Annotated in this window: 56 protein-coding genes (2 of these 56 cut by a window edge); 12 read left to right on the forward strand and 44 right to left on the reverse strand. The window is 50.6% G+C overall.

What is annotated here, in order from left to right:
• From J2Z18_RS03240 to J2Z18_RS03300, 13 genes are all read right to left on the reverse strand, one after another.
• Positions 1-370 carry the 5' portion of a DUF4825 domain-containing protein gene (locus tag J2Z18_RS03240; RefSeq protein ID WP_144867678.1) on the reverse strand. It extends 224 nt beyond the left edge of the window, so the window shows 370 of its 594 coding nt (coding positions 1-370); it begins with the start codon at positions 368-370; its stop codon lies off the left edge, out of view.
• Positions 367-1,050: a permease prefix domain 1-containing protein gene (locus tag J2Z18_RS03245; RefSeq protein ID WP_232239456.1), complete on the reverse strand. Its 684-nt coding sequence runs from the start codon at positions 1,048-1,050 to the stop codon at positions 367-369. The genes J2Z18_RS03240 and J2Z18_RS03245 overlap by 4 nt, the downstream gene beginning before the upstream one ends.
• The gene (locus J2Z18_RS03250; protein ID WP_028407387.1) at positions 1,037-1,399 is read right to left on the reverse strand and encodes a PadR family transcriptional regulator; all 363 of its coding nucleotides are present in this window, start codon (positions 1,397-1,399) and stop codon (positions 1,037-1,039) included. Before J2Z18_RS03250 ends, J2Z18_RS03245 begins: the two co-directional genes overlap by 14 nt.
• 222 nt (positions 1,400-1,621) lie before the next feature.
• Positions 1,622-2,689, reverse strand: a complete 1,068-nt coding sequence (locus J2Z18_RS03255) for an anti-sigma factor C-terminal domain-containing protein (RefSeq protein ID WP_210094185.1) — start codon at positions 2,687-2,689, stop codon at positions 1,622-1,624.
• Between the two features lie 154 nt (positions 2,690-2,843).
• On the reverse strand, positions 2,844-4,256 hold the full coding sequence (locus J2Z18_RS03260) for an alanine/glycine:cation symporter family protein (RefSeq protein ID WP_210094186.1): 1,413 nt from the start codon (positions 4,254-4,256) through the stop codon (positions 2,844-2,846).
• Positions 4,257-4,525: 269 nt separating this feature from the next.
• On the reverse strand, positions 4,526-5,290 hold the full coding sequence (locus J2Z18_RS03265; RefSeq protein ID WP_028407384.1) for a MerR family transcriptional regulator: 765 nt from the start codon (positions 5,288-5,290) through the stop codon (positions 4,526-4,528).
• 185 nt (positions 5,291-5,475) lie between these two features.
• Positions 5,476-6,261 carry a hypothetical protein gene (locus tag J2Z18_RS03270; protein ID WP_210094187.1) on the reverse strand — a complete coding sequence of 262 codons (786 nt, stop codon included), beginning with the start codon at positions 6,259-6,261 and terminating at the stop codon, positions 5,476-5,478.
• A 211-nt stretch (positions 6,262-6,472) separates the two neighbouring features.
• The gene (locus J2Z18_RS03275; RefSeq protein WP_210094188.1) at positions 6,473-7,141 is read right to left on the reverse strand and encodes a hypothetical protein; all 669 of its coding nucleotides are present in this window, start codon (positions 7,139-7,141) and stop codon (positions 6,473-6,475) included.
• A gap of 369 nt (positions 7,142-7,510) precedes the next feature.
• Positions 7,511-8,710 carry an acyl-CoA dehydrogenase family protein gene (locus tag J2Z18_RS03280; protein WP_028407381.1) on the reverse strand — a complete coding sequence of 400 codons (1,200 nt, stop codon included), beginning with the start codon at positions 8,708-8,710 and terminating at the stop codon, positions 7,511-7,513.
• An 87-nt stretch (positions 8,711-8,797) separates the two neighbouring features.
• Positions 8,798-9,724 (reverse strand): bifunctional helix-turn-helix transcriptional regulator/GNAT family N-acetyltransferase, encoded by a 927-nt coding sequence (locus J2Z18_RS03285; protein ID WP_007132490.1) that lies wholly within the window; start codon positions 9,722-9,724, stop codon positions 8,798-8,800.
• 162 nt (positions 9,725-9,886) lie between these two features.
• Positions 9,887-10,384 (reverse strand): pyridoxamine 5'-phosphate oxidase family protein, encoded by a 498-nt coding sequence (locus J2Z18_RS03290; protein WP_007132491.1) that lies wholly within the window; start codon positions 10,382-10,384, stop codon positions 9,887-9,889.
• Between the two features lie 344 nt (positions 10,385-10,728).
• Positions 10,729-11,850 carry a sensor histidine kinase gene (locus J2Z18_RS03295; protein ID WP_007132492.1) on the reverse strand — a complete coding sequence of 374 codons (1,122 nt, stop codon included), beginning with the start codon at positions 11,848-11,850 and terminating at the stop codon, positions 10,729-10,731.
• Positions 11,841-12,560 carry a response regulator transcription factor gene (locus tag J2Z18_RS03300; RefSeq protein WP_028407380.1) on the reverse strand — a complete coding sequence of 240 codons (720 nt, stop codon included), beginning with the start codon at positions 12,558-12,560 and terminating at the stop codon, positions 11,841-11,843. The genes J2Z18_RS03295 and J2Z18_RS03300 overlap by 10 nt, the downstream gene beginning before the upstream one ends.
• 187 nt (positions 12,561-12,747) lie before the next feature.
• Here J2Z18_RS03300 and J2Z18_RS03305 point away from each other — a divergent pair, with 187 nt between their 5' ends.
• The 3 genes from J2Z18_RS03305 to J2Z18_RS03315 are packed head-to-tail and all read left to right on the forward strand — an operon-like array spanning position 12,748 to position 15,074.
• Complete coding sequence (locus J2Z18_RS03305; RefSeq protein WP_007132494.1) at positions 12,748-13,479, forward strand: ABC transporter ATP-binding protein; 732 nt, start codon at positions 12,748-12,750, stop codon at positions 13,477-13,479.
• Entirely contained in the window at positions 13,472-14,176 is a 705-nt protein-coding gene (locus J2Z18_RS03310; RefSeq protein WP_007132495.1) for an ABC transporter permease, read from the forward strand. Before J2Z18_RS03305 ends, J2Z18_RS03310 begins: the two co-directional genes overlap by 8 nt.
• A 31-nt stretch (positions 14,177-14,207) precedes the next feature.
• Positions 14,208-15,074, forward strand: a complete 867-nt coding sequence (locus tag J2Z18_RS03315; protein WP_007132496.1) for a DUF4097 family beta strand repeat-containing protein — start codon at positions 14,208-14,210, stop codon at positions 15,072-15,074.
• A gap of 20 nt (positions 15,075-15,094) precedes the next feature.
• Here J2Z18_RS03315 and J2Z18_RS03320 read toward each other — a convergent pair whose 3' ends face one another.
• On the reverse strand, positions 15,095-16,069 hold the full coding sequence (locus J2Z18_RS03320; protein ID WP_007132497.1) for a phosphotransferase enzyme family protein: 975 nt from the start codon (positions 16,067-16,069) through the stop codon (positions 15,095-15,097).
• A 42-nt stretch (positions 16,070-16,111) separates the two neighbouring features.
• A complete protein-coding gene (locus tag J2Z18_RS03325) occupies positions 16,112-16,675 on the reverse strand; it encodes an SMI1/KNR4 family protein (protein WP_007132498.1) in 564 nt (187 codons plus the stop codon).
• 292 nt (positions 16,676-16,967) lie between these two features.
• Here J2Z18_RS03325 and nfi point away from each other — a divergent pair, with 292 nt between their 5' ends.
• Complete coding sequence (gene nfi / locus J2Z18_RS03330) at positions 16,968-17,645, forward strand: deoxyribonuclease V (RefSeq protein ID WP_007132499.1); 678 nt, start codon at positions 16,968-16,970, stop codon at positions 17,643-17,645.
• A 131-nt stretch (positions 17,646-17,776) separates the two neighbouring features.
• Here the strand turns inward: nfi and J2Z18_RS03335 are convergent, their stop codons facing one another.
• The 4 genes from J2Z18_RS03335 to J2Z18_RS03350 all read right to left on the reverse strand — a co-directional run bounded on the left by J2Z18_RS03335 (position 17,777) and on the right by J2Z18_RS03350 (position 24,647).
• A complete protein-coding gene (locus J2Z18_RS03335; RefSeq protein WP_007132500.1) occupies positions 17,777-18,232 on the reverse strand; it encodes a DUF6630 family protein in 456 nt (151 codons plus the stop codon).
• A 14-nt stretch (positions 18,233-18,246) separates the two neighbouring features.
• Entirely contained in the window at positions 18,247-19,221 is a 975-nt protein-coding gene (locus J2Z18_RS03340) for a hypothetical protein (RefSeq protein WP_007132501.1), read from the reverse strand.
• 208 nt (positions 19,222-19,429) lie between these two features.
• Entirely contained in the window at positions 19,430-21,688 is a 2,259-nt protein-coding gene (locus J2Z18_RS03345; RefSeq protein WP_007132502.1) for a dockerin type I domain-containing protein, read from the reverse strand.
• A gap of 166 nt (positions 21,689-21,854) precedes the next feature.
• Positions 21,855-24,647, reverse strand: a complete 2,793-nt coding sequence (locus J2Z18_RS03350; RefSeq protein WP_050954092.1) for an OmpL47-type beta-barrel domain-containing protein — start codon at positions 24,645-24,647, stop codon at positions 21,855-21,857.
• Between the two features lie 472 nt (positions 24,648-25,119).
• Here J2Z18_RS03350 and J2Z18_RS03355 point away from each other — a divergent pair, with 472 nt between their 5' ends.
• The 6 genes from J2Z18_RS03355 to J2Z18_RS03380 all read left to right on the forward strand — a co-directional run bounded on the left by J2Z18_RS03355 (position 25,120) and on the right by J2Z18_RS03380 (position 30,184).
• Positions 25,120-25,338, forward strand: coding sequence for a hypothetical protein (locus J2Z18_RS03355; RefSeq protein ID WP_007132504.1), 219 nt, complete (start codon positions 25,120-25,122; stop codon positions 25,336-25,338).
• Positions 25,339-25,643: 305 nt separating this feature from the next.
• On the forward strand, positions 25,644-26,171 hold the full coding sequence (locus tag J2Z18_RS03360) for a sigma-70 family RNA polymerase sigma factor (protein WP_050954093.1): 528 nt from the start codon (positions 25,644-25,646) through the stop codon (positions 26,169-26,171).
• Positions 26,168-27,415 carry an anti-sigma factor gene (locus tag J2Z18_RS03365; RefSeq protein ID WP_007132506.1) on the forward strand — a complete coding sequence of 416 codons (1,248 nt, stop codon included), beginning with the start codon at positions 26,168-26,170 and terminating at the stop codon, positions 27,413-27,415. The genes J2Z18_RS03360 and J2Z18_RS03365 overlap by 4 nt, the downstream gene beginning before the upstream one ends.
• Positions 27,416-27,487: 72 nt before the next feature.
• Positions 27,488-28,066 carry a sigma-70 family RNA polymerase sigma factor gene (locus J2Z18_RS03370; protein ID WP_007132507.1) on the forward strand — a complete coding sequence of 193 codons (579 nt, stop codon included), beginning with the start codon at positions 27,488-27,490 and terminating at the stop codon, positions 28,064-28,066.
• Positions 28,056-29,162, forward strand: a complete 1,107-nt coding sequence (locus J2Z18_RS03375; RefSeq protein ID WP_028407371.1) for a DUF4179 domain-containing protein — start codon at positions 28,056-28,058, stop codon at positions 29,160-29,162. Before J2Z18_RS03370 ends, J2Z18_RS03375 begins: the two co-directional genes overlap by 11 nt.
• A 29-nt stretch (positions 29,163-29,191) precedes the next feature.
• Positions 29,192-30,184, forward strand: a complete 993-nt coding sequence (locus J2Z18_RS03380; protein ID WP_210094189.1) for a hypothetical protein — start codon at positions 29,192-29,194, stop codon at positions 30,182-30,184.
• Positions 30,185-30,581: 397 nt separating this feature from the next.
• Here the strand turns inward: J2Z18_RS03380 and J2Z18_RS03385 are convergent, their stop codons facing one another.
• The 11 genes from J2Z18_RS03385 to J2Z18_RS03435 form a co-directional block, all read right to left on the reverse strand.
• Complete coding sequence (locus J2Z18_RS03385; RefSeq protein WP_210094190.1) at positions 30,582-31,526, reverse strand: DUF5643 domain-containing protein; 945 nt, start codon at positions 31,524-31,526, stop codon at positions 30,582-30,584.
• A gap of 42 nt (positions 31,527-31,568) precedes the next feature.
• Complete coding sequence (locus tag J2Z18_RS03390) at positions 31,569-32,777, reverse strand: DUF4179 domain-containing protein (RefSeq protein WP_007132511.1); 1,209 nt, start codon at positions 32,775-32,777, stop codon at positions 31,569-31,571.
• Positions 32,764-33,300, reverse strand: a complete 537-nt coding sequence (locus J2Z18_RS03395; RefSeq protein WP_223260682.1) for a sigma-70 family RNA polymerase sigma factor — start codon at positions 33,298-33,300, stop codon at positions 32,764-32,766. The genes J2Z18_RS03390 and J2Z18_RS03395 overlap by 14 nt, the downstream gene beginning before the upstream one ends.
• Positions 33,301-33,610: 310 nt before the next feature.
• A complete protein-coding gene (locus J2Z18_RS03400) occupies positions 33,611-34,840 on the reverse strand; it encodes a serine hydrolase domain-containing protein (protein ID WP_040740216.1) in 1,230 nt (409 codons plus the stop codon).
• A 99-nt stretch (positions 34,841-34,939) separates the two neighbouring features.
• Positions 34,940-35,608 carry a pentapeptide repeat-containing protein gene (locus tag J2Z18_RS03405; protein WP_084047061.1) on the reverse strand — a complete coding sequence of 223 codons (669 nt, stop codon included), beginning with the start codon at positions 35,606-35,608 and terminating at the stop codon, positions 34,940-34,942.
• A gap of 115 nt (positions 35,609-35,723) precedes the next feature.
• A complete protein-coding gene (locus J2Z18_RS03410; RefSeq protein WP_007132516.1) occupies positions 35,724-36,389 on the reverse strand; it encodes a TetR/AcrR family transcriptional regulator in 666 nt (221 codons plus the stop codon).
• 251 nt (positions 36,390-36,640) lie between these two features.
• Positions 36,641-38,446 carry an NPCBM/NEW2 domain-containing protein gene (locus J2Z18_RS03415; RefSeq protein ID WP_007132517.1) on the reverse strand — a complete coding sequence of 602 codons (1,806 nt, stop codon included), beginning with the start codon at positions 38,444-38,446 and terminating at the stop codon, positions 36,641-36,643.
• Positions 38,439-39,116 carry a hypothetical protein gene (locus J2Z18_RS03420; RefSeq protein WP_007132518.1) on the reverse strand — a complete coding sequence of 226 codons (678 nt, stop codon included), beginning with the start codon at positions 39,114-39,116 and terminating at the stop codon, positions 38,439-38,441. The genes J2Z18_RS03415 and J2Z18_RS03420 overlap by 8 nt, the downstream gene beginning before the upstream one ends.
• Before the next feature lie 39 nt (positions 39,117-39,155).
• Positions 39,156-39,629, reverse strand: a complete 474-nt coding sequence (locus J2Z18_RS03425) for a DUF3574 domain-containing protein (protein ID WP_007132519.1) — start codon at positions 39,627-39,629, stop codon at positions 39,156-39,158.
• Positions 39,630-39,819: 190 nt separating this feature from the next.
• Complete coding sequence (locus tag J2Z18_RS03430) at positions 39,820-40,419, reverse strand: TetR/AcrR family transcriptional regulator (RefSeq protein ID WP_007132520.1); 600 nt, start codon at positions 40,417-40,419, stop codon at positions 39,820-39,822.
• A gap of 291 nt (positions 40,420-40,710) precedes the next feature.
• On the reverse strand, positions 40,711-41,895 hold the full coding sequence (locus tag J2Z18_RS03435) for a Gfo/Idh/MocA family protein (protein ID WP_007132521.1): 1,185 nt from the start codon (positions 41,893-41,895) through the stop codon (positions 40,711-40,713).
• A gap of 154 nt (positions 41,896-42,049) precedes the next feature.
• Here J2Z18_RS03435 and J2Z18_RS03440 point away from each other — a divergent pair, with 154 nt between their 5' ends.
• Positions 42,050-42,922: an AraC family transcriptional regulator gene (locus tag J2Z18_RS03440; RefSeq protein ID WP_007132522.1), complete on the forward strand. Its 873-nt coding sequence runs from the start codon at positions 42,050-42,052 to the stop codon at positions 42,920-42,922.
• Positions 42,923-43,104: 182 nt separating this feature from the next.
• Here the strand turns inward: J2Z18_RS03440 and J2Z18_RS03445 are convergent, their stop codons facing one another.
• The 14 genes from J2Z18_RS03445 to J2Z18_RS03510 all read right to left on the reverse strand — a co-directional run bounded on the left by J2Z18_RS03445 (position 43,105) and on the right by J2Z18_RS03510 (position 56,827).
• Positions 43,105-44,322 (reverse strand): TraB/GumN family protein, encoded by a 1,218-nt coding sequence (locus J2Z18_RS03445; RefSeq protein ID WP_007132523.1) that lies wholly within the window; start codon positions 44,320-44,322, stop codon positions 43,105-43,107.
• Positions 44,323-44,369: 47 nt separating this feature from the next.
• Positions 44,370-45,668 (reverse strand): ABC transporter permease, encoded by a 1,299-nt coding sequence (locus J2Z18_RS03450; RefSeq protein WP_007132524.1) that lies wholly within the window; start codon positions 45,666-45,668, stop codon positions 44,370-44,372.
• On the reverse strand, positions 45,661-46,563 hold the full coding sequence (locus J2Z18_RS03455) for an ABC transporter ATP-binding protein (protein ID WP_007132525.1): 903 nt from the start codon (positions 46,561-46,563) through the stop codon (positions 45,661-45,663). The genes J2Z18_RS03450 and J2Z18_RS03455 overlap by 8 nt, the downstream gene beginning before the upstream one ends.
• A 16-nt stretch (positions 46,564-46,579) precedes the next feature.
• Positions 46,580-47,482 carry an ABC transporter ATP-binding protein gene (locus J2Z18_RS03460; protein ID WP_007132526.1) on the reverse strand — a complete coding sequence of 301 codons (903 nt, stop codon included), beginning with the start codon at positions 47,480-47,482 and terminating at the stop codon, positions 46,580-46,582.
• A gap of 3 nt (positions 47,483-47,485) precedes the next feature.
• Positions 47,486-47,887 (reverse strand): GntR family transcriptional regulator, encoded by a 402-nt coding sequence (locus tag J2Z18_RS03465; protein WP_007132527.1) that lies wholly within the window; start codon positions 47,885-47,887, stop codon positions 47,486-47,488.
• A gap of 70 nt (positions 47,888-47,957) precedes the next feature.
• Complete coding sequence (locus J2Z18_RS03470; RefSeq protein WP_007132528.1) at positions 47,958-48,674, reverse strand: hypothetical protein; 717 nt, start codon at positions 48,672-48,674, stop codon at positions 47,958-47,960.
• Positions 48,675-49,761: 1,087 nt separating this feature from the next.
• Positions 49,762-50,226: a DUF420 domain-containing protein gene (locus J2Z18_RS03475; protein ID WP_007130408.1), complete on the reverse strand. Its 465-nt coding sequence runs from the start codon at positions 50,224-50,226 to the stop codon at positions 49,762-49,764.
• A 29-nt stretch (positions 50,227-50,255) separates the two neighbouring features.
• The gene (gene ctaG / locus J2Z18_RS03480; protein ID WP_007130409.1) at positions 50,256-51,161 is read right to left on the reverse strand and encodes a cytochrome c oxidase assembly factor CtaG; all 906 of its coding nucleotides are present in this window, start codon (positions 51,159-51,161) and stop codon (positions 50,256-50,258) included.
• A gap of 99 nt (positions 51,162-51,260) precedes the next feature.
• Entirely contained in the window at positions 51,261-51,584 is a 324-nt protein-coding gene (locus J2Z18_RS03485) for a cytochrome C oxidase subunit IV family protein (RefSeq protein ID WP_007130410.1), read from the reverse strand.
• Positions 51,585-51,587: 3 nt separating this feature from the next.
• The gene (locus tag J2Z18_RS03490) at positions 51,588-52,211 is read right to left on the reverse strand and encodes a cytochrome (ubi)quinol oxidase subunit III (protein WP_007130411.1); all 624 of its coding nucleotides are present in this window, start codon (positions 52,209-52,211) and stop codon (positions 51,588-51,590) included.
• On the reverse strand, positions 52,208-54,055 hold the full coding sequence (ctaD, locus tag J2Z18_RS03495; RefSeq protein WP_050954040.1) for a cytochrome c oxidase subunit I: 1,848 nt from the start codon (positions 54,053-54,055) through the stop codon (positions 52,208-52,210). Before ctaD ends, J2Z18_RS03490 begins: the two co-directional genes overlap by 4 nt.
• Positions 54,056-54,138: 83 nt before the next feature.
• Positions 54,139-55,188: a cytochrome c oxidase subunit II gene (gene coxB, locus J2Z18_RS03500; protein WP_007130413.1), complete on the reverse strand. Its 1,050-nt coding sequence runs from the start codon at positions 55,186-55,188 to the stop codon at positions 54,139-54,141.
• A 402-nt stretch (positions 55,189-55,590) separates the two neighbouring features.
• On the reverse strand, positions 55,591-56,340 hold the full coding sequence (map, locus tag J2Z18_RS03505; protein WP_007130414.1) for a type I methionyl aminopeptidase: 750 nt from the start codon (positions 56,338-56,340) through the stop codon (positions 55,591-55,593).
• Positions 56,341-56,638: 298 nt separating this feature from the next.
• Entirely contained in the window at positions 56,639-56,827 is a 189-nt protein-coding gene (locus tag J2Z18_RS03510; protein ID WP_007130415.1) for a hypothetical protein, read from the reverse strand.
• 338 nt (positions 56,828-57,165) lie between these two features.
• On the opposite strand from J2Z18_RS03510, the gene J2Z18_RS03515 reads away from it, so the two are divergent.
• Positions 57,166-57,671: the start of a serine hydrolase domain-containing protein gene (locus J2Z18_RS03515; protein WP_007130416.1), read on the forward strand. Its footprint extends 532 nt past the window's final position; only the first 506 of its 1,038 coding nucleotides appear in the window; its start codon is at positions 57,166-57,168; its stop codon lies off the right edge, out of view.

Consider the following 57,671-nt stretch of genomic DNA (forward strand, 5'->3'; position numbering starts at 1 on the left):
TATCGATCAATGCAAAATTCGCCGTTGAATTATACATGAACAATGCATTCAGCTTATCAGGGGCAAGCTCCCCTGCTCTAGCCTGATACAGAATCTCGGCTGTCAGCCGGTCAGGGTACATCTGAAAGGTTCTTCCGATGCTGCGAAAAGGCAGGGATGCGTTCAGATTGGCGAAGTTCGCCGCATTCCCCATATACTTGTTCGAATACGGTATCGATTGACGGATGTCATGCGTTAACGGATCGTTTTGCTCAGCCTCGTATCGAACCGCCTGCGCATTCGCCCTGGGCTTGATGAAGCCTTCCAACGCGAAGAGGCCGCTGATGCCGATCATCAACAGTACAACGATCCATACATTTTTTCTGCTCATGCTTCCTTCACCTCATGTTTGTCGGTTAATCTGGAGGCCCGATGAACCAGCATCGGGACGATCACCGATGTCAAGGGAAGGGCAAGCTGCATTGCGAGGACATACAGCGAATAGGGCCCATCTACCTTAAGGGGACGGCCAAACCAAATATCACTGCCGAAATGCAAAATAAACGTATACGCGGTAACGACGACCATGAATATCCCCCAGATCGCCCACGCCGTCTTGGGCCAGTGCGACCGTCCGGCCGAATGGACGACAGCCGTTTGCGTGTCATCTCGTTTTAGATGCGAGGACACGACTAAAAACATGATGCCGGCAAGGGCGGCCAAGCACAGCAGAAGGGAATTAATCATCACCCCGCTAGGCATAATCCGTGCAGGCAGAGTCAGTATCCATGCCAGCAGAATATAGATCAAGGCACTTTGCAGAAGCTCATAACGATAACGGGTAACATACATCCTCGGGTTGTCATCGAGCAGGTCATCGATTCCCTCGATGCCATCGATCGCTAAACGGATTGCCGCTTGACGGTCCATTCCATGAGCCATCTCATCGGCAACCTTTGCCTCCAGATTACTAAGAATCTCCTGCTTCAGCTCCAGCGTCTCCCTTGTCTTCCGATGATTCGCAAATAACCGATTAACGTAAACCTCCAATTCATGTTCATTCGACATCATGATCCAGCTCCTCTCCATATCCGATCAAGTCATCGATAACGACCCGCGCAGCCTTCCATTCACTCCTGTTTCTTAAAAAACGCTCACGCCCTTGCGGTGTAAGATGGTAATATTTCCGTCGTCCTCCTTGGGTCTCCTCCCCCCAATACGAGCGTATAAGCTCCTGCTTCTCTAGCCTTCGCAGACTGGAGTACAGCGTTGGCTCCTTAAGCTCGAATCGTTGGCCGCTTCGCCTTGCAATTTCTTTAATGATTTGATACCCGTAATTATCTCCGTCCATGAGCACGCGAAGAATAAACGTGTCGATGTTTCCCCGTATCAAATCGCTGTTATGTAATGATTCAAGCAACGTTTCCGAAGCCTCCTCTGACGGAAAGAATGGGATTAATATAACACAAATTACTATGTGTGTCAAAGTAATATCAAAGACATAATAATTCCTGATTCATGCTTCCGCTGAATGCTGGGACAGAAAAAAGGGGCTGCCGCCGTCCTAGTAGACGCTCTTGCGGCAGACCCTTCGATTCTCTTATTAACATGCTGTCTTTCTCTTCCATTTTGCCGTTGCTCGTTAATCCCAGTTCCATACCTCGATGCGGCCCAGCCGGAATTCGCGAAACTCCGGACGCTCTTTAAGCCGCTGCAGCTCCTTCACCGGTCCCGTGACCGTTGCCCCGTACACCTGAACCCCGTTTTTCTGAATATAGGCAAGCCGCTGTTTATCCTCATCCTCCCCGTTATACGAAGCATTGTTGATCATCCATTCGATGTCCGACTTCATATGCTCCACATGCTCGGGCATATTGTGTTGATCTTCTTCCGGCTTAAAATAAAACTGCCACATGGATAGACTGTTATCCTCCCTGAAGCCGTATCTGGGCTTTAGCGACAAATGCGAAACATAGTAATCCTTGCTGTCGCCCAGCGAATAACCAACCTCAAACTCTTTAAGCTCCCCTGCATATACCGGCATCCCCGTTATGGCAAGATCGTAATCCGCAAGAAGCTTGTGCAGCTCCTCCGGCGGCATTAAAGTTTTCGTTGAGAATGACAGCTGCGCAACATGACCTTCTCCGACCTGATCCAGAAGTTTAAGATCGCTTTCCGTCTTCGGGTTTGCCTCTATCGTCTCCTCAAACATAACCGAATAGGGGAGGATAAAAGCAGGCCGATCATCCTGATTAAGATAGGGACTTGTTCTCTCGACCGAATAGGTCAGCTTGCCGGAGATGGTTAGTTTCGCGTGAACCTCTCCGGTGATCACCTGCCATTTGCCCACATCCCGATACAGTTTCAGCGTTGTTTTTTGGGTGAGGAACGGGGTAACCTCAATATTCGGAAAGGCCGGCTTCTCCACCCGAAGGCCATCCTCGTGAAGCTCAATAACCGATAGGACTGCCCGGTTAAATTGCTCACTTCTCCCTGATCTGTCCAAGTAAATATGAATAGCCGAAATATAAATGCTATAAAGCAATAACAACAGGATAGCTGCGCCAAGCACGTTCGTCAGAAACTTCACCCTTGTCGGCCAAATCATGCGGTTACGCCGATCCTTAATCCGTTTTCCGGGCTTCGACTGTCCTTGCTCGTCAACAAAGAGCACCTGCCCCTCCTCATCCGCTCCCTTATGATCGCTCATAAAACACCAGACCTCCCTCCTTCTACTCATATAGACAACGGGAGTATTCACTTAATGTTACGAAAAAACATAAAAAAAAACGCTACGGCTGCAGCTTCCCGCTGCAAACCGTAACGATTTAATGCTGAATTTTATATAAAATGAGTACATCCGTTCAAAGCGAACCGGGCTTTCCATCCCAGCACTCCACATCTTCCAATCCCTTGATGCTCGCTTTGGTAAAGACCGGATCCAGCCCTTCCCGCCGCTGCTTCAAGTAATCCTTCAAGGCGGCAAAAGCCACCTTGGAAAGCAGCGTTATCGCAATCAGGTTTACAATAGCCATCAGCCCCATGAACAAATCGGCAAGATCCCATACCAGCTTGACGCTGGTAACGGAGCCAAAGATCACCATGGCCAGCACACAGGCACGATAGAGCCATATCCAGGCCCGATTCGATTTCAAAAATTCGATATTGGTTTCGCCATAATAATAATTGCCCAGAAGCGTGCTGAACGCAAACAGGAAAATCATGATCGCCAGAAAATCCGACGCCCATGCCCCCATCTCCATGCCGAGCGCCGCTTGGGTCAGGGCAACGCCATCCAGCCCGGTCTCTTTATATGCGCCCGTAAACAAGATGATGAATGCCGTGCTTGTGCAGATAACGAGCGTATCGATCAGCACGCCAAGTGATTGCACGAGCCCCTGCTTCGCAGGATGGCTCGTCGTTGCGGTTGCGGCAGCGTTCGGGGCGCTACCCATCCCCGCTTCATTGGAGAACAATCCCCTTTTGATGCCGTTCATTAGGGCCGCCCCGAGGGTGCCGCCTGCAATCTGCTCATAACCGAACGCGCCTTTCACAATCAGCGTGAGCACCTCCGGCAGCTTCGTAATGTTGGCCAGAATGATATACAGCGCGGCACCGACATACAGAACAGCCAGCACGACGACGATCAGCTCCGACATTTTCGCAATTCTCTTCACACCCCCAAAAATAATAACGGCGAAGATGGCAGCCATCACAAGGCCCACCGTTAAACGGCTCGAGCCGAATGAATTTTCAAAGGCGATCGTGATCGTATTCGACTGAACGGCATTAAACACCAATCCGAAGGATAATGTGATCAGCACAGCAAACAATGCGCCCATCCAGCGCTTCTTCAGGCCTTGCTGAATGTAGTACGCCGGACCGCCGCGGAAGCCTCCTGCGCCGTCCTTTATCTTATAAATCTGCGCCAAAGTGCTTTCAATAAAGCTGGAAGCCGCTCCGATAATGGCAATGATCCACATCCAGAACACGGCGCCCGGCCCTCCGAGCGATATCGCGATCGCAACCCCCGTAATATTTCCGGTTCCGACCCGCGCCGCCATACTGATGGCAAATGCTTGGAAGGGAGAGATGCTTCCTTTGGCTTTCGGTTTGGATTCCCGGATCACCCGGAACATTTCACCCAGCAGACGGAACTGCAAAAACTTGGTGCCGAACGTAAAATACAGCCCTCCGGCAATAAGCAATACAATGAGCAGCTTGGACCACAGAAAATCATTGATGATGTCCACCGCATGTTGAATAAACAGCTCCATAATTCCCCCCGTTTTATATGAGATAAACACCGATTGGTGCAGGATTTGTGAAAATTAGTCCAAAGATCATCTAACCATTTTTACCCTGCGGGTGACAAGGAACAGATTGTGGAAATTGGCCGGCCTTTTGAGCCGGGGGATCAGGGGGAATGGAGCCTATGGCACTGTATATCCGGACATAACGAAAACCCCTCTACTGCGGGTTAACCGCACGCAGAGGGGAGATTTTCGAAGCGGATGACTTAGCTTCGTGTCATGGCGATGGGTCCTTAAGATTTCATGCCGGTGTAAATCAAAATCGCATCGCGCAGGAACGCCGCCGTTCCCGGCTGCTTCGCATCATAGTGTGCCGTAAACCGCTCATCATCCACATACATTTGGGCAAGACCCGCATGGGCCTCCTTGCTGTAATCACTCCAATAATACGTGAGCCACTGCTTATGCAAATCCGCCGCACGCTGTGCCAGCTCCCCGGCCGGATCCCCCTGTTTGAACGCTTCGGCAAGCGTTGCATACAGATCGTCAGCCAGACGGGTCACTTCCTCGTACTGCTCCTGCGTCATGCCCTTCAATTTCGCATTGGACCGGTCTACCGTCTCGTCACCATATTTTTCACGGATTTCCTTGCCGTATTGTTGCTCATTGTCGTCAATCATCTTCTGCTTAAAGCCTTCGAATTTCTCTTGATCGCTCATGGTTATTCTCCCTTCAGTGGAGGCAATCGACTTCTCCACATTCGCAATCAGCAGATCGAGCTGCCGTCTCTTGTCAAGAAGCTGCACATGGTGCTCCTTCAGCGCCCGGACCCGGTCAAAGGATGGCGAGGCCATGATCGCCTTAATGTCTTCCAGCTGAAGCCCCAGCTCCCGGTAAAACAAAATCTGCTGCAGCCGGTTCACTTCCTCCTCCCCGTAGATTCGATATCCTGACGAGCTGATTCTGGCCGGCTTCAGAATGCCAATCTCATCATAATATCGGAGCGTCCGGGTGCTGATCCCAGCCAGCCGTCCAAGCTTCTGTACGGTATATTCCATGATTTCACCTCCTGACATCCTAAACTGTACACCTTAACGTAACGTTAAGGTCAACAGGATCATTGCAAAACATTCGCCCAATTCGTAAAAAGAAGACTGCGGGACCCATCGCCCCTGCAGTCTCCAGTATATCCGGTCCCCCCGGCTTGTACATTCCATATCTTAAACCATCCATGAGATCTTAACTATTCGGCGGCTGACTCAGCTTCCGTATCCGTCTTCGATGCATCAGATGGATTCGAATGCGTGCTCTTCTCATGGATCCATTGCTTTAAAGGTTCCGTCAATTGCTCCTTCAGCTTCTGCAGCAGCTCTTCCTCCGTCATGCCTTTAGCGGCCGCCAGCTCGGCCAGCGATTGCCCGCCCTCAAGGCCCGCCTTCAATTCGTCCTCCGTCATCCCGAGCAATGCTGCGATTTCCTCAGGCTTGCCGAACTTTCCAAAGCCGCGGCCACCTTTGCCATGCCCCTTCATCAGAAGCTCTTGCGCACTCCCATCAACCGCTTCCGTTAATCGTTCGTTCAGCCCTTCCTTCAGCTCCGCCGCCTTTGTGTCCGATATGCCGTCCTCGCTTAGACGCTCATCCAGCTTCGCGGATTCCAGCGCGACCAGCTTCTGCACGAAATCGAATTTGGACATGCCGTTATTTTCAGCAATCTCTGCTAATGTGCTGCCAGCTTCGAGCGCTGTCCGGATATCGCTTTCCGTCAAGCCAAGCACCTCAGCCGCCTCCGTCATCAGATGGCCGCCAAACGGACCGCCGCCCCGGATTCCTAAACGCTTCCCATCGCTGCTCTTCACGGCATCCGTGTCCGTCCCGGCGTTTGTGCCTGCCTGTCCAGCTTCTGTTGCGGAAGCCGCTGCGTCTGTGCTTGCGGCGGCGAAGACCTTGCTTTGCAGGTATCCCGCTCCTCCCAGTACCAGAGCTGCCGCCACACTGCTTACCAGCACTTTTTTACTAATCGGATTCATTGCAATCTCTCCTTTTGGGTGATTTAGATTTGCTTACAATCCGAAGTATAGAAGGCGAAGCTGAAACAGGGCTTAGAGCAGCCTTATGCCTGGCTTAGGCCAAGCTGAAGGTTTGCTGAATGCAGCAAGCGGGCAGGTCCTTTACAGGCCACGGAGCCGATCTCTATTGCAAAGAGCCTGATCCCGGGCTTCAGGATCAGGCTCTGCCAGCCTAACGAAAGGACCAAGTGCGAGCATTCATGACTTTGCGAACCGTCAGCCACAAGGTAAGAAGCAATAGCAATTCGAACACGTTCGTCACGACAGAGCTTTCAACCGGGATTGGAATGGCGCTTCCCGCCGCCATCAATATGGTGCCGATGAATAGCAGGGGCGACCGTTCTCTGCGCCATACAGTCACGCCTGCAAGCAGCAGCGGCACAAGGACGATCATGACCATCAGCGGCGGGCCGGACGATTCGGTGGATACGTATCGAAGGGCACCGTATTGATGTGAAGGGGCAAGCGACAGATCCATCGTTACCGTGACAACCTCCAGCACGATGAGAAGGACGGTCACGAGCCAAGCCCCCCAAGCGGCCCCCGGCTTCCGGGCCCAGGCGCTTCCCGACCGCCGGATCAGATCGAAGGACACCAGCGCCAATAAAGGCGTTGCCAAAGCATGCACCCAGTAGCGCGATAGATTCAGCTGCTCAAGCAGCCTCCCTTCTCCGATCCACCTGCCAAGTCCGATAACTCCGTTGTCCCAAACCAGCCCCGCCGTCACCACGAGCAGCAGATACCGCAGCCCGGGCGATGGATCCCGCTTGAACAGCACCAGGCCATAAACGAACAGCGCCATATACAGAGCGGCCAATATCAAGTAGAGTACAGCATCCATACTTGTGTCAGCTCCCTTCCAGTCCATCATCTTTTCGCTTAAGCCTATCGAATTCCGTTACCATTTATACCCTGTAAACCGCCCCGTTAACCGCATCCTCGGGGTTGTTATCGGCTAAGCGGGAAGCGGGCTCTGAGAAATAACGGCTTTATCATCATAATGCCCAATCATTGCCGTCATGCATGTAATAACAAAAAAAGCGCCAGAAGGAGCTCTCCCCCTCTAGCGCTGCATGTTATTCTAATTCTCGCATCACGTTCGGCCTCCGTGGCTGAATACCGTTATATCACGCCAAGCGCCGCGCTCCGGAGCTTAGTACGGTGCTAAATGTGTCTCGCCATAGGCTTCAGATGGTCATTGTCGGCCGGGTCAACCTTGATCCGGCCGTTCCTCCCGCTCTCGAATCGCCTGCTTGGCCAGATTCGTCAGAACCATATCGTCCATCGGCGGATTATGAAGCCCTGCCCGCACGTCCCGGTACATCCGTTCGAGCGGGAGCTTCCGGGACAAGCTGCTTCCGCCGACGATCCGCATCGCCTGATCCACAATGCGGACAGCCGCATTGGTCGCCGTATATTTAGCCAGCCCCAGCTCCGCCTTAAGTGAGGCCCGGTTGTCCGGCTCCCGGTCCCAGCGGTCGGCCACCTGGTACAGATAGGTCCTGGCCGTAATCAAATCGGCCTCGATCAGAGCGATCTGCCTTTGGATATGCGGCAGCTCCGCAATCGGCACCGTCAGCGAATTGGGCCGGTACCGCGCCGCAAAATCTATCGCAAAATTCCGGGCCGCATAAGCGATCCCCAGATAACAAGCCGGAATATGAAGCAGCGTTCCTTCAGTCGGTACGGGAGAGGACGGCATCTCGTAATTCTCGTCCCGAATCACTTCCGAATCCGGTACGAATACGTCCTTCAGGACGACGTCATGACTTCCCGTCGCACGCATGCCCATCGTATCCCAGGTCTCCTCTAGCTCCACGCCGGGACCGCTCCGAACGAGAAACGCCCCCTTACGCTCGCTGCCTTCGATTCCCGCCGTAACGACAAATACCTTTAGAATCGGGCTTAACGTGCTGAAGGTTTTGCGGCCCGTGATGCTCCAGCCTCCATCGACCTTTACCGCCGTCGTCTCGGGCCGGCCTCCCCGGCTCGGGCTTCCGGTAGCCGGCTCGCTGGCCAGCTCATTGATCACGATGCCTTCCTTGACAATCGATTCGCACAGACTTTCAAACAATGCCTCGGGCCATGCCCGGGTCAGACGCTGCTTAAGTATGAGGCTGATATGCCAGCCGACAGCCAGTGCGGTGGAGCCGTCTCCGCGCGCCAGCCGTTCCTGGGCCAGCACCATTTCATAGACGGAGGCTTCCTCTCCGCCAAATCGCTTGGGAACGGTTAGTTTTAAATAGCCTGACGCCTTGAGATCTTCAAAGTTCTCGTACGGAAACGATCCTTCCCGATCATGCTTGGGAGCTCTCTCCGCGAATATGGCGGCCAGCCGGTCGGCCCGCTCCGCAATGTTCGCCTCGCGTTCATTTCGTATGAATGGATCTGCGGCATAAGATCGGTTCAAGCTCGCCCCCTCCTTTTCAATACCGTGTATTCCGGTAGCAATATAGAAATTGTAGCAACCCGGATTTGGGGTGTCAATGAAGGGACGCTATGGCAAGTGAAGCTCGAAGACCTGCTCGACGTGGCTTACGCCCCATGCTTCGTTCGGACGCTCGCCGGTCTTGCGGAAGCCGACGTTCTCGTACATCCGAATCGCATTCTTCTGATCCTCGGTCGTCTCCAGGAACACGTTCCGGTAGCCCTTTTCCCGGCAAAACTTGACGGCCTCGTTCAATAACGTCTTGCCAAGTCCCCTTCCCCTGAAATCGGGGTGCAGGATGAACCATCTGAGCTGCGCTTTGTCCGGCGTATGCCCGACAATGGCGATGGCGCCGACGATGCGGCCGTCCGCCTCCGCCAGCCAGAACCGGTCCTTCTCCCGGTCATAACGTTGGAAGAATTCATGAAAGGTCTTGCAAACATAGCCCTCGAATCCATGATTATAACCGCATTCCTCCGCGTACAGCCAGCCGTGCAGATGGATCAGAACGCCAACGTCCCCCGGTCGCAGCTCGGTGCGGATGACCACGCCCGGGCCGCGATCCTCTTCGCCGGAGAGGGAGCTTTCAATGGCCGTCATGCTCTTGGCAATCAGGCCCTTTCTGTGCTCCGGCAGTCCCTCAATCAACCGGCGGACCTGCTCGTCGGATAGCGCATCAAGCTTGTGCAGCATCTCACGGCCTTGATCGGACAAGTAATGGTAGTAGGACCTGCCGTCTTTATCGGATTGAACGCGGTAGGTCAGCCCGAGCTTATCGAATCGCTTTAAAATGCGGCTTAAATAACCGGCGTCGATGCTCAGCTTGTCGATCAGCATTTTGGCCGTGCAATGCTCCGTATTCTGAATTTCATACAGCACCCTTGCCTCGGAGAGAGAAAAATCGCTGTTCAACAAATGTTGATCGAGAAGTCCGAGCACATTCGTATAAAAACGGTTAAAGCGCCGGATCGTCTGAATGATGGTTGCATCTGACATGATGAGTGAGCCCCTTTCTTTTTATTCGGTTAGCAAAAAATTAACATTTATACTTGACTAAGTCAATTATCAATTTGACACAGTCAACTAAATAAACGACAAAAAGCACGGAATCCGTAAGTTCCGTGCTTTTCCCATGGTGACCCGCTCCAACCACCTTGCCTACTTGTGCAGGTCGACGGTTTTATTCAATTCGGAATCCTCTTCCTGGCGCTGGCCGGTCATTTTCCGGAAGAACGCCTTTACGGTCTTCATTCGGTCTCCCGTTTCCCAGTATTCGGCCGTCTCGGTCCGGATTTTGATCAAGATGATGTTTGGATCATCATAGGTCGTGTCCAGAAATTTTTCGTACATCTTATTCCAAAGCTCTTTCTTCCTGTTCAGATCATCCACGATTTCCGCGGTGCCGCGAATGGACACATACGACTTGCCGACATAAGCGACGTTCACGTTCGGATTCTCCAGGATTTCCTTGTATTTGCTCGTATCCTTCTTGGTCAAGAACCACAGGTCTCCGTCAAATTCGATATCCTGCGTCTGCATCGGCCGGGAATTAATGCCGCCCTCCGATATGGTCGACAGCATGGCGGTTTCAACGTCTTTGATAATATCCTTAACAGTCTCGACCGCTTCTTGGTTGATTACTGCATCCTTCGACATGGTATCACCTCATTCATGTAGTTATGTTGGTCGATGTTTTGCGTTTAAGGCAGCTATGAAAAATGTTCTTCCGATCACTCATTTCTCACTCTTGCCTCTTTACAAAATTCTTTAGTTCAACTTTGTAATTAAACGATTCTTAAACCTGCAATCGAATCTTTAAACAAACAGCAACCGGGCAGCCGCCCTCGCCCTATCCTCGTTTTCCCAAGAAGCGCAGATATGGGTAGGATGCGTTATTTCGGCGAAACTATACGGTTTTACCGCCAGGGGCCATCAGCCATGCCATGAAAAAGCCCGTCAAATCTTGGACGATTTGACGGGCAGATCGTATGATTATTCGCTTATTGCTCACTGCCCGAAGAGGACAAGCCCTTTTTCGGCAGCAGAACCGTAAAGGTAGTGCCTTTCGATGGCTCGCTCTCCACCGTAATCGTACCGTCATGGGCCTGGACCAGCTTGTAGACAATCGCCATTCCGAGCCCCGTCCCCTCAGAGGAAGAGTCCGTGGTGGTCCCGCGGTAATACTGGTGGAATAAATGCTCTACCGTATGAGCCGGCATGCCGACGCCGTTGTCCTTGATGCGAATAACGGCATGTTCTCCCGAGTCCGCGATCTGTACATAGATATCCGTATGCTCAGGATTGTGGAGGACGGAGTTCATCATTATATTTTGCAGGATGCGCTGCATGAATTTCGAATCAAAATCAACATGAATGGCAGGAGAATCCGCTTGAAAATGTAAATGATAGCTGCCCGCTTGCGGATTGTTGCTGATATCGGCCACTACCCTTTTCGTAAATTCGACGAGATCTTGATTCGTCTTCTGTAAGGGGAGCGCGCCATCAGCGCGATTCAGCTGCGTGACTAAGCTTAGGTCTTGAATCAATTCCTCCATATGCTTACCCTTGTCATCCATTTCCCGGATAAAAGAAATCGCTTCTTCCTTCGACCACTCGTACTGCTCATTCAATAAAAGGGCCGAGTAGCCCTTGATATAGGTTAACGGCGTCTTCAAATCATGGGAAATCCCCGCGATCCAATCCTGCTTCGCCTGCTCGATTTGGGTTCGCTCGATTTCGTTCGCTTGCAAAATGCTGCCCAAGGACTGCAGATGCTCCAGCACCTCCCGATAGAGGCGAAATCGCATGCGAAGCTTGCCTTTTCGGGTATATATCTTGGATACATTAGCAGGCGGCTTGTAAATATCCTGTGAAAGTCGATGAATCCAGGACATGATGAAGCCGAGCGGGCCGCCGAAATACCATCCGAACAAGGCAATGCAGAGCAGCGTGCTGGCCCCGAAGATTCCTCCTACAACAAGACCTTCATCGTCCATGCTGATATGGATACCGAGCACGGGAAGAAGCCCTTCCAGCATAATGACAATGAGCAAACCGGTCCCCAGCATCCATAGAATAAGTCCTAATGCCAAATGGATCGTGAATCGTGTTTTTATTCGCATAGCCGTTCCTCATTCGGGGGGATGAATTTATATCCGATTCCCCTTAAATTCACGATGATTTTCGGCTTTCGGGTATCGTCACCGAGTTTTTTCCGCAGCTTGGAGATATGGATCGTGACCGTTTTTTCTTCTCCGAACACATCATTTCCCCACACCAATTCGTATAGCTGCGCCGTCGTAAAGATATGATTCGGATGCTTGCAGAAGAAATGCAGCAGCTCCAGCTCCTTCGCCGTGCACTCTACAGGTTGACGCTTTACGGTTAACGTTGCCGACTCCGGATGAAAAGAGAAGTATCCGTAATCGTACGCCGTGTTTTGTTGAGCCGCATTCTCCATGAGTCTCTGCCGGCGAAGAATCGCCTTGATTCGGGCAGTGACCTCCAGCGGATTAAACGGCTTGGTAATATAATCATCCCCGCCAAGCCCCAGCCCCGTAATTTTATCGAAGTCGGTAGAGCGAGCGCTGATAAAAATAATCGGCGTATTCGTATGCCTCCGGATCTCCGTGCACAGCTCAAAACCGCTAAGGTCCGGGAGCATGATATCGAGCAAAATCATATCATATGTCTTCTCTTTGACACGCTGCAGCGCTTCTTTGCCCGATGAGGCGGTATCAATATGGGTGAAGCTCTCCTTCCGGAGCGTAATCTCCAGCAGCTTCAAAATCCCAATTTCATCATCGACAGCTAATATGGATGCAGATTCCATTATCAATTCTTCCCTCATTTCATATGTATCCTCAAACATGCTGTCTCTCTATCTTACTCTATTTAAAAAGGCAGGGGCTCCATCGAAGTAAAATGTTACGAGCTTTTTCCGCACCGTTTACTTTGTTTTTACTTTCATTCCCTAAGCTTAGGGTAGCACATCACTACGAAACGGGAGGTAATCAGACATGGACGCCGTCATTCAAATCAATCAGATAAGCAAGGCATACAAAGGCACGGAAACGATTAAGAACGTCAGCATGCGTATTAACCGAGGGGAGATTTACGGGTTTTTGGGTCCGAACGGAGCCGGCAAAACAACCGTGATGAAAATGATATTAAACCTGGTGAAGCCGTCTTCGGGTGAAATCCAAGTATTCAATCAGCGGATTCAACCGTCATCGGTTCAATACTTAAAAAGAATCGGCAGCATCATTGAATATCCCGTGTTCTACGACCGGCTGACGGCCGAGGCCAATTTGGAGCTTCATTGCAGATACATGGATTATCGCAATAAGCCGGCAATCCAGGAAGCGCTGGAGATCGTAGGTCTTCACGGCGTGGGGAAGAAGAAAATCCATGAATTTTCACTAGGCATGAAACAGCGGCTGGGGATCGCGCGCGCCCTGGTTACGAAGCCGGACATCCTCATTCTGGACGAGCCGATCAACGGACTGGATCCGATCGGGATCAAGGAGATGCGAGAGCTTCTCTTGCTGCTTAAGGAGAATTACGGTACGACCATTTTGATCTCGAGTCATATCGTGTCCGAAATCGAATCGGTCGCCGATGCGATCGGCATTATTCATCAGGGAACCCTGTTAAAGGAAGTAAGGTTGGAGGACATCCGAAGGCAGCATGCCGGATCGCTCGAAGACTACTTCATTCATCTCATTCATGGAGGCAAACGCTATGCTTAAACTCATAAAGCTGGAATGGCAAAAAAGCAACATCACCGGTTATTTTAAAGGATTAGCCGTTTGCATCATCGCTATTTTCGCCGCCGTCAGTTTGATGGCTCTGGGCTCGCGCGGTGAAAGTGAACCGATGTTTGAGAATTACGCCGCATTTATGTCTTTAGCGGATATTTTGACGCGCATCACCTATATCATTTTCGCAAGCGTGATTTTGTCGCGTTTAGTGATTGAGGAATACAAGAGCAACATGATCCAGGTGCTGTTCACCTACCCGCTGCAGCGAAAAAAAATCATGCAAGCCAAGCTATCGATTGTATTTGGGTTTTGTTTATTCAGCATCCTCGTCACGACGGTTGTCATCAATCTGTTAACGTACTTCTTGAATCCGAAGATCGGGTTATTTGAAGGATCGGTTCACGTGGATGAAATGATGGCTACCCTTCCGGCAACGCTGCTAAACGCCTTTATGATCGCCGGAATCAGCCTGATTCCTTTATTGTTTGGCATGAGGAAAAAGTCGACGGCTTCCACGATTACCTCGGCTGTCATCATCAGCTTCGTGATTAATGCCACGGTGTCTAACGGAGGAAGCTCGACCAGCCTGTTCCAATTCATTGCCGTCCCGATGACGCTCTGCCTGCTTGGGCTGATCCTTGGCTATTTTTCTTTTTACAGAGTGGATCGATGCGACGTGGCCTAAGATGTACCGTAGATAACTGGAGGAATCGAACATGAGAAAAATCATAACCGCTTCGCTGGTCTTGCTTGCCGTTGGCGGGTTAGCTATGGGCTGCCGAGGCCTAGGAACATCACAATATAACCATGAGGTATCCTTTGGGGCCGACCGAATTGATGAAATTGAAGTCAACAACGATTCTTGGGATATCGAATTCAAGCATTCAGATTCCCCAAGCATCACCATCGCTTGCGATGGGAAGCGGCAGAACAATAAGAGCGAACCAGTAACGATAGATCTTGACGGGAATAAAATCATCGTGACCCAGGAGGATCAAGGGGATGGCATGGGAGGCTTTACTTTTGGCAAAAAAGGCACGATCACCCTATCCATTCCTGACCATGAAGTCGATACGATTACATTGAATAACGACGCGGGGGATATCCAGCTGCAGGATGTCGCGGCCCCTCGCGTGGTCTTAACCAACCATTCGGGCTCAGCCGATCTCGAAGGGCTCTCGGCGGACCATGGTGAGTTTACTTCCATAGACGGGGATATCCAGCTGACAAACAGCTCGCTAAACGAATTAACGGTAACCACAGGCAGCGGCGGCAGCTATATTACCAACGTGACCAGCCCTGAGATGATAATAGCCTCAAATGATGGGGAGGTATCGATCAAAGCGGCCGAAGAAGGAAGGCTGCTGCGCGTTGAGACAGAATCCGGTGATATCGCCGTCTCCTATACAACGCCCCCGGCATCATTAAAGCTTACCGCGAACAGCGGCTCATCGGATATCCGCGCCCGATTAGACGGCTTTAAGGAAACACGGCGCACGGAACAATCCGTAGAGGGCACGATTGGAGATGCATCAAATACCTTAGAGCTAGTCAGCCAGGACGGAACGATCAGTGTAAAATAGTTGGGTTCCTGCGGGGGCAATTAAACGGAATAAAATATGCGTTCACCCGACAAATAAGGTGTACAGTACTCGGCACACAGCTTCGGCATCCGCTCGCGCATCCATGCATGGACGGATTCATTCTCCATCTGGAAGACATAGTATCCGATAATGGCCAGCAGCATGAAGCCTTCCAGCAGAACGAGTTCGTCTGTTCCCGTAGAATCATTGCCATAATAGCCTTTCAAGAAACGATCCCGAAGCTCCGATGGAACCATCATGGCACCCATAGCAACATCCGTGTAATAATACCCTGGCCCGAAAAAACCAAAATCGATAAAACCCAGCTCCCCTTCCGGGGTCATGATGATGTTCCCCAAGCTTAAATCGCCATGGATGAGTCCCCAGGCATCTTGCTGTCCGCCAGCTTCAAGCCGGGCATTTACCAGCGATACTGTTTGTTCAATAAGGGAAACATCGGAGGAAGCGAACAATCCTCTCCCTAGCCCTTTCTTTATAACCTCGATCATATATTGATTATAGCCAATCCCCTGACTCGGACGCTTGTCCAGGCCTTCCTGCTCGTACTGGCTATAGAATTGGTGCAGCTCTGCAATGCGAGTCCCCAGCTTCTCGACCAATATCGGGTCGCTTACGTCTTCTTTCCGCAGGTCTCTTCCCTCCAGCCAAGACAGCACAGAGCTGTTCCACCTCTTCCCCTCGAGCTCGATGATCGTAATCAGGTCACCTTTTCGATTACGCAGCGGCCTCTGGACGAGAAGATGATCCCGGTCTGACATCGCCTCCAGCATCTGCAGTTCACCCAGCAGACCGTCATAGGTATGCTGCAGACCGGCCATCCCGTCTTTGACCGGTTGATGAATGCGCAGCAGATATGGGCTTCCGTCGTGGCCTTTTACTTTATAGGTTCGATTCTCATTATGCCTGATAAACGTAATCTCCGGTTCCCGGATGCCGTATTGAATCAAAATATCCTGCAGCTGTTCATGTTGCATTTGGGCTTCTCCCTACCCTTCCTAATTATTGACTATATCATATCACCCTCTGAGGAACGTATGGTCAAAATACGTCTTGAAGTCCCTGTATAGATAATCCAGCGATGCTTTAAGCTCAGCCCGGTCCGTTTGCTCCTCATCCAGATCAAATAAGATTTCATGCTCGATCTCATAGATGGCACCGAAGTCTTCGCCAGCGTCTTCATTTACGTCGATGCACCATATCTTGCCGTATTCGGAATCCCATGTGAAAGGTAGATAGCCCAGCCGGCACAACAAGGGATTGTACATATCCCTGACGTTATCCAGCGGCTCGTCCACCGGTTGCTCAGGAATGACGTCAAAGTAATGATGATATGTAGAGATAAATGCTTTATACCACTCGAGAAATGTCAATCCGTACCCGTCTTCCAGTTCCCTAATATCAGCTTCACTTACAACGGAAGGGACCAGCTTCCAGATGGACCACTCCTCGTCGGTATCGGTAGCCTTCATCTCTGCAGGAACGTGAGGGCGCATCCACCTGCAGAAGCCGTCCTCCGTAACCTGGCTGTATTTTGCGTAATAGGCCTCAAAGCCTCGTTTGATATAGTCGCGTATGTCCATGTTCCAAATCTCCTTATGCAGAAAATACAACCCGCTCAGCGCTGCTAATTTATACGGAGAGGGAAGAGAATGTGCTTCGTTTCCGGTTCGAAACCGAATGTTCCTTCTTCCATGATCCCTATCCTTGATTCTATCAGCGGATCTTCCATATTATAGCATGACAAGGATCCCTGCTTGGATCACAAGATTCCCGCTCTACCGTCTTGCACAGACAATACCAAACAGGTGCATATTTATGTGCCTATGGATATTTGATAAAATATTACGATCAACCATTGGAGGATCACGTGTAATGGAATTAAAAACTACGCACAGGTGGGATTTAGACGAGCAGGAAGCCATTGAGCTACAGCATCAATTGGCTTTGCAAGTAATGAAGGAAGATGCGCTGGAGCCGGTTCGTTATGTCGCAGGCGTGGACGTTGCCTATAGTGAGCAGAATGATAAGCTTATCGCTGCGGTTGCGATTTTAGAGGCCGACTCCTTAACCCTCGTTGACACCGTTATGGTTGAAGAGAGCGTTTCGTTTCCGTATATTCCGGGGTTGTTTTCCTTTCGGGAGCTTCCGCCGATCATGAAAGCTTTTGAGCAAATCAGCATCTTGCCTCAGTTAATCGTTTGCGACGGTCAAGGGCTCGCGCATCCGAGACGTTTTGGGCTGGCCTGCCATCTGGGAGTTCTTTATGATATTCCAACGATCGGCTGCGGAAAAACAAAGCTCTCGGGAAGTTACGTTGAACCCGATATCCAGCGAGGCTCGTATTCACCGCTCATGGATCAACATGAAATAATTGGGAATGTATTGCGCACCCAGGACGGCGTTAACCCTGTGTTTGTGTCTATCGGCCACCGCATTTCTCTGGCGACAGCGTGCGAATGGATTTTAAAGCTCTCCCCCACATTCCGCCTGCCGGAAACGACCCGCCAAGCGGACCAAATCGTTAGAAAGGGATTAAAGCTTACCCAATAGCAAAGGATGGGATTGTTCCCATCCTTGTTATGTATAGTATTACTTTTCACGGGTAAACCGAGATGTGTAGTATACGTGATTTGTTGTACCAAACGATGTTGAATCTGCGATTTACGCCGCCTCCAGCAAGCCTACCTGTAATACTGGATACACCTTTCTAGAAAAGGGATTCTATCATCGAGCAGCAATTCTTCTTGCAGTAATGTTGTTATATTCTCTAATTTTGCAATGAATAGTGCGTAAAAATCGCCCGATGTGGGATATGAAAATAGCCCATACCCCTTAGGTGACAGTATCTTGTTAACCTCTCTGATTTTATCAGGTAAAAATTCATAGTTGTACGCTTCTAAATGCTCAAGGTCTTCTTTGGCTGCTAATTCAATATGATGGGCAAATTCATAGTCGAGAATAAAATTGACGATCTCTTGATATTGCTCACCTTTATAGTCCACGTATAAAAATTGTTTCGTTTTCAGACCAAATTTTAATAGGTCCTCATGGATGTCATCACTTCCTTCATCTCTCAAAAACGGTTCGAGATCCTTGTTATCAGGGAATAGCAGCTGTGCTATCTCTTGATCCTGCATACTTCTTCTCCCCCTTATTGAAACAACTCCCCATGCCGGTTAGGAATGTATTCGGGATAGTTTTCACGATAGAATTGATCGATCTTTTGAAGCATCGGGTCCCATTCAGGGTATGGCTCAGGGTCTCCAAACACCATTTTCGCTTCCGGGGTATTCATGAGCAATCCATCTGGCTGAGAGGGAACCGGCAACCCCAGTTTTCTTCTTACATGGAGCAAGAATAGGATTTCAAATGGATAAAATCCATATCGAAACTCACCAAACTCACCCAGCTGTCCAATTTCAGAAGCTAATGCAGAATGATACAGGGACATTGTCGAAATCAGAGATTCTATTTCCTGCAAATCACCTGTGGACCATCGTTCAAGCACTTCATCATAAACGTCTAGATCATCAGGGATTGATCCGCATCGCTGTCCAGCTTCCTTAAAGCTATTTGTCACGGCTAGATGCAATTGTTTATTCGTTCCCATGATGGTTTTATTTCTATACTGCAGGTACAGCTCAAGCAAAAACCAAATATGTCTGTTCTCTTCATTGGCATCCATTAAATGTCCACCGAAGTGATGAACCACAAAATCATATAGTATATTTTCTTCTTTCTCCCATCCATACATAGCGAAATGTACCAAGGTAATGACCACTTCTCTAAACGAATATCCCAAGATCATCTCCGGATACCTGATTGTATAAAGGTCCTGCCCCATACATTGATAAAACACGACCTTCTGCATGTTCTTTAATCCTTCTGGGTTGTTTTCACCGCTGATCAATACATCGTGTTTCCATTGTGACAAGTAATATGAGAAAATTTTATTTAGATTTATTAATAGGATATGATCTTTCTCTGTGTCATTTTGCTCTACGATTTTCTCAATCTTGCTTTTGCTGGCATCATATTTATCTTTAACATCTTCAAATTTGATCCCATCCACAAAATTTTTACTATATCTTTTATATGCCATTTCAAATTTCTTTTGGTTTAGCATTACATCCTCCCTATCAATGAACCTAGCTGAATAAGAGAAAGAGTTCCATGGATTTTAGATCTTTTAGAATTTCATATTCGAGATGGATAGTACGAAACCCTTGCAACAGGCCAAAATAACCCCATGAAAATGATGCGCATGCCCCGCTTACCCTTTACGAAGTCCAACCTAATAAACAGCCGCCCGAATCGGGCGGCCGCTCCATCAATTATGGTTGCTTTCGTTCCTCATTCATTTTCGCCGTAACGCTTCTGACATCCAGCGCGTTGATAACGCCATCCCGGTTCACGTCCAGCTTTCGCAAATCGCCCGCCGGTTCTTTACCGATATGCCTTGCTACCAGTCTGACGTCCCGGTGATCCACGATCCCGTTGCCGTCAACGTCTTCAGGCATTGCGGACTGCGTTCCAATCTGAATCCGCGATAAGAACGTACGGTCCTCGCCATCCGAATAATACAGATACCCGTCATCGCCGATCGTAAAGCTGTAGGCGCTTGTTACGGTTCGGAAGTCCATGGTAACCGGATCCACCGCCACCAGTTTCGTGCCGAAGAGGGCGTACAGAATGCCGTCGGAATCCCACTTCAAAGGAACGGACGACCATGCCCCGTAGTTGAACGGACCGCTGTGAATCTGCTTGTGCTTAACGATTTCCTTGGTCGCCGGATCCATCGCGAATATCGTTCCGTTAACAGCTCCCCAAATAAGTCCGTCATGTGGCCCGATCGTTAGACGACCGATAAATTCAGGCTTATCAATACCTTCAAGCTGAATGGACCATTCGTCGAGCTTCTGACCGGTCACGGCATCCATGGTGAACAGCTTAGCTTCATTAGCAGTCGGGTTGCTTCCAAGGCCGTTATGGATATTGGTGGACCCGAACAGAATGCCATCCTTATACGCCAGCCCGACGACGCTTTGATCTTGGACTACATTTCGGATCACCGTAACGCCGGTCTTATTCTCGGCATAAGCCTTGGGATCAATAATCGTCACGGCACCGCCGTTCACGCCGTATGCGGACACGCTGCCAAAATAAATGCGTCCCCCTCCGGATGTCGCTTCAATTAGGCGGTCCTGATGAGCCTCCGGGTCAACCTGCAGGAACAGGGAGGGATTACCGCTTCCCGGCTCCCTATTTTGATCATATTTGTGAACATTGGCCTTAGGATATACCCCCATATACATGGCATCCTCATGATAAACCATGCTGTCGGCCTGACCGAGCGAGATCGGCAATACTTGCTGTTGCTCCGGATCGTAAACAGCTCCTGTACCTGCACCGAGCGTACTCATAAACAATTGATTGTCCTTGCCCTGTTCAATGACATGAATGTTCAGGGGAGTCCCCTCTACGACGGGAGGCGTCACCGTCAGCTTGTTCTGCGTGACGTTGAAATAGACAATCCCTCCTCCAAACTGCATGGTCACCAAGTTCATCCCGATTAGATCGGGATTGTCATGGCTGGCAATCTCCATCCAATCCGCGCCCCGGAGCCCGCTTCCATATTTCATGCCGGTGGTTCCGATTTCGCCGGTCGCCAGGTTATAATACTTCAGCGTATTGTCTGCCACGAAGTACACCTTGTCTTGATAGGAGTCAGTTACATGCAGTCCCGTTACGTTGGACAATACGACATCGAGCCAACGAGAGGCTTTCACGTCATAAATGTACATATTTTTGGACTCGGAATATCTTGCAAATATATACCGGTCATCCACCAGGTTCATATCGTAGACAAAGCCGGTTTCTTGTTTGTTCATCAGCGGCTCGGCGATATTGACTTTAGCTCCCGATTCCAAATCCAACCGAATGATCTGACCGTGGGCGGTCCCTGCGTAAATATGCCCGCCTTCTTCATCCAGAGCGATTGACCGGACATATTCTTGAGCCTGATTGCCCAACATTCTGCCGTAATCCTTCGTTACCGTCCCCGCCCCTAAATCGTACTTGAACACCTTTCCTCCAGGGTAGGTGCCGATATATGCATTTCCTTGGCTGTCGGTTGCGAGGGACCACGGGCCTTCCTCACCAAAGTCATGCACCAGCTTCATTTCCTGGGTTTCCGTCGAATACAGCCACAATGTTCTATGGGAGGTTACATACACATGCTTGCCGTCCGGTGTCACTTCATGATGCCAAGCGTCCCCGCCCCCTCCGTGCATAATCGTCTTATGGATCACCGTATTGGTTGCCATGTCCACCACGTTGAACTGGGCCGGAGAACCTTTGACCGTCGTAAACATCACCTTTCTTCCGTCCTGTTCGCCAACCGCGCCGTCATAGATGCTGATCCCCCGAATCGGCTGCGCCAGACGCTCCGGCTCCCCGTATACCTTATCCTCCAAGCGAACGGCACCGCCCTGAACGGAATCCTGGGCGTAAGTCACGTTAACCGGGTGAATCGAAGCCACGCAAGCGCATGAAAGCATAACCATAAGTCCCATCTTTACACTCATCTTCATCAAAATCAGCACCTTCCTTCCACTAAATAATAAATTCATAGGAAACAGAAAAACTGCTGCGTGTCATGATGATCGCCGGTCTCTTGTAATTCATGAGGTCCTTAAAAGGAAGGGCATCTGGTCTACGAAGTTCATTCCAGATGCCCTTAAGAAGCTTAAAGAACGTTTATAGGAGTGCCGTGGCCGCCTGAATCAAATAAGCTGCGGCTTCCGTGGAAATATGCTTGCCTGCCTGCGCTTCGACTTGGTCAATGAATGAAGAAACGTTGCCTTTGGCGGCCTTTGTTGCCAGGCTGTTCGCAATCCCGTGATTATCGATCCAGCCCTGCTCCGCAAAGCGTTGCACCAGCTTTTCCAGACTTTCGAAGCTGTTTTCAATCGTAAACGTAATATCATGCACCGATTCATTGCCCGCCACATCGCTTGCCCGGATCGTCAACGTATGCTGGCCGAGCGGAAGGCGGAACAACGGAATGGAGGAGGAATCCGAATTTATTGGTTCGCCGTCCAGCGTGAGCGACGCGGTGTTCGAAGCAACCCCTGACCATTCATCCCGAAGCTCGAAGCCGATCTCAAGATCGTCCGAGCTGCTGATCACCTCAGGCACCGCCGATTTCCAATCGATGAAGGGCCCCTCGTGATCCAACCGCCATTGGATCGATTTCGCAGCTTCTTCATTTCCGGCTTTGTCGATGGAACGATAGGTGAGCTCATAGCGTCCGCTCTCGTTCACTTGCAAAGGCGAACCGGCATAGGACGTCCAGGTTTGCCCGCCATCCCACGAGTATTCAGTGGAAGCGATCCCGCTTCCTTCATCGTAAGCCGACAGCGTTACCGTTACAGGGCTGACATGCCACCCCTCTTGTCCATCAGGCTGCTCCGGGCTGACCGTGGCCTCTGTCGTTGGAAGCTGGGTATCCTCCTCTTCCCCAACATCGGAAACAGGGATCATGTACATCCGTGTTTCTTGCGCGTAGTATATGTTTCCGTCATTCCCTAGGGTAAAGAGCGCCGTATTAATCCCTAATGCCTCATGCTCCATCGTCTTCGGATCCAGAACCGTCAGCTTGCCATAGAGATCGGTATAGAGCAAGCCGTCCTGTCCCCATCTCAGATGGATCGGCCGCCACATCCCGTAATCCGTGACGCCCGGATAGATAACCTTGCTCTTCACTACCTCCTGCGTCTCGGGGTCAACGGCAAACAGTATGCCGTCCGCGGCAGCCCAGAGGAGGCCGTCTTGATCGAAGGTCAGCCCGCTGATCATGATCGGTGCCTTCACCGCTCCCGGGATATCCGGCGTAAACTCGCTAAGCTTCACCCCGCTTACGGCATCCCATACAAACATCTTCGCTTCCGATTCGGTCGGATCGATTCCGAGACCTCCCCGGATGCTGGTCGAACCGTAGACCTTGCCGTCCCTGTAGGCCAAGCCCACAATGCTCTGGTTATGCACGACTTGGCGATGTACATCGAATGTATTCGATGCCGGGTCGTACGCAACTAGGGCTCCGCCCAATTCCCCGTAATACGGTATCGTTCCGAAGTATACCTTTCCGTCTCCGGACGTCTGAACATAAGGGCGATCTTGATCTTCACCCATGTAGAACAGGGATACCGGATTCGGGTTCGGCTTGCTCGGATCCGTCTGGATCGGCTTCGTCGTATCCAATTTGCGGATCTCCGCCTTCGGATATATGCCGAAGTACAGATCATTGCCGAGCGAGCCGATGCTTTCGGCTTGACCCATCGGATACGTCGAATGGGTGCGCGTAACCGGATCGAATGCTCCTCCCAGTGCGGAGGTCATGCCGCTTGTATAAATTTTGCCGTCCGGCCCTTTCTCCAGAGCCTGGATCAGCGTAGGCTGCCCTTCGGCGACGGCAGGCAGCATCTTCTGTATGCCCGATTCAAAATTGAACAAGGCCGCCTTTCCGCCGAATTGGATCGTAACCAAGGTCTCCCCCGGAAGCTCCGGATCGTTCGGAAAACGAACCCATCCGCTGGAGCGGAAGCCGGTTCCGTAGGCAAGTCCCGTATCCGTCACCTGCTGCGTCGTCATGTCAAAAGCCTGGACCTTCCGATTTTGAACGAAATATACTTTCCCTTCATGTTCAGGCGATACATCGAGGCCGCCGTATCCGTTGTAAACCTCATCCAGCCACACGCCCCGCGCCATATCGTATATAATCAACGCGGTTGTTCCGTTGCCGTTTAAGTAAGCGAAGAGATAATCACCTCTTGCATCCAGACCGTATACGAACGGAAGACTGCTAACGCCCGGAATATCCCGAATCGGCAGTTCCTCCTTCTCGCCGGTAACCGGATTCAGCTTGACGATATGTCCAACCGTCCCGATTCCTGCATATACGATGCCATCGGCGTAAGCGATGGAACGAACATATCCTTGGCCCTCCACCATCGTGCCGTAATCCGTAAACGTCTCCGTTCGAGGATCGAATTTAAACACTTTGGCGTTTGGATACGTACCGCCGTACAGATTTCCCTGCTCGTCCGTAATCAATCCCCAAATCGAAGTTTCACCCGGAATCGCGACCCCAAGATCATCAAGCTCTTTCGTTTGAGAGGAATAGCGGTAAACCTTGGATTGACCTGCTATATATAACGTTCCGTCTTCGGCTACGGCTTTTGCCCAAGAGCTGTCCGCATCCGGAAGCGGGAACGTACGGAGCAGTTTATTGTCTGCGAGATCGATGACATTTAACATCGCCGGCTTCCCATTGACCGTGGTGTACATTACGTCCCGGCCGTCCTCTTGGCCATAAGCGCTTTCAAAAATCGCGATTTGCTGGATCGGAGCCCCCATGGAGACCGGCTCACCGAATTGTTTGTTAATCGGCGAACTCGCTTGCGCAGGCGATGCCTGCAGCGCAAATCCTACCAGCATGACCGTAATTAGCAGCAGCTGTTTCTTCAATTGTTTGATTCCCAATATCATTAAGGTTCCCCTTTCTTTCATATCGTTCCTGGCTCACACTTGGCTTTTAGGTGCACTTCGTTTACAGGCTTACCTCTTTTAGCCTCCTTTCTTATTGAAGTGGAGGGGCTTAGAACCGATAAACCAGGCCCTCGCTCCGTTCTTGCTGATTATTATAAAAACAAGCGAACGGTTTGAGAAATGTCTCATTTTCATGGAATTTGTAATTCTTCCTTGCGTTCTGGACGTCACCCCAAACTGCGCTTGATTCAAGAGGATGGAACGCTTGTGGAGATTTCAAAAGAAGTAGAAATCGCTTAACTGCCTGCTTTACACTTGCATCCAAATCCAGCCTTATTTAAAGGGGAGCGTTTAGCAAAAATAATCAAACCTGCCGCTCGGAGGTCTGCTACGATCTAGTCAAAGAGGGCGGGACTCGGATAAGCTTCAAGCCATCCATCCCCCCGACGTTTGAATAGGAGGAACCATGCGGATGAAACATCTTGTACTTGTAAAATCCATACTGATCGGGTTGTTATGTGCCCTGTTATTTTCCTGCCTCAGTTATGCGCTCGATTGGACTATCCATATGATGCAGGACGAAGCTCCCGGCAGTCCATTCACCATAGCCTACGGCGCTCGCTTCATTCTCGTATTCTGCTTTGCTGCAGGGATGTGCCTGGATCATTATCGAAAAAAAGGATCGGATTAAACCCGGAATCTCCGTCTGTTTCCCTGCTTAAGCATATTACAAGCATTTTCTGTGTAGAGATGATAGCCCGTAGTAGCTTGCTATTATGACCTTCAAGTATCGCTCACTGCATCGCATGCCCATCTGCTAATGGAAGCCCGCTCCCGGCGGGCTTTTACTTTTGGTATTTGTTTTTGCGGTGTATGGGTAGCTGTGGTGAAGGGGCATTTCGAGAACCGGCTCTCCAGGTATATTTAGCTTTTCGAATTGCAACAAAGCGCAGTTTCATTTTTTTGCGACGAAAACTGTAACTTTATGCTCCGCTTATACGTGAATTACATAGAGAGGAGGGCGGGAAACTGAACAGTCTGGAATCGATTTATCAATATTACGTCAAAGACGTTTACCGTTACTTGTACTCCCTCTCTTATGATCACCATACGGCAGAAGACCTGGTACAGGAAACCTTTTACCGGGCGTACCTGTACCTTGAGGATTGGAAGAATGAACGAATCAAGCCATGGCTATTTCGCGTTGCCCATAACGCTTATGTGGATTATCAGCGCAAGGCAAGCCGCAGCATCGTCAAGGATGCCGTTTTTTTCGCTCGGATGGTCGACCGGGATACGCCGGAGATCACCCTGCTCCAGCAAGAAGTCCAACGAGAAATTGGACGGATGTTAGCCGATATTCCGGAGAAGCAGCGGCAGGCGGTGCTCCTGGTGGATTTTCACCAATTCACCTACCAGGAAGCTGCGGATATTATGGGCATCACGTTATCCCATATCAAGATCACCTTATTTCGAGCCAGGCAGCGGCTGCGGGAAATGAAACGAAAGGACGGAATGTTATGAGCGAAGATTTCAAGCAGCGATTGAGAGATTATGCGGACGGCAAGCTGACTGACGAGGAGAAAAACGAAATCGAACGGGAAATGGAGAAGCTGGAGGAATATCAGGCTTATTTAAACGAATGGATGGATAACGAACCGGACAATGCTGGATCTAAGCGCCCGGCCGATGTTCAGAACGACCTCTCACCCAAGAAGGAAAAACGCATTGTTCGCAGGGCCAAATGGAAAGCCCGAATCTCAAATACGTTGACAGTGATAACCGCATTCCTGGTGATTACCTTTCTTAGCTCGATCGGTACCGCGCTGTTCTACGGTGTCGGCGATCCGAGCCGAAACGATAAATATCGGGATGCCATTGCTTCGGCCATCTCGATCACCATGCCTAACATTAACGTTTCACTGAACAGTCAGGGCAAAACCTATTTCATGCAAGAGATATACGGAGATATGGAAAAGCAAGTAGGAAGCGAACGAGTGACTGTCGGTGAGTACACCGTCAACTTCCTGTTTGGGCTGCCTTCCGTCAATGCGGATTGGAAGAATGGCAGCTCGCGTCAATCGCAGATATTCTATCGGCCGGACCCTACTCCAGAGACTTCTTCCGCGAATCCAAATGAAGATCCCAGGGAACAGTCAAACAAACAGACAGCAAGCGCCTCTTCCGCAAAAAGCGGTGACTGGTCCCGGCTCGAGAAGCTTCCCGAAGGCACCGTGGCCGAAGCCTATGTATCGTTTAACCGTTTCTTCACTACGGATGAGCTGCTGAAGCAATTCGAGAAACGGAACATGGAGCCCGTCTGGTTTGCCGTGGATACCGGACCGGAGGACCGGTTCGGCAATCATGATGGCGTAATCACCGACCCTGTCGGCTTTCCATCCTATCCCGTCTGGCATCATGACGATTTGACGATCACCTCCTATAAGGAAGAAAAGCGCGGCTGGTTCGGCAAAATCGTGTCCAGCGGCGGACATTATCCGTCATTGGACACCTACGGGGACGGGAAGCTGCGGAATGCTCACTTCATCAAATCACTGCGGCTTATGCAGGAGTATAAACTCATTAGCGAGCGGGTAGCTCCGTTCATTGACGTCGACGCTTCATTGGCTTACGTAGAGGAGAATGGCGTTCATCTCTATGGTGCCGTCATTACCGGTCCCGTCAAGGAGCTGCTGACGCTGCGCGAGGTTTCCTGGGTGCATGACCTGCGTGTCGGGGAAGTACGGCTGTGGAATTGGAACGAGTAATTATTTTTCACCGAACCTCTTGGCGACTCGGAGCGAATATATAGGTGAGGTCACATTAAAGGAGGAGCAAGCTTGCAAGGTTCAGACTTAACACCGTGGCTGCAGCGACTAAAGGAGGGGGACAAGGAAGCATTCCGGTATGTTTATGATCGAACCGTCGATAATGTGTACCGAACGGTGGCTCTTCTTGTATCCGGCCGGCAGGATATAGAGGATATCATGAATGAAATTTATTTTAAGCTGTGGCTCTCGCTACCCAACTATGACCCCAATCGTCCCTTTCGGAATTGGCTGCACGGAATCGCGATCCGGCAGGTTCAGGACTGGAGGCGCCGAAAATGGCGTAAATTCCGCCTGTTCGAGCGCCAAAAAATGCTTGAAATCCAGCCCGAGCACCCACGGACGGACCGGGTCATTGTATGGAACGAGACAAGCCGAGAATTGCTCGAGCTTCTAAATCATTTATCCTACAAGCTTCGAATTGTCGTTGTTCTCCGGTACTATCATGAATACAGCCTAACCGAGATTTCCGAGCTGCTCGCGGTCCCGATCGGGACCGTGAAATCGAGGCACCATCAAGCCTTGAAAGAGCTTCGCAAACATTCTGTAGAGCTGGATTTAGAAAAGGGAGGTGATTGCTTTGTCCATTGAAGAACGGTTGAAGGATCACATGCATCAGGCGGCTGATCATCTGAATATCCCGCAGGATCTATATGACAGCATATTACAATCGACGGAGGAACGCATTTCCGACAGAGCTCGGTTAACCCGAAAATCACGTAGTCGCAGCATCATTCGTAATGCCTTTGTGATCGGAACGGCAGCTGTTTTCATTGTCGTTGTCATCGTGTCCTCTGCCTTCATTTCCCCCGTGATGGCCGAAACCCTAAGCCGCATTCCAATGATGCATAATGTGTTTAAGCTAGCAGGCGACTTAGGATTAAAGGCAGCTGAGCAGAAAGGGTTGGCCACGGAAACGGATTACTATGACACACACGAGGGCTACACTTTAACGGCATCGCAGGCTATGTTCGACGGCATGCGCGGAGCTATAGCGCTTCAACTGGATGAGGCAGGACATCCCGCCTCCCTGTTTGATCCTTTCGCTCGCGGCCAATCCGAAGCTTCATCACTAAAAAGCAAGGGTTCCTTTCAAGTGATGAGGGCCTTCATCAATGGAACAGAAGAAAGCATTACTTGGGATATCGGCCCCGGCAACGATGCGGAATCCGCCATTGTCACGATTACCGGAGCGTCTTCGGATCAAGCTGCCCGCAGGCCTGTGCTGCCGGAAACGTTTAATTTGACGCTTGAGGTTAGGCTCGAGATGATCCCGGAGCCGTTTATCCTGCAAATTCCGATGCGCAAAAATACAGATAATCATATCCTATATCCGGAAGCGGAGAAATCATCAAGGCAAGTTAGCTGGAGGCTGGAAGAAATGGAGCGCTCCCCAGTCTCCACTCGCATGGAGCTGGTATTAAAAGAGACTTCTTCGGATGAACGGACCATTTACTTTGAAGTCGTAGGTCAAGACGGCACAGAAATAAAAATCATTGACCTCTACGCTAACGATATGAAACAAGGTTACCGTCGCTTGGACATGCTGTACGAGCCCCTTCCTTCCGATCATCAGTCATTCACGATTAAGCCGTTCCGTTATGTGTATGGAGACTCCCCTGACGCTTGGGAGAAAGAATACATCAAGGATCTGGAATTGACTGTACCGATCGAGGGAAATGACTAAAAATTTTCGAATCACTGGAGGAAACATACATGAAAAAATCGATAAAAGCAATGACGATCCTGACGGCTGCAGGCCTTTTAATGACTTCCGCACCGCTGTTGACTACGCATGCCGCAGCCAAAGCCAATACTTCTGCTGCCGCGGCTTCTTCCCTCAAAAAAATCGATCCCAAATTAATATCCGAGGCACAGAAAAAGCTGAAAGATGCAACCGGTAAAAGCTATTCTTTCAGCAAAGTGGAAAGTTGGAAAACTGGAAATGATACCGGCTGGACGCTTACGATTAAGGGAGCTCATTACAGTTACGTCAACATTACCAATAATAAAATAGACTCCATCCAACTTGAACAAAAATGGGCGGATCTGCAAAGCTCCAGCAAAGAGACTATCCAATCGGTGCTCAAGGATCTGGATGTGGAGTCGCTGCCCGAATCAGCCACGCTTACGGTCAGCTATTCCGGCAAGCAAGCCGATTCAGGCAAGGTTGAAGTGTTTACACACGTAGATAATCATTACATTACACTTCTTGACGGCAAAGTTAAGCGGGTGATGTCCACCATACCAGTTGAGTCGGTATCTCAGGACATACAGGATGCAGCGAGCGAGGTTACCAAAGGATTCCAGGGCTTGAGCCTCGGCAAACTGACGAAGGCGTCCTATGTTACCGAAAAGGGCAAATCTCATTTCGAGCTGACATTCCAAGGAACTTCCGCAAAAATGCCGATCTTTATAAGCATTGACGAAGCGTCGCGGGGAGTTACGATGTTTGAAGTATCCAGCCTTCAGGATTCCGCAGCCGAATATACCAAAGGGTATAAGAATCTAATGAATATGAGCGAGGACAAGCTCTTGCAGGCTGCCATTCCACTTGCCCAGAGCAGCATGAATCTGGATTTGACCGGGTACAAAGCTGCCAAGGATAAAGATCTTCCAGGAACCGTCCATTTTACTATGAAAAATAAACAAAGCGTAGAAGGCGTGTATAATTCGAAAGGGCAAATCTATGCTCTCAAGTTAAAGTAACCGCTGCTCCTTCTAAGACGGCTCTCTCCATAAAGTATGCCCTGATCATCGAGGAATTGAGCCCAGTGGGAGATCAATTAAAGCGTTGAAAAAATGGGTGTCGGTACGCTGATCTTCCCCCCATCAAGTAGACAGCATTAAAACGGATAGGCTTTAAGCAACCTTGGTACGGAGTTCCACCGTATCAAGGTTGTTTAAATTTTTCTGTGGCCACCTTCGGAAGTGACTTGATCCAACGCGCACCCGACGCTTCATTTTATTATAGTTGAAGACGATTAACGAAACGAAACAGCCAGTCGCCGGATATTCGGCGACTGGCTGTTTGTACATGTGTTTGTAAGGTTTTAAGCTTTTTCTCATAAACGGGTCTGTCCCCGGCGATCCTGCAAGGCGTTTGCTACTTTACGGAAACGGCCATTTCGAGCTCTTTGATATATTGTTTGACAATCTCGCCGTTTCCATCTAGCTTGAATCGACCGGAGCCGTCATCTATCACTACCGGTTTGAACGGCTTCACCGTAATGGACTTGGCAGATTTTCCGACAGCTTCTAACACGAAATCGTAGTACATATCCCCTTTCGCGTTGTTTTCGTCTGTGCCGGATCCGGAGATACGTTCGATGATATGGCCTTGATCGTCCACAAAATCAAAGAGTATGTCCTGATTTGCTTCCGGATGCTGCTTGTACCCCTCCATAATCAATTGCAGCCTGGACGAAGTCGATGTGAGTGTTGCCTTGTTCAGCTTGATGGTTACATTGCCTGATGTTTTGGTAACGTTAGGCTTCACTACAACCGGCTTTTCGGCAGTCTTTTGGACAGGAATCTTCAGCTTATACGGCTTTTTGTGGCCTTCCAGATCAACCTCGGCGGTAAGCTGGAACTTGTCCGGGAATGCTTCGAGATTGCCTCCGAGCTGGGAGGCATCCGTCAAGTAGATGACGGCCGTATCATTACCTTTTGGTCCCCATACCAGGGTTGGTCTTTTCGCGTGATCGCCGCCGCCATACTCGTTAATCGATTTGCCGTTAATGGCTATCCTGATATTGCTGATCGATCCCTTGCCAAGCAAGTAGTCGCCTGTCTTCTCGTCAATTTTCCCTCCGACAAGCTTCCCGTCAAATCCTTTCCCGCTGCGCTTAAGCTCAATACGGACATGGTTTCCGTCATACAGCGCTTTGGCAACGCTCAGGGTTACCCCCTCTTGGGTTACACGTTCGGATACCGCAGACTGCGCTTTCGCCGAAGGTTGGTTGGCTGCCTGCGCCGTCCCCCATGCAGCACCGCTTATAATCATGCCGGCCAAAGCCACGGAGCTCATCACTTTATATGCCTTTTTCATATTGATTCCTCCTGATTAAGTTTGTTATCGTCCGTATCATCTTTATTGCTGACGATCATCATACAGCTGCTTCAAGCCGGCCTGATCGACCGGAATCGTGATCTCAAGCTCGTCCAAGTACGTCTTTAATAAGTCCCCATTTTCGTCGGTCTTAAATGATCCGCTCTTTTGGGAAGGATCCGCGAGCTCGGGCTTAAACACTTTGAGCGTGATCGTTCGGGGAGCCTCTGCAAAGCGGTCAAACAGCAGCTCCTCCCGTTCTTGCCGGTGGTTGTCCTCCGAATATATCCCCAATCCGCCCACCGTTTCCAGAACTCTGCCCTTCTCATCCCACACCTCGAATAGCAGGGTCTCATCGCTGAGCGCTTTGTCCGGATTCGTCTGCTCAATGTTCATCAGAATGCCGGTCGTGATCGGCGTGAATTTAAGCTGCTCGAGCGTTAATTGAATGCCGTTCCACTCCCTGGTTTCTTTGAGAGGCAGGATGATCTGATCCGTGCTTTTGCGGACAGGAATTTCCATCACGAACGGCTTCGCAATCCCTTCCAGCGTGATGTTCACCGTCAATTGAAACTCATCAGGCATACGGATCCCGTTCTCGTCCAAGGACATGTTCAGCAATTCAAATAATGCGCCGTTCGGGTCCGAAGTCGGCTTGCCCGATAGCCCTGGTCTTGCTCCAAGGTCATAGTCATCAATCGAGGTGCCGTCGATTTGCATTTCGATCCGGGTAATCGCGCCTCTCGGATAGATATCTTTCGACGTATTGCCTTCCTGAATGGCCGTATGCTCCAGGATACCGCCCTCCAAGCCTTCACCCTCCCGTTTAACGGCCATGGACAGACGGGTTCCGTCATAGACGACCTCCGGTATGCTGAGCGTTATGCCTTCCTGCTCGGCGCTGACGCTCAGCGGAGTAACCAGCCCGCGTTCTTCCGCCGTCTGCAGCCCCAGGTCGTTAACCATCTGAAAGATGCTCCCGATCAGCGGGACCTTTTTGAGCGATTCCGCCATAATCGGCGATACATAAGCGCTGCTCATCACCCCGATAAAGGCTGCGGCCGCTGCGCCAATGGCGAAGGTACGGGCCCTGCCCGAGCGCTGCTTCCGGCCGGTTCTGGTCTGCATCGGCAGGTCGGCCAGCGATGCATAAACTTCATCCTGACGCTGCCGAATCATATCCGGCACCCCGGCCGCCAGCTTTTCTTTTCCTGTCTTCCGGAGTTCCTGGTCTAAGTCAAAAGGCTTCATACGCCAGCCTCCCTTCCCGTGATTGCTTTACCCGTTCCGCTAGAATCCCGCGCGCCCGGTGCAGGCGTGCCCGGACAGCCCCCTCCGAAATTTCCAGTATGCTTGAGATCTGCTTAATGGGTAAATCCTGAAAATAAAACAAATGAATGACGATTCGCAATGATTCATCCAGGTGATCGACGGCTTCACGAAGGTCCAGCTTGTGGCTGTCCCCGTAATAATCCGCGGAGCTGGCCGTTTCCGGAACCTCGGCCATGGCAACCGTTCGTTCCCGGCTGCGAAGCAGCTGGTTGCACTCATTGATCAAAATCCGGATCACCCAGGTTTTAAAATACTTCGGCTGCTGCAATGTCGACAAAGCTTTATATGCCTTCAGGGTCGTTTCCTGAAAGACGTCCGCACAATCTTCATCGCGTCTTACAATGGTCTTTGCCAAGCAGTACAGCTCGGGTTCCAGCTGGCGGAAGAGTCGAATAAACGCTTCCCGATCTCCCCGCTGTGCCCGCTTGACCTCCGATTCCATGTTCTGCACGATTTTATTCATCTCCTTTTGAGGGCCCTCTATAAGATTAGATGGGCTTGTCTTGCGAAAGGTTATATTTCGAGCAAAAAAAGATCGCCAGGCTCCTGACTCTAAGATCAGGGAGGGCGATCTTCTTGCGATCCAACCATATTCTGCTGCTTCAATTTTAACATACCAGCTATCAAAAATGTCCTAAACATATGAATTCATTCGTAAAGATGATCAAGGTTTAGAGAAGTACTTTCTCCAAAAGCCGTTATTGGTTGGTGTCGTGAGTTATCGGCGGACTGACCAGCCCGCGGGCTCGATATCAGTCTTCGATTGCCTGATATACCATGGTCCAGAAGTCGTGGATAAGATGCGCCGAATCCGGGGTGGACATCCCGACCTGGGTGAGCAGGATTCCGGTCAGCTGTTTGGCCGGGTCCGCGTACGCCGAGGTGCCGCTTCCGCCGTCCCAGCCGAACTGACCGATGGACGCATAGTCGCCGCGGTAGGTGCGCACCGCCATTCCGAAGCCCCAGCCGCCGTGCTGCCCTTGGCCATGCGACAGGTGGACGTTGTTTTTGGCCAAGTCGTCCCGGAATGCTTGCTGCTCGGGCGTGAGTCGGTTCGTGCTCATCAGCTCGACAGCGGGCCGGGACAGGATCCGTTCGTTCCCGTGCATCCCTTGGTTCAGCAGCATTCGTAAAAATGCGTCATAGTCGTCGACGGTGGAGAGCAGTCCGCCGCCGCCTGCTTGGAACGCTGGCGGCTTACTGTAGCGTCCGCCGCACGCCTCATCCCATACGATGAACTCGCCGGTCTGCGGATCGGGAACGTAGGCCGGAGGCAGCCGGTCAATTTTGCCTTCGGGCACGTAGAAGCCGGTATCCTTCATCCCCAGCGGATCAAAGATGCGTTCGCGCAGGAACGTCTCGAATGTCTGACCGGTAACCCTCGCAACGAGTACGCCGAGCACTTCGTTGCTCATGTGGTACTGCCACCGTTCTCCGGGCTGGTAGCATAGCGGGAGCGTACCCAGGCGGCGCATCCACTCATCCGGCTCCGGCATCTCCTGCCCTGGCGTGTCAAATAATCCATTCTCGAAGATCGCGTTTTGGATCGGGGAGCCCATTAACGTCATATCCACTCCGAGTCCGAACGTAGAGGTCAACAGATCCCGCACGGTGATCGGTCGCCGTGCCGGCACGGTTTCGTCCAGCGGGCCGTCAGGTCGCTTCAGCACCTGCCGGTTGGCGAGCTCGGGCAGCCACTTATCTACCGGGTCATCCAGATGCAGCTTGCACTCGTCGAGCAGGACCATCACCGCCGCGGCTCCGATCATCTTGGAAGTGGACGCCATCCGGAAGATCGTGTCCCGGCGCATCGGCGCGCCGCCGTCATGGCGCATCGTGCCGATCGCTTCGACGTGCGTCTCCCCGTTTCGGCTGACGAGGGCGACGAGCCCTGGTATCTTCCCGGAATCCACATGACTTGCCAGCACGTCGCGCATTCTGCGCAGCCCTTTGTCGGTAAATCCTTTGTTGCTATGTCCCATTGCAATCTTATTCATTTGATATCCCTCACTTAAATTTTTTTTGTAAATCCCATTGTTTTTAAACTACACTTTCGCCCGGCTTGGCGTTTTCCATTTGTCTTAAACAACCGTAACCTTGGACAGATTAGCCTCCAAGCCTTTAAGCGCCGCATAGGTCAGCTTATCCATCGTTGCGCCGTCAAAGCAGATGGTTTTGATGGCACGGTAATACTTCTTGGACAACGAAGATCCTTGGAAAGACGAATTCTTGATTACCGCCCCCTTGAACGAAACGCCGTTCAACCCCGCCTTGTCAAACCTGACGCCGATGAAGGTTTGGCCGTCAAGCACCAGCCCTGTCAGATCGCTATTTGTGAAGTCTGCCCCGTCGAACATACAATTTTCAAAGACGGTGTTTCTAAGATCGGTCATCGTCAGATTGACGTCGGTCAGCTTGGCATCCAGGAATGTTGCTCCGGCCAACCTCGACTTACTGAAGTCGGTGCGCACAAGGACCGTTTTATTGAAGCTTGCATTGGCCAGGTCAAGGGTAGACAGGTTGCAGTCCGTCAGATTCGTGCCGTCAAAATGGGCACCGTGTACGTCGCTGCTCTTAAACGAACTGCCGGTCAAATCAGCGCCCGAAAAGTCGGAACCCGAGAGCGAGCTGCTTTTAAACTGTCCATTGTGGGCCGTAACGCCTGCAAAGTCGCTTTTCGCCAGATTGCTTGCGTTAAAGCTTGTCACTACTTGCCGATCCTGCGAGTTAGAGGTTTTGGTTTGATTCATAAATATTCACATCTCCCTTATAATTAGTTTTCTAATGATCACTTTTGAGCCAGGTCACCTATTCATACCAACCGATGGTATGTATAGGCTTAAAAATAAGCTGCCTCTCGGCAGTTTAGTTTTCTTTGCTGACTTCTCTCGCTGACACTCGAAACAATTCCTCGTATCGTTGATACATTTGCTCATCGAACAGATCAAGCCCCAGGCCTTTCAATATTTCATCGAAAAATCTTACCTTATGCAGCATCATCTCGGGGGAAGCCTCAATGACCTCCGGGTTTAGCCAAATATTGGTGAGAATCACCAGGACTTCGCTAAGCTCCCTTGGATAGTCGGTTCGGATCGAGCCGTCCCGCATTCCCTGTTCGATAATGGGCTGGATATAGACGGGTACGGCTTTTTCGAGGATGTTCTCGATCTGGGCCGCCAGCAGCTTCGGATTACGCAAGAGGTTCGGCCCCACCGATGCCAGTTCGTTGCTGGCAGCATTGTCGAGAGAGGCTTGAGAAATCTTGCGGAGCTTCTCCAGTCCGTTCAGCCCTTTATCATCCCGGATGCCGGACAGCATCTCGTCAACGCCTTTGAACGCATGATCGATGACGGCCTGCCAGATCTCTTCCTTCGACTTGAAGTGATGATAAATTGCTCCTTTTGTCAGTCCGCCCAGCTCGTTGATAATATCCTGAATGGAGGTCTGCTCGTATCCCTTTTGCATGAACAGGTTAAGAGCCACGGTTAGGATTTGATTGATGGTTTCTTCCGGATATTTATTTCTTGCCATTCGTTTTCACCTTTCATACATTCGGTTGGTATGTATTGAATATATCCGATGAATCTTTTGGTGTCAACCTCTAATTCGTTATTTTTATAAAATTCTTTGTCGTTATGTATCATGAACAACTTTCGCCGGCTGCTGCACCATTAGTCAACCTTCCTGAAATCAATATTTGATTATCCGCCGTCTTCAGTAGGGGGTCGTGGGGACCCGCAAAAAGGATTGAAAACCGGCCTGCAGCAGGCCGGTTCAATGCTTTACGGCGTAAGAACGCCGTCGCCGATAATAATTCGCTGGGTCTCGCCATATTTGCCGGGAGTAGGAGCGATGATAAACTCCAGCGTGCGGACGCCGCTCACATTCACATCAAGGTCCAGCGGAGCGGACTTTGCCGAACTGAACGACAGTATTTTCAACACTTTTCCGTCGCCCATGACCTTGACCTTGCTGCTTCCGTACTCGCCTCCGGCGGTCAGCTTGTCGACTGCGGCTTTCGCGGTCAATCGCTTATATTGCTGGTTCAAGCCGACTGAAAAGGAGGGTGACTCGGTCCAATGATATTTCTGGATAAAGGCGATTCCGTCGGCGAACAGATTGCCGCTCCCGTCTTCCAGAAACGTATCGTTCCATTCATCGAAGCCTTCGGTGACGTCCGTTTCTTCGCCGGGAACGATGATCTGCTGCGTTAATAGTTCTTGGCCCAACGGAGCATATTCCTTCCCGGTCGCGAGGTCGATGTTTACTTGAACTCCCGCAATGTAAAATTTCAGGTACTTGGCTTCAGCTGGAATTCTGTGACGTAAATCGAACTGTACGGCAAACTCTTTACCCACCCCGGCGAACAGTTCCTCGTTCATCCAATTAGAGTCGAAAAGTTCATGGGACGGCACGTAGAGCGACGCAGGGGTTTCAAGACTGACATCTGCGCCCGACGTCAGCTTGCCTTCGACGGTTACCGTACGTTCCTGGATGGCGATCTTGCTGATCTCGACCGTCATCTTGCCGTTCACGGCGCTCAAGGAAGGCTGGAGCTCCGTGTCCGGCAACGCCGCGACCTCCTTGAGCGTTGCCGTCTCGCCTGCAGGTCCGATTTCGGCTTTTTTGTACGTTTCGTCTTCGTTCATACCGAATCGATAGTCGAGCCGGACGAGCGTGTGGGCCGGATCATCCGACACCGGCTGGTATGCAATGGTGTGGTCCGGAAAATGGCGGAACGTGGTGTCATCCTCGTCCAGCTCGACCGAACTGCCGTCACTGAATACGGCCTGGATTTCCGGGGCAACCTTCGTGGACGCAAGCCGGATTTCCCCTTCATATTTGTAAACCAGCACAAGCTCGTTCTGTCTTACCCCTTCGCCAAGGAACGTAATTTTGCCTGCATCATTTTGCAGGAGCACTACTTCCCGATTGTTGTACGTGACCGGAAATTCGATATACTTCGCTTTTTCCATCTCGATCCGGGAGGAAAAATCCTCCGGAATGCTCCCCACCACCTCGGAGAAGCCGTCCGCGAATTGTCGCAGCTCCGCTACGCCGCTTTCGGCAACATCAAACTCGAGTTTCCCGATACTGGCTTCGATCCCGCTCACAATCGGATCGATTCTCTTGGTTTTGATGTCATTCATGAATTGATTTCGCAAATCCGAGATTTCCTTGTACAAGGAGGTCGTTGAGAACTCTTCGAGGTTTGATTGAATATCGTTTAGCTCCCCGTTCATTCGGACGACTTCCTCCGCCTCTGCATTCTCGATATCGAGGCCTGCTACCGCCTTTTTCACTTCCTCGGTGCGCGATTTCAGTTCATCCAGTCGGCCCTTCAGTTCTTCAGCGTTCATCAGCAGCTCACTGGCGATAACGAGCCGTCCTTCGCCGTACTTCAACTTTTCAGGGTCCATCTCCGTTACTTTGCGGTACTGGGCAATGGCGGTATCCACGTCCAGGCTCTCCATCGCCTTATCGGCCGCCGCCATGAGCTTCTCGTACTCTCCGCCGCCGCTGCTGCAGCCGGCCAGCAACCAGAGGCATCCCAATATCCCGACCCATGCACGATTTCGGTTACGCATTCGGAGCGTTTCCTCCTTTCGTCCCGGACGCTGCGTTCCGGAACCGCCCTTTCCGATAGATGATATACGCCGCGATGATGACGGCCAGCAGCACGCCAACCCATACCATCCACGACCTATTCGCAGATGGTTCGTAGACGATGACCGCTTCATCTGAGGCCAGTTGGAGCGTTCGAGGCTTGCCTTCGGCAGCGGTTCCGCCGGTGGCATACAGAATATTGCCCGGCACCGTAACCGTAATTTCCATATCATCGTCCAGGTTCAGATAGACGACAGGCTTATCCGCAATCTTCTCGATGTCCCCGGGCGCTTCGACCAGCTCGTTGATCCGCTCGGGATAGAGCCTCTTCATATCCGCAACCGTCGCCAGCAGCGAGTCTTCCCCGCCACTCAGCGCGGTCAGGCTATCGAACGAAACCGTTGCGTCGACTTTTCCGTCCTTCTCCTTGAAACTGTCCAGCCGGATGACTTCTTTCCCGGCATCCGCGTTCGCGTTCGTGATCTCCTTCTCGAGTTCCTCCTTCAGTTCATCGGCGGATATCATCCCCGAAAGATCGACCGAAAACTTCCCTTTACCCGAGCCGTCATCATGGATGACGAGATCCAGCTTTCCGCATCCCGTCAAGACGACAAGCATCATAAGGGACAAGGCGATTACGATTTTTCTCATCTTCTATCTCCCGCCTATCGATAGTTGTGTACCAGCAGCTTACTCGATAAAGTACATCTTGCCGTCCACTTCGAGCGATACGGAAGATTGGCCTAGCTCCACTTTCATTTTTTTGGCATAATCGACAACCTGATTAATTGCGGCTTTATCCAGCTTCTCCGCGAACGCGTAGACAATCGTCACTTTTTCCTTGATCAGCTTCTTATTGTCGTCCACCCAGGCTCCCGTACCTTCAACCGCCGTAGCCCCTCCGAACCAGCCTGAAAACTGGGTAAGCGCTTGGTCGACGAACTTTTCGTGCGCCTCTTCGGTAATCGGAATATCGCCGTTCACCGTGGAAGGAACGTAAATTTTCACAACGTGCCCGAGTTGAAACTGGCCGTCCAGGGCGCTTCCGGCGGTGCCGTTCGCACCGGAGCTGCCTTCCGCTGAACTGAAAGACTGCTGCACGGGTGCAATGAAAAAAGCCAATACGAAAACAACAGACAGCGCGGCAAGCCACATCTTCTTCATGATTTTCAGATCTCCTTTGTCAGGTCAAATTAAATACCTACCGGTCGGTATTTACTTCACCAGTATAGAATGTGCAGATTTCATGCACAATGGGAACTTAGTCTTATAAAAATGGCCGTTTGGTTCCAAAGACAACGGTGGAATCGGACCGACGGAAAACGCGGCAATGAGGATATGGAGCGAACAAAATTCACTCCTTCGTAAGCTGATCAGATTGTAATACCCCTAAAAAAACCTCCATCATATCTTCCAACGGTACTTGTTCGTCGATGTAATGCTGGATATTGTACCCCATAAACAAAGCGACTCCTACCGTAAATATTCTTTCGGAATCAAGCGTTTTGTTGATGAACCCTTCCTTCTTCATCTCGTCGAAATAGGGGATCAGATTATGCTTCCATTCATCGATCAACGCCTTCAGTTTTTCATGGACGTTAGGCAATTGCCGGGAAACCATCGCCGATTGCAGCAGAAGCTGGGAGAAACCCTTTTGATATGATTCTTTTAATGTCAGCTTGGATGATTCCATATAACTATCCATTAAGTTCTGATTCTTCCGGTCCAAAATATGCTGCAGTCCTTCAAAATATTCGCGAAAGCTTTCTCTCAGAATCCGGATCAGAAATTCTTCCTTCGATTCAAAATGGGCATAGAACGCCCCTTTGGACAATTGCGCTTTCTTGACGATTTGATCAATGCTGGTGCTTGTATATCCCTGCTCCGAAAACAAATCGATTCCGACCTCGATGAGCTTCCGCACGGTACGTTCGGACATTTCTCTGTGTTTCATTGCATACTCCCCTGTAAATTATTTAATATATCCGAGTATAACATAACGCGGTCCCGCCGCCGAAATAGGGTCACATCAGGTCGATGTGCCATCACAAATTCTGCTGCCCCGATTTAACATAGCAGCTGCAAAAAGAAGCCAAGAGCACGCCTGCTCTTGGCTTCTTAATCACCAACAAATGAAAAATGAAGCTCCAATGCTCCATATGATTACGCTTGTTCGTTCCTAGACTTGTTCAGATTGCCGTTTCCCAAAAAAACGTCGGGGCGTCGTTCATTCCATCGCTTTTGATCATTGTGATATGCCTCCAACATGATCCTTTTGTGCGCCATAATTGCTTCCTGTCGTGATTTTCATCTCCGTAAAATTCTCAACGCTCTTGCCCTTTTCGTAAAAATAAGGAACATTCCCTTTAACACCATCCTGCGTATAGAAAGGATCGTCCTTTCGCAGCGGAAGCTGCACGTTCTCTCCCGTGCTCGCGGATTTGTAAATGCTCATGATCAACTCCAATGTGCTGCGGCCGCTTTCTCCGTCGATGAGCACCGGTGTTCCATGCTCGATCGCGCTCAGCATATTGTCGATCTGACCGGTATGGCCCTCGTACGGCAAATCCGGCAATTCGTCATAGTATTTCTGAATTTTCTCTTCCAGCTTCAGATCGCGTTCAGGGAATCCGTTCGGCAAAGAAATGGAGGCCGTGACCCGCCAAGGTGCGGAAATCCGGGCAAACTGCCCTTGGAAGACGTATTGCTGCTCTTCGCCGTGGTGAACAACCGAGCTGGTAAGCTGCCCCAAGGCTCCATTCGGATATTTCATCATCGCAATGGATAAATCCTCAACCTCCGCATTATCATGAGCAACGTTGCTCATATAGGCTTGTATTTGGCTTGGACGACCGAGCATCCAAAGCAATCCATCAATATGATGTACGGCATGATTTAGAGTAGGGCCTCCCCCTTCTTTCTCCCAAGTGCCGCGCCACCATAAGTCGTAATAACAATGGCCTCGCCACCAGAAAGAATCCACTTGAGCATGCAGAATCTTGCCGGCCATGCCGCTGTCCAATATGTGCTTCAGCTTCATAATCGGGTTTCTGAATCGGTTCTGGGCGATAACGGACAACAGCTTACCGCTATTCTGTGCCGCTTCGATCATATCGTCACATTCCTTAAGCGACGCTGCCATAGGCTTCTCAACAACGACATGGCTTCCTGCATTCAGAAAATCGACCGTAACCTGCGCATGAACATACGGAGGCATACAGATGGAAACGAGATCGATTCCGTCTTTGAGCAGTTCTTTATAATCTTGTACGATTTTGGCATCTAGTCCGTACTGCTCCCGCCTCGCTTCTGCCTTCTCGGGATAAAGATCGCATAGGGCAACAATTTTACAGCGGTCCTCGAATTGCAGATATGCTTCGATATGACTGGGTGAAATTGCTCCCGTACCTATAATTGCAACCTTTAACATACGTTTTTGCCTCCCAACTTTGTTTTATATAAAGAAGTGTAGCTGGGGCAGCCTTGCAAATGTATTTTGTTATGGGGGGAAAATAACGCTGTGTTGCGGATTGTATGGTATATTCAATGCAAGCACGAAGACGAGGAAGAAGGAGGCGAATAACTTGCCGTTGGTTGCAAGCGACGACAGGATCTCTCCCTTGTACTTTGCCTATAGACGTAAAAGCGAAAATTACGAGCATAAAGAGACTTTCCATTCCCACCTTGGACTTGAAGTGTTGTTCATTCATCAAGGAAGAGGAACCATGATCGTAAATAACATCAGCTATGAGATTAAGCCGGGCATGCTTTGTATTTTTCAGCCTTGCCAACTCCATCATCTAAAGCTTGAATACGACAACCAACAATGCTTCGAACGATCGATTGCGATTTTCGAACCGACCGTGTACGAGTCTTATTTTAAACAATGGCCCGCACTCCACGAATTTTACAATTTTATATACTTAGGCAATCTCCCCTTCCCTTGTCTCTATGAAGTCGATGACCCTTACCTGGACAGTGCATACAAGAGCATGCACGATCGATTCCCGACGCTGACCGGCACGGAAAAATATGAAGAAATTTCGCTGTTTCTTGTCGCACTGTTTCGCTCCCTGAAACAGATATGGGATAAGCGGAAAGAACGAGGCACAACATACCCAGCCCGCCGTAAAAATCATCGGGTGGAGCACATTTTGAACTGGATCGAAACGAACTATTCGGTTCCTTTCCGATTGGACGATATGGCCAAGTCGCTGCATCTGTCTCCCTACCATTTGTCACATCTCTTTAAAGAAGCGACAGGGATCAGTATCACGGAATACATTGCAGCCCGAAGGATTCATCAATCCATCCAGCTGTTAGCAACTACGAAAAAACCGATCTCACTCATTGCGGAGGAGATCGGTTTAACGAATAGCTCCTATTTTTGCAAATTGTTCAAGTCGCATATGGGAATCACGCCGCATCAATATCGAAAGAAATGGACGAGTACATGATTCTTCTGTTTAGATATCATAGTCAGCAACTACAAGAAGCCAAGAGCACATCCCTGCTCTTGGCTTCTTGTTCACCATTGATTTAAGCTAATATAATCCAAATTATTACGAAGTATGATTCGATAAGCCTTACTAGCTTCTTTCCAAACCCGGTGTTAGAGCCTCAACTTTTGCAGGCCAATCTATTTACGAACAACGGTGTACCCTTTGTCCTCCAGCAGCTTGACGATCCCATGCTCACCCAGATAATGGGCTGCACCAACCACGATGAAGTACTCTTCGTTTTTGCCGTTTTTCAGGTATCCGTCGATTTTCTCGGCCATTCCGATGTTTCGGTCAATCAGCATCGCTTTGTTGTATTCCTCATCAACAGCCATGCTGTTGGTGAACTCCAGCAGCGCCTCATCATTGCCCGTCTTCCACATTTTAGCCAATTGCTCCACGCCGTCATCCAGCACGTCGAAATTGTCCAAGGCGATGTTGAGATTCTTCTCCTGCAGCTCTTTGGAGAAGCCGTTAAACATGCCCAGCTGCAATTCATAGGATTCCAGCTCGATTACCGGAATTTTGCGTTCGATCGCTTTCTGGACGAAATACAGATCGATCCCTTGAGCGGCTTCATATCCAGCCTTCACCGCTTTCAAGCTGCTGATCGTGGATTCCACTACCCAAGGCTTGAACGCATCCAAGGCATTCGGCTTCATGCCGCTCTCCGTCAGGATTTTGCCGAGCTTGGCGTACGTCTCGCTGGACACATGATCCTTGAGCGTTGTTCCATCCTTATACATGCCCATATCCATGATCAGCTGCTGCTGCGCGTCGTCGGCTGCCTTGCTGACATCCACCTCGACACCGAGATAATCCGCTTCGGCAAAGGCTTCCTCAAATTCCGGACGCAGCGGGTAGAAGCTGTCATCCGCAATATGCATGGAGCCCACCAGATACACTGTGTTCCCATTGCTCTCTACTTCCCACATAAACCCGCGGCCGCCGGTCTGCGCGGTTTCAGTTGCCTTGGAAACCAGCACCACCGTGCGCGTTTTGGCATCCCAACGGACCTCATATCCGGCCGCATCGCCGACCACCCGAATTGGGGCATAGGTTACGCCATTGATGCGCTTGAGCTTGCTTTTCAGCGTAATCGTCTTGCCGTCCACAACGGCGTGAATCGTACCATCTGCGGCATTCTTAAGCTTCGCATCCATTGCCTGGAGCGTCGTTTTCAGCGGAACATACGTTGTTCCGTGATCGATGACCGGAGTACCTCCGGCATATGCTACGGTCTGATCATTCACCTTAACTGCCGGCTGCTTGGGAGCAGCCATTGCAGGTGCAGCCGCTGTGGTGATAATTCCCGCTGAGACGATGAGCGATAAGAGCATTCGTTTCCAATTTTTCATGTGTGGTTCTCCTTAATATTGTTGGTGTTGTGGGATTGCGATCATGGTTACATCTTATAAGCCTTCATTGCTTTGCGAAGCTCTTTAAAGGTCGGACGCTTGCCGTACATCAGCACGCCGGTGCGGTAGATTTTCGCAGCCAGCCAGCCAAAGATCAGGATTGCGACGAACAGAATCGCCAGCGACAGCAGGATTTCCCAGAGCGGGATATCTCCAAGGCCGATTCGGATCAGGATCGTTGTCGGCGAGATGAACGGAATGTAGCTGGATACCTTCAGCAGCATCGAGTTCGGCGTGCTTAGACTAAAGATTGCGATGTAGAAAGCGACGAGCGACAGCATCGTGATCGGCATAACCGCCTGGCCCAAATCCTCGGTACGGCTGACGATGGAGCCGATAGCTGCATACAGCACCGCATAGAGGAAGTATCCGAAAATATAGAAGATCAGACCGAACACGATCAGCATTGGATCAATGGCCGAGACATCCAGGTTCATATCCTGAAGTGCGCCGATATTATGCGGCAGCATCACGTTCACGGCAATCACGACAGCAAATACAGCGATTTGCGACAATCCCAGCAGGAACATTCCGATGACTTTGCCAAACATTTGGCTAAGCGGCGATACGCTGGTTATGAGGATCTCCATAATCCGGGAGCTTTTCTCGGTTGTAACCTCTGAAGCGATCATATTCCCGGTCCCCATGAGCGTGAAGAAGAACAGGATGACCAGTGCATAAACCACGATGTAGTTCATAACCTCGGAAGCTTCGTCTTCGGCAGCAGCACCGCCGGCCTTGCCGGCTTCGTTAGCGTCAATGCTGCGAGTATCGATCTGAACCGGCGTATTCAGCGCATTGATCTGATCATCCGTCAGATTCAGCCCCGCAACGATCGTCCGGGTTTTTGCAACTTGGAGCGCCGCCTGCAGGTTGGATTGAAGCTCCATGTTGATGCCCTCATCCTCCGAGCTATAGACAACCGTCGGGAAGGCATTGCCTTCTTGGGTTTCGAATGTCAGGTACCCCTCGATAACCCCGTCTTTAATATCTTGCTTCAGCGCAGCCTCATCATTTGCCTCGTATTTCACCAGTTCATACGTAGTCGGCAGGTTGCCCCATGTGGTCTGCAATTGTTCAGCAAGGGTTTGCTCTTGTCCGTAAACAAGGCCGATGCGTACCGCTTCGCCGGAGTCGTCCTTGTCGCCGGTAAACCATTGGATCAGGAACGGCAAATTGATGCCGATGGTAATAATGAGTGCAAAAATCAAGGTCGATACAAGAAACGATTTCGTTCTTGCCTTATTCATGAATGTAAATCGAATAACCGTCCACATATTATTCATTGGATTCACCTACCGCCTTTATGAAGATTTGGTTGAGCGTCGGCTCCTTCACTTCAAACCGATGCACGACGCTCTGCGATATTGCCTTATTCAAAATTTGCTGCCCAGCGCTTACGTCAGAGATCCGGATGGAATATCCGTCCTCGGTACGATTCACCGCCGTAACACCCGGTACCGACTCCAGTCCTTGAACCTCGCCCGATGTGCCAAGAATGACTTCCTCGCGCGGGTACTTAGCTTTGATTTCCTTCAGATTGCCTTTCACGACCGTGTTGGATCGATGCAGGATCGTTATGTTTTTACACAGCTCCTCGACATGCTCCATACGGTGGGTTGAAAATAGAATGCTGGTGCCTTGATCGCGAAGCTCTTTTACGGTGGATTTCAGCAGCTCTACGTTAACCGGATCAAGACCGCTGAACGCCTCGTCCAGAATCAAGATTTGCGGGTTATGGATGACGGCTGCGATAAAGCCCATTTTCTGCTGGTTCCCCTTCGACAGCTCTTCAATCTTCTTATCGTAATATTCCGGTACTTCGAACCGCTCAAGCCAGTACTTGAGGCTCTTGTCGGCGTCCTTGGCGGACATGCCGCGAAGCTGGCCGAGATACGTAATCTGCTCGCTGACCTTCACCTTCGGATACAATCCGCGCTCTTCCGGCAGATAACCCATAATATGTCTAAGTTCCTTACTGTAAGGCTTGCCGTTGTAAAGAATCGTCCCGTCATCCGGGTAGATCAGGCCGAGCACCATCCGCATGGTCGTTGTCTTCCCTGCACCGTTGGCGCCCAGGAGTCCGTAAATTTCGCCTTCCTCCACTTGTAGCGAAATCCGGTTCACCGCGGTTTTGTCCGCATAAATTTTAACGACATTATCCAATAGTAATCGTTGCATTTCTTATTCCCCTCTCCTATTTCTGCATGCCGGCAGGTTGATGGCCATCGATCCATAAACGAAGCACTTCGTCCAGCTCCAGCGAGCGGGTCTGGATAAAGGTCATTCCTGCTGACCGTAGAATATTCTCAACTTCCAAGCATTCCGTCGTCACAAAAGATATCGTTGTCGCATTCTCCTGCCTGCTGCTGATAATCCCCGGCAGTTCACGCACGATGGAGGCATCGCCTTGAATCCAGCATTCCTTCCAATTATCGAGCAGCGAATCCTTCTCGACCATGCCGAGCAGCTTGCCATGATGAATCAGAATCACATAGTCCGCAAGACGCCGGATTTCATCCACCACATGGGTGGAGAGGATAATCGTCGTGTCGATGGACTTCATCAGCTTGTGCAGCTGGTCAATCATCTGCTTCCAGGCAAACGGGTCAAGTCCCGACGACGGCTCATCCAGCAGCAGCAGCTTCGGCCTTGGTGCCAGCGCAGCGGCGATCTCGAATTTCCGCCGTTCGCCCTTCGACATTTTGCGGAGCTTCACGCCGCGTGGAACATCGAACCTTGACATCAGCTCGTCAAAAAAGTACCCGTCCCAATTGTCATACCAGGATGCGCGAAAGGTAGCCGCCTGATCTGCCGTCATATGCTGTTCTTCCACGCTCAGCTGCTCAGGCACAAAAGCCATCTGCTTTCGAACCTCGATCGGCAGCTCCTTCGAATGCGATTCACCGAACCAGGTAACCTCCCCTTCATCCGGGAACACCGTCTGGATCATCATGTTCAGCAAGGTGCTTTTCCCCGATCCGTTCGGTCCCACCAGCGCAACGATATACCCTTGAGGAATCGATAATTGGATGGGTCCGATGGTTTTCGTTCGACGCCGTTTCATGACGTTACGAAACTCAATGACATGTGGTTCCATTCGTTAATGACCTCCCCGTGATTGATATCGTTCGCGGACAACTTCCATGAACAGCTCGATTAACTCCTCTTGTTTCATCTGGACGGCAAGCCCTCGATCTACGGCCAGGTTCAAGGCTTCGATTACGGCATCGCGTTTAAATTGCTCTCTTGCCTGGTCGCCGACACCGGCAACGAAGGTTCCCGTACCCTGTCTGGTGCGAAGAAGGCCCTCACTCTCCAAATCCTGGTACACCCTGCGTACCGTGATCACACTACAATTCAGATTTCCGGCAAATTCCCGTATAGACGGCAATAATGTCCCCTCCTCGATCTGACCGCTGATGATTAGCGAGCGCAGCTGTGTCTCAATTTGGTGATATAAAGGCTCTGCGCTATTTTCGTTAATCTGAATCGGAATTCGCACCTTCTACCACCTCGCTTTTTCCATATCCTTATGGGGTCCCCCTATTTCTTCTGCTTATAAATCCAATTAATTACGATAAATCCCGGGTTTGCTGCCGGATATAGGTCAGTCTGCTCATCAGCAGCATTCCGCCTAACCCAATGATCAGTGATCCCCACATAACCGGGGACAGCAGCTTCCATCTCATGGCCGAATCCATAACGAATTTGAACATGCTGTATCCAAGCAAGCTGAGCGTACCTGCTGCCACGACCGTGACGATCATGAGTATGAGGGTTTTCCCCAGGTAAGCCTTGCCGCTCCCCATGTTCTCCCAGTATATATAAAATCCAGTCAATAAAAATCCAATGCCGATCCAGCTGATGACAAATGCGGCGTAGCTGGCGATATCCACCGCCTCTCGCATTTGATTGGCGATCGCGTAGGCGACTCCGAAAAATACGATGCCGTTAATCACATAGGCGATGATCGCGTTAATGATCCGGCTGATAAAGATCGCATAGGCCGGAACCGGGAGGCTCCGGTAATAGTACAGCATCTGTGTGTAAGAATCCTCGTTGATATACCGGAACGACCTGCGATTAAACGTGAGGCCCATCAGCGGCGCGTAGAGGACTAGCAGAAAATCTACCAGCGGGTTCACATATTCGTTCAAATGCTCGAACTGCTCGTTCATGACTACGCTTGTCGCGAATCCCATGTATATCATAAAGATCAGGGTCCATAATATTTGAAGCTTATCGCTGGCAAAATCTTTCCTGACGATTTTCATCGCGTTATGAAGCATGTGCTGCAACTGGCCTCATCCTTTCCCCACATTAACCTTGTTAATATTTCGCGTTATGAATTGGTTTGATTGATCCGATACTGTGATTATGTAATGATCACTGTGCTCACTGTGTATATCTTTATACACAGTGTACAGTGTGTATATAAACAGTGTCAATAGCATTTGTAAAATAATGTGAAGGCGACCGGAGCGACTGTACTCCCCGGGCTAATTTCCTGTTTCTTCCTTCAGCTGAAACCGCGAAGCTGCTGCACCTGCCCCCCTCCTACACCAAACACCCGCAAGAGTGATCCTTGCGGGTGTGCCTCCATTGACTCGGCTGCGGCTCGGTCGTCGGGCTTCCCTGCTAGAGGGGAGTACAGGCGCGGAGGAGACCTGGCGTTCGCCTTTGAAATCGGGAAACTCCATTAACCCTCATTAACGTTCAGGTTTCCCGATTTCAACAGCGACCGGAGCGACAGTTCTCCCCGGGCCTGCAAGCTGTTTCCTCTCACAGCTAACTCCCGGGCCAACTGCCTGCCCCCTCAGCAACAAAACACCCGCAAGAGTGATCCTTGCGGGTGTGCCTCCATTGACTCGGCTGCGGCTGGGTCGAGCTTCCCTGCTAGAGGGGAGTACAGGCGCGGAGGAGACCTGGCGTTCGCCTTTGAAATCGGGAAACTCCATTAACCTCATTAACAATTCAGGTTTCCCGATTTCAACAGCGACCGGAGCGACTGTTCTCCCCGGGCCTGCAAGCTGTTTCCTCTCACAGCTAACTCCCGGGCCAGCTACCTGCCCCCTCAACAACAAAACACCCGCAAGAGTGATCCTTGCGGATGTTCCTCCATTGACACGGCTGCAGCTGGGTCATCGAGCTTCCCTGCTAGAGGGGAGTACAGGCGCGGAGGAGCCCTGGCGTTCGCCTTTGAAATCGGGAAACTCCATTAACCTCATTAACATTCAGGGTTTCCCGATTTCAACAGCGACCGGAGCGACTGTTCTCCCCGGGCCAGCTGCCTGCAATCCCTGGTCCCACTGCCTGAAATCCAGCCTTATAAATGTAAAAACACCCGCCAGATCGCTCTGACGGGTGTTCCTCCATTTATAAGCCAAAAATAACTTTCCACACCGGCTGGGTATGTCCCCCCGGATACATCAGGTAGAGCAGCGTGTATACCGCAACGCCTGTGATCGCTGTAATAAACCAGATGATCGAGGTCACTCGGCCCCATTTGCGGTGCTTCGCATACTTTTCTTTGAAGCCAAGAACCAGCGTGGTGATTCCGAAGACGGCGGCCACCGTGGCCAGCACGATATGGAAGATCAGGAATGTCTGATAATACGGCTTCAGGCTATCCGGACCGCCCCACGAGGTGTTCCCGATGAACACCGTCCGGGAAGAATAAATAATAAAGAAGATGATAGCTGCCACGGCAGCCCAAATCATCGTTTTTTTGTGAGCCTCCCGTTTTCCCTTGATAATCAGTCCCCAACCGATGGCGACCAGCACGGCGCTGATCACGATGAAGGTTGTACTGATCGTGGGAAAGAGAAAGAACAAATCCATGTAGATCCCCCTTCAAAAAATAATCCTCATTATGCCTGGTTCAGCTTGCCCGGCGGAACCTCGGTAGGCAATGGATCGTCCTCCTTATTTTCACGCTTGTACCAATGGAAGAATACGTATGCGAGCATGGAAGCGAAGATAATCTCTTGGAAGAATTTCATGATGATCCCGCCGACCCGCTGGTCAATCGCAGGCTCCAAATATCCGAAATACTCCGGGCCTCCGAATTGAGTGAGCAATCCGGACGTATCGGATACGCAGTATCCCATCGCTTTTGCCCAAATGGCAGGATCGCTGTAGGTCGCATACATCGGCTCGCTCGAAAAGATGATCAGCGCACAAGCCGGCGTCAGCAGCACCATATTGAGGAAGATGTATCCCATCTTCGCCAGCCCTGTCGTCTTGTCCTTTTCAGGGATCGGATTCAGAATCGCCCACCACATCACAAGTGAAGCAATGAACAAGATCAGATAGTACAGACGATGCACCCAGAAATTGAGCATGACAAAGTCATGAATCACCGGGAAGTGGTAGAACGAGAACAAGCCGTTGAATAAAATCGCAGCCACAACCGGACGAGTGAGGAAACCGAGCTTCTTAAACGGATTCACTCTGTCAAAGGCGCGCCACATCCATACCGGGATACCCAGAATCAGGAGCGGAGTAGCCATCAGGTAGGACATTGCCATGCTGACCATATGAAACGAGAACATCGTATGGCCCAGCAAGCTGATCGGTCCGCCCTGGGCAAGGTAGAGCGTGAACATACCTGCAACGAATAAGGTCTTCCGGCCTGCCGACACCGGAGCATGGCCTTTAAACCGGCTGCTCAGCGGTCCCGTGAACAAGAAATAGGCAGCGGTCACAAGCAGCATGAACGCCAGAAACAAAGGACTCCATTTATCCGCAAAACTAAAATATTCTAAGCCCAGCATGCAAAAACCTCCCCATAACGGGTTAAATTCTAGTCGAAATTGTGACACCTTCCTACGACTTAAAAAAAGAGGGGGCTATTAGCCCTCCTCTTTTTCATTTTACCACCAAACCCAGAACAATGCCATGATGATACAGGTGCTTGCTACGAAGAAGCCCCCGATCATGAACACGATCGGCATCAGATGACCTTTATCCTTAAGGTGCATCCAGTACCCCATCTGCACGAATACTTGCAGGATCGCCATCACCAGCAAAAGAATGATGGTAAATGCAGGATTCACGCCCCCGGCCGCAACCGCGGCAAACGCGATGGCAGTCAGGATGATGGAGAAGATAAAGACAATAATATGTTTCTCAGGGCCTTCGGTACGATGGCGGTGCTTCACCGTATGACCCTCATTGGATTGTTGATTCGCTGTCATATCTTAGCCCACCTTTCCAAGAAGGTATACGACCGAGAAGATGAACACCCATACAACGTCGATAAAGTGCCAGTACATCGCAGACACGTAAACCTTAGGTGCTGTCACGAAGGTTAAGCCTTTTTTGAACAGCTGAGCGATCAGCAGGCTGATCCACACAACCCCGAATGCAACGTGGGCACCGTGGAATCCGACTAATGTGTAGAACGAGGACGAGAATGCACTCGTCTTCATGTCGAACGATTCATGGGCGACATACTCATAGAATTCATAAATCTCAAGTCCAAGGAAGCCGAGACCAAGAACAACGGTAACGATCAGCCAAAGCTTCAGCTTCTCGAGATTATGCCGGTGCATAGCCTGGATGGCAAACACACTGGTCAGGGAGCTGACAAGCAAGATCAGAGTCGCTGCTGCCGTAATCGGCAGCGAGAACAGTTCGGCTGCTGTCGGGCCCTCGTTGTTCTGATGGCGCAGGGCCAGAAATGTTGCAAACAGCGTACCGAAGAGCACGGCTTCACCGCCAAGGAAGAGCCAGAAGCCCAAGACCTTATTGCGGCCCTCGAGCGTTGCCTTCTCCGGCTCGTGAGGAAGCTCTCCATTTACATGTTCAGCGTGTGCGCTCATGCTTTCCCCTCCCCTTCGAGTTCTTCAGTCTCGATGTGATAACCATGGTCATCGAATACGGAACGTGCAATCATTGCAGCGAACGTAATGACAAGACCGACGATCATAACGATGTATTTGTTAAAGATTAGGCTCATGAACGAATTCGAGAATTCCTCTGTGCTGAACATGAAGCCAAGACCCGCGATGAACAAACCAAGCGACATGACGAACGGAAGAATGCTTGGCGACGGCATGTGGATCGGGCCGAGCGGCTCCGACGGAGTCATCTCCTTGTTGCCTGCCATTTTCTCTTTCCAGAAAGCGTCAAGACCGCGAACAAGCGGGATTTGCTTAAAGTTGTACTCAGGCGGCGGAGAAGGAATACTCCACTCGAGGGTACGACCGTCTTCCCATGGATCGTTCGCAACACCGGAAGGTTTTCTCGCCGTCACGACAACGTTAGCCAGGAAGAGCAATACGCCGACGCCCATCAAGATCGCGCCGATTGTACTAATAAAGTTCAATGTGTCAAAGTTTTGGTTCGGCAGGTACGACACGATCCGGCGTTGCATACCGAGCAAGCCCAGGAAGTGCTGTACAAAGAACGTCAGATGGAAACCGATGGCGAACGTCCAGAACGTCCATTTGCCAAGCGGTTCGTTCAGCATCCGGCCGAACATCTTAGGCCACCAGTAATGAAGTCCGGAGAACAGACCGAATACCAAGCCGCCTACAATAACATAGTGGAAGTGCGCGACTACGAAATACGTGTCGTGGAACTGGAAGTCGGCCGGAGCCGATGCCAGCATAACCCCGGTCACGCCGCCCATAACGAACGTCGGCACGAAACCGATCGCGAACAAGTTCGCGCTCGTGAAGCGGATTTGTCCGCCCCACATGGTGAAGAGCCAGTTAAAGATCTTAATACCCGTAGGTACTGCAATCAGCATCGTTGCAATGGCGAACAATGCGTTCGCTACCGGTCCAAGACCTGTCGTAAACATATGGTGAGCCCAAACCATGAAGCCCAGGAAGGCGATCAGGATGGTCGCAAACACCATGGAGCTGTATCCGAACAACCGTTTACGCGAGAAGGTCGGAATGACTTCGGAAATGATACCGAAAGCCGGCAAAATCAGAATATATACTTCAGGGTGACCGAAAATCCAGAAAATATGCTGCCACAATACGGGGCTTCCGCCTGCCGCAACGTCAAAGAAGTTCGCGCCCAGCAACCGGTCGAAGCTGAGCAATACGAGACCTACGGTAATCGCAGGGAATGCAAACAGGATCATTGCCGATGTAATGAAAGAAGTCCAAGTAAACATAGGCATTCTCATGAAGGACATTCCCGGAGCACGCATCGTGATGATGGTAGCCAGGAAGTTGATACCGCCGATCAATGTACCAAGACCTGCTATCTGCAAGCCGATGGTATAGAAGTCTACGCCGTGCGTAGAGGAATACTCAGTTGTGGATAATGGCGTATAGGAAGTCCAGCCCGCATCCGGAGCGCCGCCCATAATCCAGCTAAGGTTAAGCAATAGTCCACCGAACAAAAACGTCCAAAAGCCAAGCGAGTTCAAAAACGGAAACGCGACGTCCCGCGCGCCGATCTGAAGCGGAACCACCGCGTTCATCAAAGCGAAGATGACCGGCATGACGCCGAGGAAGATCATCGTCGTTCCGTGCATCGTAATCAATTCGTTAAATACCTGAGCCGATACCAAATCGTTCATCGGTTTGATCAGCTGCAGGCGGATCAGAATTGCTTCAATACCGCCGATACCAAAGAACAAGCCGCCCGCTATCAGGTATAATATTCCGATTTTCTTGTGGTCAACGGTTGTAAGCCAATCCATTAACCCCGAGTAGCGCTTGACGCTATGGCTATGAGCATGAGCATGAGCCAAGGTTTGTACCCCCTTTTAAAGTTCTTGCTGTATTAATAATCCAACTTATAATTGGCCAGGTAATCGGCGATTTGCTCGATCTCTTGATCGGTAAAGCCGAGATCCTTCGGATTAGGCATCGTGTTTCCAGGTTTTACAGCCTGTGGCTCCGACAGCCATTCCACCAGGTTGTCCTTCGTCGGCTTCGAGCCTGGTTCGCCGCTTATATCGTTCAGCAAGATACTCGCTACGGTCTCACGTGATCCCATACCGGTCAAGTTAGGACCCATCGATCCGCCTTGGTCGCCCACAGCATGGCAAGAAAGGCAGTTGGTCTTGAACTTCTCGGCAAGTGCCGGATCTTCTGGAAGCACAGCAGGTGCTTTAAATGCTGCTACCCAATTGTCAAATGTCGCATCATCAACCGCTTTCACCCGGAATTCCATGAATCCATGGGAAGGCCCGCACAACTCTGCGCATTTACCAATGTATGTATCCGCCTTGTCGGCAATCAGGGTCATGTAGTTGACGCTGCCTTCTGTGTTCGTATCCATCTTGCCGCCGAGCGACGGCACCCAGAAGGAGTGAAGCACATCGTTCGTTTTCAATTGGAAAGCAATTTTCTTACCTACAGGAATGACAAGCTCTTGAGCCGTCTTAACACCGTAGTCGGGATAATTAAACTCCCACCAGAATTGGTGAGAAGTAACCTCTACCTTCACTGCATCCGGATTGTTCCAGTCGTTTTCGCCGTAAGCGAACACCTTTTGAATAGTAGGAATTGCAAGCACGAGCACCAGGAGCAGCGGAATAGCCGTCCAAATAATCTCAAGCTTGTGGTTCCCTTCGACTTGCTCCGGAATCTTATCCTGTCCCTTTTTCTTGCGGAATTTAACAAGCACGTACGCGGCGATGCCAAATACAACGACCATTACGACGATCATAATCGAAATGGCCAGCTTAATTAAATCCAATTGACCCTGCGCCACCGGACCTTGAGGTCTAAGGACCGACAAATCCTCCCGGCCGCATCCGGATAACACCAAAGCAAACATGGCCAACAAGGGAAGAAGACGCTTTACAGCCTGCCACCGTTTCATCATTGATCTACCCCACTTTTCCGATTTTCGTAGACTACCATCCGGCGCAAACAGCGGTAATCTACCTGCACAATCACGGATGAAGTAATCCTGTCAATTAAAGCAATCACTTATTAAATATAAGTTCACGGGTTGCTTTTGTCAATCATTCACAGGGAGTTCACAAATTGTTCGAAAAGTCGTCAAAGTCCCGCCGTTACTGAATTTGCAATCGCTTTCACGGCTTATCTCCCATCCCGTGCCCTATGGTTCGACAATCTTCACCGGAGCTTGTACGACAACGTTCTATGCATTATATACAGTCATTTCTCCGTTTTGAATCGACCATCGAAAAGGAGGTCCCTTAAGCAAGCCATCTCCGGCCAGCAAGGTTCCTCCTATCATTATGCGATATTTTTCCGAATCTTAATCCGTCAGAACGAACGGACCTTCCTTCGTGATGGCGATCGTATGCTCATACTGAACGCCGATCGACCCGTCCGCGCTCGATATCGTCCAGCCGTCGTCCCCCCAGAATACCGCACCGGAGGACCCTAACGTAAACACCGGCTCGATTGTAATGACCATCCCCGCCTTCAGCTTTAATCCTCTGCCTAATGTGCCATAGCTGGGGACATCCGGCGGTTCATGAAGCTGCCGTCCGATCCCGTGCCCGACCAAAGACATCACGATCCCGTAGCCTTCCCTCTGCGCAACCTCTTGGATCGCATGCCCGATATTCCCCATGGCGGCCCCGGGTCTTGCCTGCTCAATTCCCTTGAATAGGGCTTCATGCGTTCGCTTCATCAGCTTCATGACAGCAGGATTGACTTGGCCAACCGCATAAGTCCAGCCCGAGTCCGCCAGCCAGCCATTCTTGTTCACGACCATATCGATCGTCACGACGTCTCCCTCCCGCAGCGGCCGGTCATCCGGAAACCCATGACACACCACCTCGTTAACCGAAGCACATGTGGCATAAGGAAATCCTTTATACCCCTTCTGTTCGGGAGTCGCCCCCTTTTTCTTTAGAAAGTCCTCTACACGCCCATCAATCTCCAACGTGCTCACGCCCGGCTTGATGTGCTTTGCAATCTCCCGGTGGCATGCCGCAAGTATGCGGCCGGCTTCCCGCATATATCCGATCTCTTCGGCGCTCTTCAGCTGTATTCTCACATCCGCCCACTCCCTTATATGGCTTCGCCAACTGCTATCAATATATGTCCGGGACAAAGCGATAATTAACCGCAGGGATGAAAAGCCTCGAATGCCTATCTTGGATGGATATTCTCTGAAGGCCCGTTCCCGTCTTATAAAAGAGCCAGCTGTGCACAGCCTTTACGGAGGACGACTTAAGCCCCAATAAGCAAAAAAACCGCCTTCGGGTAATACCCGAAAACGGTTTAACCATATACGTAGTAACAAGGTGAAACATGCTAATAGCGATATTTCTATCGTTCAGGTGCGCTAACGGTCAGGATACGGAGGAATTCATCTTCCCAAGCTCATGCTCGACGACGAGGGTGAGCTCTTCTTCATAACCTCCCATAATATGGTATTTCCGGACATACTCCTTTACAAATTTTTTCGGATCTTTAGGCCGGAAAATTCGTGTCATTTCCCGCAGACTTTCCTTAACCTCATTGTGACCTTTCGTTGCCATGATGGATCCCTCCTAAAACGTGTGGAATTAAAAAACTCCGTTTAAAGAGAATGCCGAAAAGATCTACCCCATTAATTAAAGATGAAGCCATATTGCAGTTCTTACGGTGACCATAGGTTGATATTCAGCAACTAACCAAGTACACCTGACACTATACATACCCTAGCAGCATGCATCTGAATCATTAATATATTGTATCATATTCTTCTGTTTGTTTCATCTTTCCCAAAAAAATGTTTTTTTGCCCATATTTTATGTACAGCTCCCTCATGCGTAAATTTGGTTAAGATACATACAACCATCCCTATTTCTTGTACATGAAGGAGGTCTGGAAGGACATGATGAAGCCTAAGCCGATCATGCGCGCTCCCGTCATTGCCAGCTCGCCGTTTCCAGCTGCCGAACCGGAGGAGCTCGGGCTTGCCCGCGATCCGCTGGACAAGGTGGACAGCCTAATCCGGAATCAGTATCCGAAAATGCGGAGCTTCCTGTTCGTTCATGCCGGCAAACTGTTGTATGAGCGATACTACGGCGGGCATACGGCCCAGTCATTGAACGATCTCAGGTCCGCAACCAAGAGCTTCACATCAATCCTGATTGGCATTGCCGTTTCCCGATCCGAGCTCCCGGATCTGGATACACCGGTAACGGATGTGCTCAGCAGGTATATCCCAAGTCGGGCGCATCCCCTCCTCGGTAAAGTGACGCTTCGTCATCTGCTGACGATGACCTCCGGCTTCGCCTGGCAGACGGGCAAAAAGCTCGGGGAGCCGCTCATTCACCGCTTTCATCGCAGCCGCAGCTGGACCTCCTTCGCGCTTTCGCTCCCGATCATGGAGGAGCA

It is taken from the genome of Paenibacillus lactis (genome assembly GCF_017873605.1).
Taxonomy (GTDB): Bacteria; Bacillota; Bacilli; order Paenibacillales; family Paenibacillaceae; genus Paenibacillus_AQ; species Paenibacillus_AQ lactis.

Bases quoted from the DNA above. Each gene is read 5' to 3' on its own strand.
- J2Z18_RS03245 (WP_232239456.1), bottom strand. From the start codon at position 1,050: ATGATGTCGAATGAACATGAATTGGAGGTTTACGTTAATCGGTTATTT.
- J2Z18_RS03355 (WP_007132504.1), top strand. From the start codon at position 25,120: ATGAAACATCTTGTACTTGTAAAATCCATACTGATCGGGTTGTTATGT.
- J2Z18_RS03380 (WP_210094189.1), top strand. From the start codon at position 29,192: ATGAAAAAATCGATAAAAGCAATGACGATCCTGACGGCTGCAGGCCTT.
- J2Z18_RS03285 (WP_007132490.1), bottom strand. From the start codon at position 9,724: ATGTCAGATGCAACCATCATTCAGACGATCCGGCGCTTTAACCGTTTT.
- J2Z18_RS03460 (WP_007132526.1), bottom strand. From the start codon at position 47,482: ATGGAACCACATGTCATTGAGTTTCGTAACGTCATGAAACGGCGTCGA.
- J2Z18_RS03430 (WP_007132520.1), bottom strand. From the start codon at position 40,419: ATGAAACACAGAGAAATGTCCGAACGTACCGTGCGGAAGCTCATCGAG.
- J2Z18_RS03485 (WP_007130410.1), bottom strand. From the start codon at position 51,584: ATGACAGCGAATCAACAATCCAATGAGGGTCATACGGTGAAGCACCGC.
- ctaG (WP_007130409.1), bottom strand. From the start codon at position 51,161: ATGCTGGGCTTAGAATATTTTAGTTTTGCGGATAAATGGAGTCCTTTG.
- J2Z18_RS03425 (WP_007132519.1), bottom strand. From the start codon at position 39,629: ATGAAGAAGATGTGGCTTGCCGCGCTGTCTGTTGTTTTCGTATTGGCT.
- coxB (WP_007130413.1), bottom strand. From the start codon at position 55,188: ATGATGAAACGGTGGCAGGCTGTAAAGCGTCTTCTTCCCTTGTTGGCC.
- J2Z18_RS03295 (WP_007132492.1), bottom strand. From the start codon at position 11,850: ATGCGAATAAAAACACGATTCACGATCCATTTGGCATTAGGACTTATT.
- J2Z18_RS03405 (WP_084047061.1), bottom strand. From the start codon at position 35,608: ATGAATCAAACCAAAACCTCTAACTCGCAGGATCGGCAAGTAGTGACA.
- J2Z18_RS03310 (WP_007132495.1), top strand. From the start codon at position 13,472: ATGCTTAAACTCATAAAGCTGGAATGGCAAAAAAGCAACATCACCGGT.
- J2Z18_RS03305 (WP_007132494.1), top strand. From the start codon at position 12,748: ATGGACGCCGTCATTCAAATCAATCAGATAAGCAAGGCATACAAAGGC.
- ctaD (WP_050954040.1), bottom strand. From the start codon at position 54,055: ATGGATTGGCTTACAACCGTTGACCACAAGAAAATCGGAATATTATAC.
- nfi (WP_007132499.1), top strand. From the start codon at position 16,968: ATGGAATTAAAAACTACGCACAGGTGGGATTTAGACGAGCAGGAAGCC.
- J2Z18_RS03290 (WP_007132491.1), bottom strand. From the start codon at position 10,384: ATGTCGAAGGATGCAGTAATCAACCAAGAAGCGGTCGAGACTGTTAAG.
- J2Z18_RS03490 (WP_007130411.1), bottom strand. From the start codon at position 52,211: ATGAGCGCACACGCTGAACATGTAAATGGAGAGCTTCCTCACGAGCCG.
- J2Z18_RS03435 (WP_007132521.1), bottom strand. From the start codon at position 41,895: ATGTTAAAGGTTGCAATTATAGGTACGGGAGCAATTTCACCCAGTCAT.
- J2Z18_RS03455 (WP_007132525.1), bottom strand. From the start codon at position 46,563: ATGCAACGATTACTATTGGATAATGTCGTTAAAATTTATGCGGACAAA.
- J2Z18_RS03450 (WP_007132524.1), bottom strand. From the start codon at position 45,668: ATGAATAATATGTGGACGGTTATTCGATTTACATTCATGAATAAGGCA.
- J2Z18_RS03365 (WP_007132506.1), top strand. From the start codon at position 26,168: ATGAGCGAAGATTTCAAGCAGCGATTGAGAGATTATGCGGACGGCAAG.
- J2Z18_RS03260 (WP_210094186.1), bottom strand. From the start codon at position 4,256: ATGGAGCTGTTTATTCAACATGCGGTGGACATCATCAATGATTTTCTG.
- J2Z18_RS03395 (WP_223260682.1), bottom strand. From the start codon at position 33,300: ATGGAATCGGAGGTCAAGCGGGCACAGCGGGGAGATCGGGAAGCGTTT.
- J2Z18_RS03320 (WP_007132497.1), bottom strand. From the start codon at position 16,069: ATGCAACATGAACAGCTGCAGGATATTTTGATTCAATACGGCATCCGG.
- J2Z18_RS03255 (WP_210094185.1), bottom strand. From the start codon at position 2,689: ATGAGCGATCATAAGGGAGCGGATGAGGAGGGGCAGGTGCTCTTTGTT.
- J2Z18_RS03270 (WP_210094187.1), bottom strand. From the start codon at position 6,261: ATGAATCCGATTAGTAAAAAAGTGCTGGTAAGCAGTGTGGCGGCAGCT.
- J2Z18_RS03265 (WP_028407384.1), bottom strand. From the start codon at position 5,290: ATGGAATATACCGTACAGAAGCTTGGACGGCTGGCTGGGATCAGCACC.
- J2Z18_RS03350 (WP_050954092.1), bottom strand. From the start codon at position 24,647: ATGATATTGGGAATCAAACAATTGAAGAAACAGCTGCTGCTAATTACG.
- J2Z18_RS03400 (WP_040740216.1), bottom strand. From the start codon at position 34,840: ATGGGACATAGCAACAAAGGATTTACCGACAAAGGGCTGCGCAGAATG.
- J2Z18_RS03445 (WP_007132523.1), bottom strand. From the start codon at position 44,322: ATGAAAAATTGGAAACGAATGCTCTTATCGCTCATCGTCTCAGCGGGA.
- J2Z18_RS03385 (WP_210094190.1), bottom strand. From the start codon at position 31,526: ATGAAAAAGGCATATAAAGTGATGAGCTCCGTGGCTTTGGCCGGCATG.
- J2Z18_RS03390 (WP_007132511.1), bottom strand. From the start codon at position 32,777: ATGAAGCCTTTTGACTTAGACCAGGAACTCCGGAAGACAGGAAAAGAA.
- J2Z18_RS03345 (WP_007132502.1), bottom strand. From the start codon at position 21,688: ATGAAGATGAGTGTAAAGATGGGACTTATGGTTATGCTTTCATGCGCT.
- J2Z18_RS03510 (WP_007130415.1), bottom strand. From the start codon at position 56,827: ATGGCAACGAAAGGTCACAATGAGGTTAAGGAAAGTCTGCGGGAAATG.
- J2Z18_RS03470 (WP_007132528.1), bottom strand. From the start codon at position 48,674: ATGCTTCATAACGCGATGAAAATCGTCAGGAAAGATTTTGCCAGCGAT.
- J2Z18_RS03410 (WP_007132516.1), bottom strand. From the start codon at position 36,389: ATGGCAAGAAATAAATATCCGGAAGAAACCATCAATCAAATCCTAACC.
- J2Z18_RS03315 (WP_007132496.1), top strand. From the start codon at position 14,208: ATGAGAAAAATCATAACCGCTTCGCTGGTCTTGCTTGCCGTTGGCGGG.
- J2Z18_RS03325 (WP_007132498.1), bottom strand. From the start codon at position 16,675: ATGGACATACGCGACTATATCAAACGAGGCTTTGAGGCCTATTACGCA.
- J2Z18_RS03420 (WP_007132518.1), bottom strand. From the start codon at position 39,116: ATGAGAAAAATCGTAATCGCCTTGTCCCTTATGATGCTTGTCGTCTTG.
- J2Z18_RS03335 (WP_007132500.1), bottom strand. From the start codon at position 18,232: ATGCAGGATCAAGAGATAGCACAGCTGCTATTCCCTGATAACAAGGAT.
- J2Z18_RS03300 (WP_028407380.1), bottom strand. From the start codon at position 12,560: ATGGAATCTGCATCCATATTAGCTGTCGATGATGAAATTGGGATTTTG.
- J2Z18_RS03415 (WP_007132517.1), bottom strand. From the start codon at position 38,446: ATGCGTAACCGAAATCGTGCATGGGTCGGGATATTGGGATGCCTCTGG.
- J2Z18_RS03275 (WP_210094188.1), bottom strand. From the start codon at position 7,141: ATGGATGCTGTACTCTACTTGATATTGGCCGCTCTGTATATGGCGCTG.
- J2Z18_RS03475 (WP_007130408.1), bottom strand. From the start codon at position 50,226: ATGGATTTGTTCTTTCTCTTTCCCACGATCAGTACAACCTTCATCGTG.
- J2Z18_RS03340 (WP_007132501.1), bottom strand. From the start codon at position 19,221: ATGCTAAACCAAAAGAAATTTGAAATGGCATATAAAAGATATAGTAAA.